This window comes from Proteiniborus sp. MB09-C3 (assembly GCF_030263895.1).
In the GTDB taxonomy this organism is placed as follows: Bacteria; Bacillota; Clostridia; order Tissierellales; family Proteiniboraceae; genus Proteiniborus.
The window spans coordinates 922,747-980,417 of record NZ_CP127161.1; the positions used below are offsets into that span (position 1 = coordinate 922,747).

Here is a 57,671-nt window from a genome sequence, read left to right on the forward strand (position 1 = left end):
AGCGAAACTGCATATAGAATAGGAATTAGCCAGTTAACAGAACATCCTGCATTAGATGATGCTAGAAGAGGCTTTGAAGATGGATTGAAGGAATTAGGTATAAACGCAGATATTGATTTGAAAAATGCTCAAGGAGACATAGCAAATACAACAACCATAGCACAAAAGTTTGTGAGGGATAAAGTAGATTTAATATTTGCTATATCTACGTCAGCGGCACAAAGTGCAAAACAAGTATCACCGGAAATTCCTGTATTGTTTAGTGCAGTAACAGATCCAGTAAAAGCAGGCATAGTTAATGATTGGAAAAATGTAGGAGGCAATATAACTGGAACATCGGACATGGCTCCAACAGCTTCCCAATTAAAAATGTTTAAAGCCATAGATCCTAGTATAAAGAAAATAGGAATTTTATATAACACAAGTGAATCTAATTCAGAAATTCAAATAGAAGAAGTGAAGAATCTTGCACCTGGAGAAGGACTGGAGGTAGTAACAGTTGGAGTGAGCAACATAAATGAGCTTCCTCAGGCTGTAGATTCTATAATGAGAAAAATAGACGCATTATATATAATAAGCGACAACATGATTGCCTCATCAGTAGAATTAGTGTCAAAAGCATTAATAGAAAACAATATGATATCTGTATCAGCAGAGGAAACTCAAGTAAGAGGCGGTATACTCGTAACCAATGGTCTTAACTACTATGAACTAGGTAAACAAACTGCTGTAATGGCTAAAGAAATACTAGTTGATAAAAAGGATATTTCCACAATTCCTGTTGGTGTAGCTGAAAAAACTATAGTAACAGTAAATCAAAAAACTTTAGAAGCACTGGGACTAGACGAGGATCTGCCTCTATTCAAGGATGCTGTAAAGATTGGAAAATAAGTATTTATAATAAATTAGTTTAAAGAGATTGGGGAGTTGATTATGATTTCATTAATTATGACATCCTTAGAACAAGGATTTATTTTTGCAGTATTAGCTATGGGTGTGTTTCTAACATATAAGGTGCTCGATATAGCAGATCTCTCTGTAGAAGGGACTTTCCCCATGGGAGCTTTTGTATTTGCTAAATTCATTGCCATGGGAGTGAATCCCATAGTAAGCACTTTATTATCTTTTGGCTTTGGTGCTTTGGCTGGATTAGTAACAGGAATTTTTTATATTAAGTTAAGAATAAAACCACTATTAGCTGGGATATTAACTATGACTATATTATATTCGACTAATCTTAGAATATACGGAAAGGCAAATATTCCGCTTTTCAGCTATGAATCAATATTTGATATAGGACCAGTTTTGGTAGTCTTGATGGTGATAGTATTGCTAATAAAGATAATATTAGATTTATTTCTAAAAACAGAAACAGGTTATTTATTAATAGCAACAGGAGATAATGAAACCCTTGTGAGATCTCTTGGAGCCAATAGCAATAAATACAAGCTCATAGGGCTTATGATAGCAAATGGATTTGTAGGACTAAGCGGAGCCTTAATGGCACAAATGCAAGGATTTGCAGAGATAACAATGGGCAACTCTATTATAGTAGTCGCACTTGCTTCAATTATAATAGGCGATACTATAGGAAAAAATTCAAGTAAAATTAAAAATACGACTAGAGCTATATTAGGTGCACTGGTGTATAAGATCATTGGTGGAATTGCAATAGAATTAGGATTAGAGCCTACTGATTTGAAAGCCATAAGTGCATTAATAGTAATAGTCTTTATAGCATATAACAACCTTGCAGCTGATTATTTAGGGAGAAGAAAAAAAGAAGGAGGAAGGAACCATGTTGAGAATAGTAAACTTATCAAAGAGCTTTAATACAGGAACGGATAATGAGATTAATATATTCAATAGCTTGAATTTAGAAATTGAAGAAAACAAATGTACAGTAATAATTGGTTCTAATGGCTGTGGCAAAAGTACCCTTCTTAATATGATAAGTGGTAGCATATCAACAGACAAAGGTCAGATAATACTAAAAGGCAAAGATATATCTAAGACAAGGGAAGAAAAAAGAGCCTCTTATATAGGAAGAGTTTACCAGAATCCATCCATGGGGGTATCTCCTTCTCTTACTATATTAGAGAATATGTCCTTAGCAGACAGAAAAGGAGAGAAGTTTACCCTGAGAAGGCTTATAAGAAAAAGTGAGATAGAGAGATATGTGAAGCTGCTAAAAACTTTAGATCTAGGCTTAGAGAATAAATTAAATACAAAAGTAAAATTTTTATCCGGTGGTCAAAGACAATCTCTTTCTCTGGTAATGGCCGCTATGAAGCATCCTGATTTATTGCTCTTAGATGAACATACGGCAGCGTTAGATCCGAAGACTTCTAATGTAATAATGAGAAAAACTAAGGAGCTTATAGAAAAGTACTCAATAACAACTATAATGATTTCTCACAATATGAGAGACGCAATAGAGTATTCAGATAGGATAATAATGCTTGATAAGGGAGAAGTAGTGTTGGACAAGTCAAGTAAGGATGTAACGGAAAAAGAACTAATTGAAATATATAGAACAAAGCTTGATCTAGAAGGAAAAGCGTCTTAGAAAATAAAGATATGGATTGAAAAAAGTACGGTATTATAATATATTTATATTAAAATCAAATGAAAGGTTGGGAAATGATGAGTTCACTTTTTACATCTCAAAAAATTAAGAATTTGGAAGTGAAGAATAGAATTGTATTACCACCTATGGTATGCTTTACATTCGCCTCAGAGAATGGCTTTGTATCTGAAAAGAATATTAAACATTATGAGGCAATGGCAAAGGGTGGTTCTGGCCTAATTATTGTGGAAGCAGCATGTGTAAATAAAAGTGGAAGATTATCTACGGACCAGCTTGGAATTTGGTCTGATGATTATATCGATGGATTAAGGAGACTGGCACAAGTTTGTCATGAGCATGGTGCCAAGGTTACTATACAGCTTCATCATGCGGGACTTAGAACTTCTAAGCTTATTAATGAAGACACTATAACTTCCTCAGATTATGATAATGGAAAAATATCTGCTAGAGCCATGACAAAGGAAGAAATACATGCATTAGAGGAAGACTTCATCAATGCTGCCATTAGAGCAGAAAAGGCTGGCTTTGATGGTGTTGAACTTCATGGTGCTCATTCCTATCTTATGACACAGTTCTTTTCAACTAAAGTAAATAAGCGGACAGATGAATATGGTGGAAGTCTTGATAATAGATTGAGATTTACACAGGAGATACTAGAAGGAATCAAACAGAAGGTTAGTGATGATTTTATTGTTGGAATTAGAATGGGCAGCAATGAAAATGACCTAGAAACTAGTATTGATATGGCTAAGAAATTTGAAGCTATGGGGATGGACTATCTTCATATTTCTACTGGCTTTGACAATACTCCAATAGACCAAGAGATACCAGAAGATTTTCCTTGTAATTGGATTGTATATGGAGCAGCAAAAATAAAAGAGTATGTGAGTATTCCAGTAATTGCAGTAAATTCAATTAAAACAGCAGAGGCTGCCAATTATTTAATTGACAACAATTTAGTTGAATTTGTTGCTATAGGCAGAGCCCAGCTTGCAGACCATGATTTTGTAAATCATATAAAAGAAAATGAACCTATAATTACATGCTTAAGATGTAAGCCATGTAAATGGTTCACAAATGGAGATAATTGCCCAAGACATTTGTAATATTTAATAAAAGAGAACTGCTCCTTTGAAATTGAGCAGTTCTCTTTCATATTCAAGCTTACAGTATTAAATTTAAAGCATTATTTAAGTCTTCTATTATGTCACTGCATGTTTCAAGTCCTACAGATAATCTAACTAAGCCCTCACTTATTCCAGCAGCAGCCCTTTCCTCAGGGGAATATGGTGAATGAGTCATTGAAGCAGGATGCTGAATTAATGTTTCTGTATCTCCTAAGCTTACAGCAGTTTTGCAAAGATGTGTATTATTAATGACTTTTTTACCTTCTTCAATTCCACCTTTTAACTCAAAGGCAATAATAGCTCCAGGCAACTTCATCTGCGCTTTAGCTAGATTATATTGCTCAAAGCTCTCTAGTCCAGGATAATATACTTTTTCAACTGCGGCATGAGAGTCTAAGAAATTAGCAATCTCCATAGCATTTTGGCAGTGCTTTTCCATTCTTATTTCTAGGGTTTTCATACCTCTCATAATTAGAAAAGCATCAAATGGACTTAAACAAGAACCAGTCATATCTTTTATACCTACAAGACGTACTTCATTTATAAACTCTTGCTTTCCTGCCACAAATCCAGCAATAACGTCTCCATGACCGTTTAGATACTTTGTAGCTGAATGCACGACTACATCTGCACCAAGCTCTATAGGCCTTTGAATATAAGGTGTAGCAAAGGTATTATCTACTACTACTAAACAATTTTCATTTTGATGGGCGATATGAGATATAGCCTTGATATCAGAAATTATTAAAGTTGGATTAGCAGGAGTTTCTAAATATACTACTCTAGTGTTGTCTCTCATAGCATTTCTAACGTTTTCAGGGTCAGTAGTATCTACGAAGGTAACATCAACTCCAAATCTAGTTAATCCATGATTTATATAGGCAAAGGTACAGCCATAAAGAGTTTCAGCAGCAACAATATGGTCACCAGCCTTTAAAGCTGTCCACAAAACTGAAGATACTGCTCCCATACCCGAAGCAGTAGATACACAGGCTTCTGCACCCTCTAATATTGCAACTTTTTCTTCAACTTGAGAGTTTGTTGGATTACCTAATCTAGTGTATATATATCCGTCTTCTTCTAAAGCAAATCTTCTGCCGCCCTGTTCTGCAGAGTCAAATACAAAGGTTGAAGTCTGATAAATAGGAGTAACTAATGCACCAGTTGCTGCATCTTTTTTATGCCCCCCGTGTATAGCCTTTGTTCCAAACCCCATAGTCTCTAATTTTTCCCTATCCATATATGTCCTCCTCGAATCAAGATTTTATTTGCTACTTATATTACAAGCAACAAATATACCAAAATCATGACAATAGGGAAAAAGGTACATAATATCTTTAAATAGCCATTTCATATGATGAAAAAGTAATGTAAAAAAACTAGTGGAAAGTTTTCAGACCATAAACGAAACAAAGTGGCAATATTAGTTTCCATTAGGAAACTTTACTTACCACTTTATATTATATCTTTTTATCTTATTTATAATAGTAGTATGAGAAACACCTAAAATCTTAGCAGCAGACCTAATACTTTTGTTTTTTCTTAAAGCATTTATAATTGTTTTCTTTTCGCAGTCCTCAATTACTTCCCTTAATGATAGTTTATCGCTAAAGTCCATACATGGCTGAGGCTCTGATATATTTTTATGTGGAGTTATGATTAAATTATCTGTTTTCAACAATTTATTTTCACAGAGGTTCATTGCTCTTTCTATAACATTTTGCAGCTCTCTAACATTGCCATGCCAATTATGCTTCATAAGCCTATTAATAAATTCTATTTCTGCTCCTTCTACCTTCTTGTCTAATTTTTTATTTAATTTATTTATGAAAAAGGACACAAGCAATGGAATATCATCAAGCCTATCTCTAAGAGGTGGAATATGTATAGGTATGACATTTAATCTATAATATAGATCTTCTCTAAATGTGTTATTATCAATCATTTCTTCTAGATTTTTATTAGTAGCGGCTATGATTCTAACGTCAATTTCTTCTTCCTTTGTGCTGCCTATTTTTCTAATGCTTTTTTCTTGTAGGGCTCTCAAAAGCTTTGCTTGCATGGCTCCAGAAAGCTCGCCAATTTCATCTAAAAACAGTGTGCCACCATCAGCTTCCTTAAAAAGTCCATCCTTTCCACCTTCTATAGCACCAGTAAAGCTTCCTTTTTCATACCCGAATAACTCGCTTTCAATTAAACTATCAGGCAAAGCTGCACAATTTAATGTTACGAAGCTTTTATTTTTGCGACTGCTTAGTCTCTGAATGGCTTTTGCAAATAACTCTTTTCCAGTGCCGCTTTCTCCACGCAATAAAATAGTAGAGTCACTTTTAGCTACTAGCTTGGAGACTTCTTTGACCTTTTCAATTGAAGGACTATTTCCAACAATATCTTTAAATATCCCTTCGTTATTTGCAGAGATGATATTAGCTATCTGTATAGTTTTTTTGACATCCTTTATAGATATTACAGCCCCAAGGGTTCTATCGTTATCATCTTTAATAAGGCTCTCAGTAGTTATATATTGTTTATTATTAGTATTTTCTATATTAAAATGAAAGTTATTATGTACATTTTCTTTTCGCATTAAATTGGAGATAGATGAGTTGTTATTTATTAGATTCCTTATATCTGTCCCTAAAACATCTTCTTTTTTGCAATTGAAAATATTTTCGCAATAATTATTAAAAATCTCAATTTTAAAATCTTTATTTATAGAAATTATTCCATCATCTACGGAATTGATGATAGCATAAAGCTTTCTTTCATTTGTTTCATATGAAAGTAGCTCTATTTCATCTATGGAAATAACGCCATTTATTTTTAACAATTTATTTATTAGTAAATTCTTTTTTTTGCTATCTATTTTTCCTATTTTTACGCAGACTTTTTTTGGTGATACTTCTAAGGAATTAAGATTTATATTAGCTGAATAGATTTCAGATAATATGGCTAGTGTCATACCAATTCTATCTTCTGTAATTATTTTAAATCGAATAAATTCATTCATATTTATCACCAGCTCCAACAGATTTTCAATAAAGAAGGCATCATAAACCATATTCAATTTTTCTATGAAAAATCCTTTAAATAAATCTAAGAAAAACCCTTCTTGATAAAAAACATATATTTTTTCAAAAAAATTTAATGATCAATTGAAAAACTAAATCAGACTTTGTGAAGTTGAATTTGGGCATAGTTTCAAGAGGTCTGCTATAAAAAAGTTTTTTTGTAAGACTAAATTAGACTGCAATGTAAAAAGGAGTCTAATTTACTTTTACAACTAAGGAGACTGTCAAAGAAAGATATAAATTTTTGTACTTGCAATCTTAGGAAACTTATGGTATAATTGTAAAACGGATTGTATAAACTAAATATAGTATCGCTGAATTCTCTAGAGAAGCGGGGGAACCAATTTTTAGGGGTGAATCCGATTTAGGAGGGGCTACCCTTTAGCCCTAACCCGACAGCTAACCTCGTAAGCGTAGAAGGGGGCAGTATATTATACTGATTTGAAACCCATGGAGCCCCATGGTTTTTTTGACCCCCAAATTTTAGTTTACGTAATGTAGTAGTAAATATTATTTGGAGAGGATGATTTTATTGAAAAAAGAGCTCACTTATTGTATTATTGGTGCTGGCAACGGTGGAATTGCTATGGCAGGATACCTTGCTAAGATCGGATACAAGGTAAACCTGTACAATAGGACATTAGAAAAGATTCTTCCTCTGATGAAAGATAGGATTATCTACCTTACAGGTGAGGAAAATGGGCACGGAGTGCTGAACAAAGTAACAAGCAATATGGAAGAGGCTATTAAAGATGTTGACATAATAATGGTAACTGTTCCTGCCATTGGACATTATTATATTGCTAAAGAAATGGCTCCTTATTTAAAGGATGGTCAAATAATAATACTAAATCCAGGTCGAACTGGAGGGGCTTTAGAGGTATATGAAACCCTATTAAGAGAAAGAAAGAAGAATAATATAATAGTGGCAGAAGCTCAAACCTTCATTTATGCCTCTAGATCAACGGCATTTAATCATGCGCATATTTTTAAATCTAAAAAGGAAGTAACTCTAGCTGCAATACCAGCCATAAAAACAAATTATGTATTAGAGCTTATCAACGAGGCATATCCTCAGTTTATATCAGCAAAAGATGTTCTAGAAACTAGCATCAACAACTACGGTGCAATATTTCATCCAGCACCTACACTTCTGAACAGCGGGCATATCGAAAGGGGAGCACCCTTTGAATATTATACCGAAGGAATTACACCATCAATAGGAAATTTTCTGGAGAAAATAGACAGAGAAAGAATGGAACTAGGGAGAATGCTTCAGGTAGAGACAGTATCAGCCACTGAATGGTTAAAGGAGACCTATGGCACAAAAGGTGAAACTATCTTTGAAGCTGTTCAGAATAATCCAGCATATAAAGGATTACAAGCACCACAGGGACTACATATTAGATATATTTACGAGGATGTTCCATATAGCTTAGTACCTATGGAATCGATGGCCTGCAGCTTAGGAATGAAAACTCCGGCTATATCTTCAATAATTAATGTAGCTCAATTAATGACAAACAGAGACTTTAGAGAAGAAGGTAGAACAGCAGATAGATTGGGATTAGAAGGATTGACAATTGCAGAAATGCATATGCTGGCAAGGAGAGGAACAATAGTCAAGAGAAGGTTGGAAGAGGTGGTTTAATGAAAAAAATTATAGGATTGACACTTGGAAATTGTGTCCATGTGGCAGGTACCATGAATTTTCTTGGTCTAGCAGAAAAGGAAAATTATAAAACGGAATCCGTAGGCATAGGAATAGATGTTAGTGAGCTAACCAAAATCATTGAAGATAAAAAGCCTGATATTGTAGGGCTTTCGTATAGACTGTCACCAGAACCACTGAATAAAATATTAGAAGAATTAAAAGAAAATATCCATATAAATGAGAACTTAAAGAATATAGTTTGGTTATTTGGCGGTACAGAGCCAACAGCCTTAGTAGCGGAAAGACATAACATATTTGATAAGATTTTTTATGGAAATGAAGATATTGATGAAGTAATCGCTTACCTTAAAGGACAGGAAAGCTTAGAAGAAGAATCTTATCCAAGGAATCTTATAGACAGGATAAAATCAAAATATCCTTATCCAGTAATAAGACATCATCTAGGGCTTACATCTATGGAGAATACTATAGAGGCAATAGAAAAGATTGCCAATGCCAAAGTATTAGACATAATATCCATAGCGCCAGACCAAAATGCTCAAGAGTTTTTCTTCGATCAAGAAAATATGGACGAGAATTTAAACGGAGCTGGTGGAGTGCCTGTTAGAACTAGAGAGGACCTACAAGCTTTATATAATGGAGCTCAAAGAGGAAATTATCCTCTATTAAGATCATATAGCGGAACTAAGAATATAATTAGATTTGCAGAGGTTTTAAAAGATACTATAAACAATGCTTGGTGTGCAGTTCCGCTTTTTTGGTATTCGGAACTAGATAAGAGAGGACCTAGAACACTAAAAGAGGCCATAATAGAAAACCAAAAAGTAATGGCTTGGCACGGGGAAAGAAACATTCCAGTAGAAGTAAATGACCCTCATCATTGGAGCTTAAGGGATGCCCACGATGCAATAGGAGTAGCTGTAGCATATTTAGCTGCATATAATGCTAAAAAAATGGGAGTAAAGGACTACATTGCGCAATTTATGTTCAATGTACCAGCTTATATTTCAGCAGAAAATGATTTAGGAAAAATGTTGGCAAAAATAGAATTAATAGAAAGCTTAGTAGATGAGAACTTCAATGTTTATCGTCAAGCCAGAGCAGGCCTAGCAAGCTTTCCAGCAGACCTAAATCAAGCTAAGGGGCAATTAGCTGCATCTGCTTATTTAGCTATGGCTATAAAGCCTCATATTTATCATGTTGTTGGCTTCTGTGAAGCACATCATGCGGCAGAGGCAGAGGATGTTATAGAATCCTGTAAGATAGTCAGAGGGATAATAAAAAACGAATTCTTAGGCTCCATAGATTTGACTAAGGATGCAAATGTTCAAAGGAGAAAAACAGAGCTAATAGAGGAAGCTAAAGTTATCATAGATAGCATAGAATCCCTTGGTTCAGAAATAGAAGATCCTCTGACAGACCCAGATATATTAGTTAAAGCAGTAAGATTAGGAATATTGGATGCACCTCAACTAAAGGGTAATAGAGTAGCTAAGGGAGAATTAAAGACTAGAATGATAAGCGGTGCCCTATATGCCTATGACGAAAAGAATGCAAGGATAATACCTGAAAAAGAAAGAGTAGGGGATATCTTGGAAAATAGTTATGTAAGTGAATAATTCGTCATTCTGAGCTATAGCGAAGAATCTCGTTGTTAAAAGATAGCTAAACAGTGGTTTAACATTTGTTCAACTACTGCTTAGCTAATGTTTATTATTATTTAAACATGAGATTCTTCACTACTTTCAGAATGACAAAATAGCACTTTTTATACAATCAACGACCCCGTTTAATAATCATCCTTAAATAATTTCTCAAAAGTATTTACATCATTGGTCATACTCAGATGTTGACTTGCAGGGCCCTCTATTATTTCTCCTTCATATGAAAATCTTGAGCCGTGGCAAGGACAGTCCCAAGACCTTTCGGCAGAATTCCAGCTTAATTCACAGCCCATATGAGTACAAGTTGTATTTACAATATGGAGCTTATCTTCTTCATCTCTATATACTCCAACTCGCTTACCATCAATTTTTAAAATTTCTCCTTCACCTAGATTTACGTTTACATCTTCTGATGCAGGAGCAAGCTTACCATCTATAAGCTGCTGTGCAACATTGAAATTTTCTACTATGAAGTTTTTAGCCGAGGCAAGAATGGTTTTACGTGATGGATTATAAACGTCCTGCCATGGACTCTTACCTTTTATTATTAAATCCCTAAGAAGCATTGCAGAGACCATACTATTTGTCATGCCCCATTTTCCAAAGCCAGTAGCTATATACAGGTTGGGGGTGTTAGAGGTATAATGTCCTACATAGGGTATTCCATCCAGAGTCATACAGTCTTGAGTTGACCATCGATATAGTATATTTTCCACAGTGAAGGTATCATTAGCAAAGTCTATAAGAGTTTCATAGTGCTTTATCGTATCTACACCCTGTCCTGTTTTGTGGTGATTCCCACCAACTAATATAAGTTCACCATCTTCATAAGACTGGTGTCGTAGTGAACGTGCTGGTTCTTCTGCATTTATATACATTCCGCCTGGATATTTTTCCTTTGCCCTAATAGCGACAACATAGGACCTTTCTGGATATATTCTCGTGAAGTACATCCCATGTTTATTATAGAAAGGATAGTGAGATGCAATAATAACTTTTTTAGCAGTTATTTTTTTCCCTTGGGCAGTTGTAATAACGTAATTGTCTCCTTCTTCAATGTCTATTGCTCTAGTCTGTTCGAAAATATGACAATCATTATCAGGAATAGTTTTTGCTAAGTCAAGCAGATATTTTAGCGGATGGAATTGAGCTTGATTATCAAAACGAACCGCTGCTTTAATAGATATAGGTAAAGGTATTTCTTCTATATAAGAAGCCTTTATACCTAAGCTCGAAGCAGCCTTCACTTCGTCGTTAATCTCTTGAATGTATTCATCTTGTTGTGTATATACGAATGCTGGCTGAACAATATAATCACATTGAATATTATTAGCCTCTGCTATTTTTCTTATCTCTTGTATGGCAGTTTCATTAGCCTCCGCATATTGTCGTGCTAATTCTTCACCCATTTGATTTTTTAGCTTGCTATAAATAAGTTCGTGTTGTGAAGTGATTTTTGCTGTAGTATGTCCAGTGGTGCCATTGGCAATGTGTCCAGCTTCAAGAACAACTACTCTCAAGCCCTCTTTTTTCAAAAGATAAGCACATGAAATCCCCACTAATCCTCCGCCTACTATTGCTACATCCACGCTGATGTCTTCGTTGAGGATAGGATAATTTGTATTAGAGGCAGAGGCTATCCAATAAGATTGTGGGAGATTTTTAAATATTTTTCGCTTGTCTATATTCATAATAATCCTCCATAGTAGATATTTTTCTGTGAGTCTATTTTCTGTCTATTAAGTATAAAATATTCAGATAAAAATAATTAGAAAATATAAATAAAAACAAAAAAGGACTAGAGATACCTAGTTTTTTATTTTTAATTTAAGAGGAACTTTGAGAGTATTACAATTTTTTTGTCGACACTACAAAATAAGTCGAGAAAAGGTACTTAGATTTTGACATTAACCTTTTAAAATTTAACATCTGTGTCATTTATCGTTACTGTCGCTATTTAGGGATGAAGGTAAATGTGTCGAGAAAATTATTTTTTAAAATATTGCTCTAATGTTTTTGTCAAGTAAAATTTTCTAGTCTGTATATATGTAGCATTAATTTAGACGTTTTTGATGTCTTTTTTTGGGACTTGTCTTAAAAAAAAGAAAAAAAATATCTTTTTCAAAAAAAATTGAAGGAAATTGCTTTTGGGACAAAGCAGTATTTTACATATTTCTAAAAACTGGGAGTATATCATAAGATTTAAGAAATATCTGAGCATATTTTTCAAGTCATACTTCAACCTAAAGTTAATTAAAGTTAGTGCTATAAAAGAAACATTAATTAATTCTACAAATCTGAGTATACAAATATTTTTTATTACTATAAGAAAAAATAGATTATCTTACTCTATCGAATTAACGTAAACTTCAGGTTTACGAGTTCGAGCAACAAAATTATAAAAAGCCGCAAGATGTGCACATTTCAGAAAATATCCAAAATAGAAGATTAAAAATAAAACGATTTTTATGCAAAAATTTTGAAATATAGGCATAAATTATAGCTATTTGGAAATAACTTCCCTTAGCTATAAAGCATACTAATATTCCAAAGTTATTGCTATTTATTTTAGTTACATACAGTTAAATATATCTAGGATATAGCTAAGTAAGTTATTTAATATATTTTGTGCAGTATTTATGCGGAAATGCTCCGCAGCTAACAATAAATAATATTATACAAGGAGGGTACTTATGAGGCAAAAAAACAAGATTTTATCATTAATCATTGTTCTTTTTATGTTATTTTCTATGACTCTAAATGTTTTTGCACAGATTTCAGACATTGATAGTCATTGGGGGAGAGAGGAAATTAATTACATGCTGGACAAGGGTGTGTTGAGTGGCTATCCTGATGGAACTTTCAGACCGAATAACAACATTAGCAAGGTTGAATTCTACAAAATAATAAATCAGCTATTAGGCTATGAAGATATTGCTGATGTAGGATTTAAAGATGTTGTATCAACAGAATGGTTTTATAAAGAGGTAGCAAAAGGTATCAAGGCAGGATATCTACTAAATGGAGAATTTCTAAACCCAAAAGATTTTATTACCAGAGAAGAGGTAGCAAGAATTATTGGTTTTTCATTTAAATTAAAAGAAAATCCACAGTCAGCTTCTTTTTTTAAAGATCATGCACTTATATCCCCGAGTGCAATAGGTTTTATTGGTGCTTTAAAGGAAAAGGAATATATATCGGGATTTCCTGATGGAAGCTTTGGACCACAGAATAATATTACTAGGGCAGAAGTGGTAAAAATGCTTTATAACATCTTAATAGCTGAGGGATTGCCTAAAAAAGTTGATTTAACAGCTTATAAAGCAGCACTAGCAGCTGTAAAAAAATCTGATTATACAGCAAAGAGCTGGAATACATATCAAAAAATAGTTGAAGCAAATAAAGTAACTGAGGATAATACTCAGGACGAAGTAGATGCTGCTACATCAGCAATTAAGGCTGCACAAAAGGATTTAGTAAAAGAACAGGCTAAAGCATCAGGTGGAGGTGGAGGTAGTGGTGACTATGAACCACCTAAAAAGGCTGATTTGTCCAGATATAAAGCAGTGCTAGCAGCAGTAAAGAAAGCTGATTATACTGAAGAGAGCTGGGCTATTTACCAAAAAGTTGTGGAAGATAATAAAGTAACTGAAAAAGATACGCAAGCAAGAGTGGATGCTGCGACAGCAAAAATTAAGGCAGCACAAGAAAAATTAGTGAGAATTGAAGAGCCAGGAAAAGTAGATAAAACAAAATTGACATCGTCAATACAGGCAGCAGCAGTATATGAAGCAGTGTATTACACACCGGAAACATGGGAGGATTTTAAAATAGCACTAGAAAATGCTAAAGAAGTTAGGGATAATGACCAAGCAACTCAAGCAGAAGTAGATGAAGCATTGGCAGCCTTGATAGAAGCTATAGAAAGCTTAGAAGAAGTTGATCCAGAACCAGTGGTAGATAAAACAGAGCTAGCAGCGAAGATAGCAGAAGCAAGAGGATTAAATGAAGAAAACTACACAGAGGAATCATGGTTAGCTTTAGAAAGTGTATTAGCAGAAGCGGTAGCAGTTAATGAAGATGAAGAAGCAACTCAAGCAGAAGTAGAAGAAGCATTAGCAGCTTTGATAGAAGCAATAGAAGGCTTGGAAGAGAAGGAAGAGCCAGCCATTACAAATATTCAGCCAACTGAAGATATAACTCTTAAAGCTGGAGATACATTAGAAATAAGCTTTAACGCACCAACAGGTGGAGATGGTTATTACAGAATAATGATTCCATTATACACAAAGTTGGATAATAAAATCGGAACCCCTATGTATGAAGAATCACCAGGACTATATACTGCAATATGGACAGTACCAGAAAAGTTAGAAGCTACTGGTTTACAAGTTGAGGTAATATACATTACTACAGATGGTGGCAGGTTATGTGAAATTGCAGAAGGAAAGATAACTGTAATATTAGAGGAAGAGCCAGTAGTAGATAAGAGCGAATTAGCAGCAAAGATAGCAGAAGCAGAAGGCTTAGATGAAGAAGACTATACAGAGGAATCATGGTCAAATCTACAAATTGCTTTAGGAACAGCTATAAATGTTAGAGATAACGAAGAAGCAACTCAAGCAGAAGTAGAAGAAACATTGGCAGCTTTGGCAAAAGCAATAGAAGCCTTGGAAGAGAAGGAAGAGCCAGTAGTAGATAAGAGCGAATTAATAGCAAAGATAGCAGAAGCGGAAAGTTTAAATGAAGAAGACTATACAGAGGAATCATGGTCAAATCTACAAATTGCTTTAGAAGCAGCTATAAATATTAGAGATAGCGAAGAAGCAACCCAAATAGAAGTAAATGAAGCATTAGCAGCATTAGTAAATGCTATAGCAGCATTAGTAAGAGTGGAGCAATCAGTGGAAGAGGCTCTAGCAGAGGCAATAGCTGAAGCCGAACAACTAAATAAAAATACCTATCGACCAGAAACGTGGGTTGATCTTTGGAAAGCACTGAAAAACGCAAAGGTAGCTTATAGCAATCCTGCATCTACTGAAGAACAGTTAAGCGAAGTATTAGAAAGACTTTTAAATGCAATGGATGCTCTATTAGAAAAGAATATTGCTCCAGAGGAAGCTACAATAATGGCTACATACCATCCAAGCTTTATACCCACTTTTGGAACAGTATCGATACAAGTTACAAATATAGAAAGTGCAGCTAAATTTACAGTAGTTTATCATCTTGCTGATGATAAAGATACTGGTAGAGAAAATTTAGAAAAAACTGCTATAGCTGACATTGGTCAAAAATCAGGAAATATTTTCTATAATATAGCACAATACAATACAGTGGAAATAAGCATATATGATGTAGCAGGAGAATATATATGCACATTTGAAAGTGTTGTATTAGGACGTCAATAATGACCTAAATCACAACTTAGCCTACCCCAAAGGTTTACCTTTGGGGTAGGGCTTACAAGTTGATGGTAAATAAATAAAGAGGAGGAAGCAATTTGAAAAAAATCAACAAAATTAGCAGGTTTCTATCAATATTATTAGTACTTACCTTGATTTTTCCAGGATTTGTTTTTGCAGACAATCAAGATAATCAAGGTAATCAGAGAATTGCAGAAAAGGTTTTACTAGAGAAGGCGATGGAAAAGTTCCAACCGAAACTAGAAGAGGGCAGAATTAAGCTAGAGGATAATTTGGAAAGATTCTTCGATAAAAATGATGAGGTTAGAGTTATTGTTGAATTGAAAACTAGCCCCTCAATAGTGCAGGCCTCAGAACGAAACATGAGCTATAGGGAAATGTCAAGAAGTACGATTAATGATATTGAGAGAAAAATTGAACTAGAGCAGAAAAATGTAAAAAATGATATTTTATCAAGAAAAATAGATATGGAGTTTTTAAATAGCTTTAAAACTGCATTTAATGGATTTAGCGGTAAAGTAAAATATGAAGATATTAAAGTGATTGAAAAATTGCCTTTGGTTAAAAAGGTGTATATTGCCAGCGAATATGAAAGACCTGAGATTGAACCTAATATGGATACATCTAATGATATGATAGGTTCTATTCCAACTTGGAACACCGGATATGAAGGAGAAGGAAGAGTAATAGCTATTATAGACACAGGTATTGACCCTAATCATAGGGACATGGTACTTAGTGAAGAAACTAATCCAAGACTTACAGAAGAAACAGTTGAGGATAAAGACTTGTTAGGAAGATATTATACTGAGAAAGTTCCTTATGGATATAACTATTATGATTTAAACAATGAGATTCGTGATTTAGGACCAGAAGCTTCCATGCATGGTATGCACGTAGCTGGTACTGCAGGAGCAAATGGAAATACTGAAGACGGCGGAATTAGAGGGGTTGCTCCAGAGGCTCAATTACTTGCAATGAAGGTGTTTTCAAACGACCCAATATATGCTACTACATTTAGTGATATTTATCTAGTAGCAATTGACGAAGCTATAAGACTTGGAGCAGATGTACTTAACATGAGCTTAGGCTCAACTGCAAGCTTTTATATTCCTGATTCAGCAGAGAATATTGCATTAACTAATGCCACAAATAATGGTATAGTATGTTCAGTTTCAGCAGGAAACTCTGGCTCTATGACTTACGGTTGGTCAGCTACTAACTATGGATATCCGTGGCAGGAGAACCCTGATATTGGCGTTGTAGGTGCACCAGGGCTTAATAAAGATACTATACAAGTAGCTTCAATTGAAAATACTCATAAAAAAGAAAATTCATTAATTTACGTAAAAGATGGAGAAGAACATGGCGTTGCAATGGCAATGGCAATAGCAGGTGAAATAAATCCAGCAACAGTTTTATCTGGTTCTCAAGAATTTGTAGATTGTGGAGATGGAAGTCCAGAATTTTTAACAGAAGTAGAAGGAAAAGTTGCTTTAGTAGTACGTGGAGGAAACACTCCAAACTTTGTTGACAAGATAGCGAATGCTCAAAATGCAGGAGCAGCAGCTATTATAGTACGTAATCATCAAGCTGGTGGAGAAGAATTGATCAATATGGCTACACCAGATGTGCAAACTATACCAGCCGTATTTATTGGCTATACAGATGGAGTAGCTTTATTAGAGTTAGAGAACAAAGAAGTTACTTTCACCGACGAGCTAATTAGCATACCTAATCCAAGTGGATATTTAATGTCAGATACTACATCATGGGGAACCACTCCATCATTAGAACTAAAGCCTGAAATAACTGCTCCAGGAGGATATATTTATTCAACATTAAATGATAATAAATATGGGACCATGAGTGGAACCTCCATGGCAGCACCTCATATATCGGGTGGAGCAGCTCTTATTATGGAGTATATTAAAGAACATGAAGTGTATAGTAGCTTAAGCTTATCAGAGCAAACAAGACTTGCTAAAGTTCTTTTAATGAATACTGCAAACGTTATTCTTGATGAAGATGGAATTGAATATTCACCAAGAAGACAGGGTGCAGGTCTAATGAATCTTTACGGTGCAATAAATACTCCAGTTAGAGTAGTAGATGCTACAACTAATGAAGCTAAGGTAGAATTAAAGGATTTTGAAAATACCGAATTCACCATGACATTTAAAGTCATAAATGAGACAGATTCAGATGCAGAATACGATGTAGATATAGCAGTTTTAAGGGATTATATTCATCCGCTAGGACTTAACTTATTAGCTTCAGATTATATCTATGATGCTGACATAGACGCACCAGAGACAATAACTATTCCAGCAAATGAAGAAGTTGAATTTGATGTGACAATAGATATTGGCACAGATGAATCAATTTATTGGAATATGTTTGTTGAAGGATTTGTTACCTTAACAGATCCAGAAGATAACTATCCAACTTTATCAGTTCCATATGTTGGGTTCTATGGTGATTGGGGAGAACCATCTATACTTGACGGCATGAGGTTTATCGATCCAGAGGGCTATTCTTACTTCAATATGTCAGGTATGCTTTGCTGGGATGCTGAGGGGAATGGGTACTACTATACTACTCCTACAATATACATGAATCCAGGAACAGAAGCTGGATTTATAAATGGTACTGGTAATATCATGCCTTACCTATCTTTTATGAGAAATTCAGAAACAGTTGATTACAATATACTAGACAAGGAAGGGAATCTTTTAAGAACCATATTAATGCAAGAATATGTTAGAAAGACTTATGTTAATGGAGGACAAAATCAACCTGTTAGAATGATAACCAATGCAGAATGGGATGGAGAGGTAAATGGTCAAGTTGTACCTGATGGGGAGTATTTTTATGAGATTGCAGCAAGGGTTCATTATGATGGCTCTGATGTGCAGTCAAAGAAAATTCCTATTAAAGTAGATACTGTTGGACCATCTATTGATAATTTAGCATATAATCCAGAAACCGGAATGCTGACTTGGAATTCATCAGACAAAGGAATAGGTATATTAGGTTTTATGTTCATGATTAATGGAGAAATATTAGAAGAGGAAGCTGTAGGAGAACCTAATAAGGCATCTTATGAGTTTAATATAAGCCAATATATTAATGAATTAGGCTCATATGAAATTGCAGTTATATCCATTGACGAATTACTCAATATGGATGTCGCTATGGTAACATATGTCAAGGATAATGCAGACGCGCATATATACATTTACTCACCAAGTTTATTTGGGGAATATGATACTTCTGAGGTATTATTCGAAGGATATGTCACAAACTTTGCTGCATTAGATAAGGTTGTGATAAATGAAATAGAAGAAGCTGATATTCAGTTTATAGAGAACGTAGAATTAAGGCATCCTGATGATCCATCTACTATTATCTATACAGGTCCAGCTTATAAGTTTACAAAATCTTTAACTTTAGCAGATGGATATCAAGAAGTTAAAGTCGAGGCCATATCTAAGACAGGGGCTTCCAGTAGCCTAGTGAGAAGATTCTATGTAGATACTACAGCACCAGAGCTTGAGGTGGTTTTAAATGAAATCAACAAGATATCTAAAACAGCAGAACTAGATATTTCAATGTATGACAATCTTGGCAATCTATACTTGTATAAGGGAGATAGTCAAGTATATATTCACGAAGAACCATTAGCAATACCTAATCCATCCGAAAAGGTAATAAATCTAACAGTAGAGCTTGAAGAAGGAGAAAATCCATTTGTGTTTACTCTACGTGATTCAATCGGACATGAAACAGTTAAAGAAATTAATATAATCCTAGAATTAGATGAAGAGCCAGAGGAACCAGCTATTACAAACGTTCTTCCAGATGAAGATGCAGAATTTAGATCAGGAGAAACATTAGAGGTAAGCTTTAATGCTCCAGCAGGAGGAGAAGGCTACTTTAAAATAATGCTCCCATTTGAAATGTCAAGTAATAAGCTTGGGATTCCAATGAATGATGATAATGGGTTATATACAGGGACTTGGACAGTGCCAGAAGGATTAGTAGCTAGAAATTTACAAATTGAAGTAATATACGTATGCGAAGATGGTACTAAATTGTATGAAATGGCAGGGGGAAGGATAACAGTAATAGGAGAAATTGAAAATTTACCAGAAAGTACAGTAATAATAGATGGTGAGGCTTTTGATATGGATTACCTAGACAATGATTCAGAGGCACAAATGAAGCTTATTGAATGGTTGGATTTAGGTAAACAAATCTACGTTAAGCTTAGTGAGGATACATTAGTTGATGGTGATGGTGAAAGGATAACTATTGAGCTATTACCTAAACGACTAATTTACTTTGACATGAATGGTAATATAACAATCTTTGAAAAATAGAATAGTCTAAACAGGCAAAGCTATCCCTAAGAAATTAGGGATAACTTTGCTCTTTATTAGTTTGGATTTCGTCAATATATATAATGTTGTAATAAAATGATAAAAAAATAAATATAATTCAATGGTGTCACTTAGTGGACAAATAGTAAATTAGTCACAATATTTAGGGTAAATTACTTTTATTTATTTTTGAAAAATTAAAAAAGGAGGTGAAAAAATTAAGCGATTATTCGCAAAAAACTACAGGAGGTGAAAAGTAAATTTATTTTGTAAAAAACATAAGGAGGTAGTTATTAAATGCCAAGAAGTAAAAAGACTAGGAAAGGTTTATCCCTACTAATAGCTTTAGTTATGATGTTAGGGTCCTTTGCATCTCTTAGTTACGCAGAAAATGACATACTTAGTTTAGCAAAATTGGATTTACTTAAAGAGGCATCAAATAAAATTACACCAGAAGTAATGAATGACCTAGCAAAAGAAGATTTAATTGAAGTTTTGGTATATATGAAAGATCAGGTTGATACACAGATGGTAGCAAGAGCTACTAGAAATGCAGTATCATCATATATGACTCCATATAGCCAAAAACTTGAAGTTAGAAAAGGCATTGTAGAAGCGTTAAGAGATAAGGCTGAATTGACTCAGGCTAATCTGTTAACCTATTTAGAGCAGGAAATGGAAAAAGGAAATGTAGAAGAATATACACCTTATCATATAGTTAATATGATTTACGTAAAAGCTACTAAAGAAACAATTGAAAACATTTCCTATATGAGTGAAGTAGAAAAGATATATAAAAATAAAATCCATACAATGGATTTCCCTGTAATAGAAGATAAGGATATTGAGCTATCAGGAACAGAACCTCAATGGAATATAACAAGAGTTGGAGCAGATCAGGCGTGGAGTTTAGGCTATGATGGCACAGGTGCAGTAGTAGGTTCCTTAGACTCAGGAGTAGATTGGACTCATCCAGCACTTAAAAACCATTGGAGAGGCTATGACCCAAGTACAGGAGCTACAGACCCATCAAAGAGCTGGTTTGACCCAGTATACAATGCTACATTACCAGCAGATTCAGATAGTCACGGAACCCACGTAATGGGAACAATGGTAGGAGTAGAGCCAGATGGAAACAACCCAATAGGCGTTGCACCAGGGGCAAAATGGATAACAGCAAGAGTATTTAACACAGCAGGCTCCACAACAGATGCAATACTTCTATCAGCAGCAGAATGGATGCTACATCCAGGCGGAGACCCAACCGCAGCTCCAGACGTTGTAAACAACTCTTGGGGTGGAGGAGCAGGAATAGATGATTGGTATTTGGAAGCTGTAAGAGCATGGAGAGCAGCAGAAATATTACCAGTATTCTCAGCAGGAAACCAAAGATCAGGAGAGCCACTTCCATGGCCAGGATCTATTTCATGTCCAGCAAACTATATAGAATCCTTCGCAGTAGCAGCAGTAGACAGATATGATGCAAGAGCAAGCTTCTCAAAGCTTGGTCCATCACCATATGACCCATCAGTTATAAAACCAGATATATCAGCACCTGGAGTAAGTATTTACTCATCAATACCAGGAGGATACACAGCAGGCTATTCAGGAACCTCCATGTCAGCACCACATATAAGCGGAACAGTAGCATTATTAGTATCAGCAAATGCATCACTATCAATAGAAGACATAGAAGAAATAATAGAAAACACAGCAGACCCACTAACAGATTCAACATATCCAGAAGCACCAAACTTTGGATATGGTTACGGCATGGTCAATGCATTTGAAGCAGTATCACAAGTAGCAACAGGAACAGGATATATTAGTGGCAGAGTATTAAAAGAAGGAGAAGACATAAGCGAAGCAACAATAGCTCACGAACAAGAAGTATTTGAAGCATTTGTAGGTTCAGATATAGATATAGTAGCAGAAGTATCAGATGATGTTTCTGTAACAGAAGTAGAACTACTAGTTAAACAAACAGGTAAATCTTATTGGATGCTAGCTCCAATGAACAGAATATCAGGAGACCATAAAGATGGAGTATATAAAGGTACAATAACCTATGACATGCTAGGCGGAGATAGCATTATATATAAAATAAGGGCAAGAGATTATGTAGGAGATGTAGTAATTACACCAGACTATAAGATAAATATTAGCTTTGGTATAGTACCAGGAGAATACACTCAAGGCTTTGAAAGTAATGCTGTTGGCTGGATGTTTGATGGAGACTGGCAATGGGGTAAAGCAAGCGGCGTAGACCCTGTGCCATTTGGAGGAGAAGGCCTAGCAGGAACTATACTAGGTGGAAATTACAGTAATGGCGGAGACAGTTGGATGATAACTCCTCCTATAGATTTAAGAGATGAAAATCTTGATACAGCATCACTAAGATTTCATCATTGGTATCAAACTGAAACAAATTATGATAATTGCTATGTTTTGGTGACCAATGATTACGGTGAAAGTTGGCATCAAGTTGGCCCAATATATACTGGTGGCGGAGCACAATGGAAGGAATTGTTTGTAGGACTTGACAGTTTTATAGGTTCACCTGATCCAGTATTTATAGCATATCGTTTTACAACCGACAGTTCAGGACAACAAACAGGCTGGTATATTGATAATGTAAGACTAATGGGTAAGGACAATGAAGCACCAGCTATGCCTACTAATCTAACTGCAGTAGCTGGAATGTCAGGAATAAAACTATCCTGGACACCTTCAGTTGATGCCGATGTAGATGTATATCGTGTATATCGTTCAGTAGTATCTGGTGGAGGATATGAATTGATAGGTGAAGTTCCTAATAATAACTTCCTAGATACAGATATAATGGCTAATACAACCTATTACTATGTAATAGATGCAGTAGACTTCTCAGGAAATGTAAGTTCTCAAACTAGTGAAGTTTCAGCTACTGCAGCAGAAGTTACAGCAATATTTAATACTGATTTTGAAGCTGACAATGGAGGCTTCGTATCAGGTGGAACTAATAATGCATGGGATTGGGGAGTTCCAACATCAGGCCCTAATGGAGCTGCCTCAGGAGAAAAATTATGGGCAACAAATCTTGCAGGAAACTACCCAGTCAACAGCGATTCTTATATAGAAAGTCCAGACATAGTTATTCCAGAGGATAAAACTCCTATTTTAACGTTTAACCACTGGTATGACTTTGAAGGATCAACAACTCTATGGGACTATGGTCAAGTACAAGTATCAAAGGATAATGGAGCTACTTGGACTAATGTAACCCCATCAGGAAAATACGGTACTCGTTTACAAACTTGGCGCTACGAAGAGATACCACTAGACGATTATCGTGGAGAAACAATAAAGGTCAGATTTTTCTTCCATTCTGATGGCTCAGTTGCTTATCAAGGCTGGTATGTTGATGATGTAAACATCGTTGGAATAGATTATGTGGAACCTCCTTATGATGAAATAAGATATGATGATGGAAGTGCAGAAAATGCATTAGTATTGAATGAAGCTCCTAATGGATTAGCAGTAAGATTTACACCAGAAGAAACTGGCACAGTATTAGGTGCTAAAATATACTTCTGGGATACTACATGGCCAAGTCCAGGAGGAAACAGAATAGGCTTTGCAATCTATGGAACAGATGAAAATGGTACACCATATGAGGTTGGAGAACCTATATTTATGGATATTCAAAGGGGAGCTTGGAATGAAATAGATCTATCAAGCTTTGAATTCTCAACAGATAGAGACTTCTATATTTCCACTATTCAGGACAACATTGGAACACAATGTCCAGGAACAGGCATAGATGAATCTGCATCTGGAGACAGATCCTACATGAATCTAGATGGAGTGTTCCAATTAATAGGCTCTGAAGACATAGAAGGTGGGCTTATGATAAGAGCTCTTGTAGATTATGAAACTGATGAAGTTCCTGTTGGAAATAAAGTTAAGTCAGTAGAGAAGATGGCTGTTAATGCTAAAGACATGGTGAGTCAATGGTCTAATGTAACTGAAGTTAAGAAACAAGACTATAGAGAGCCAGAAGCTCCAAAATTCAGTCTAAAGAGAGCTGAAATAGGCAACTATAAAACAGTGCAGGATAGTGAAGTGCAAAATACACCTATGATAATGGGCGGTATTCCAGTAGCTGATGCTGTAGTAACAATTCTTGAAACAGGAAGAAGTGTTAAGGTTGATCCTATTACAGGAAAATATAGCATGAGAGTTCCTACAGGAAATTATACTTTAATGGCAGAAGCTTATGGATATTATCCAAAAGAAGCTGAAATTGCAGTATCAGAAAATGAAACTACTAAATATTCGTTCATGCTAGAAGCTAAACCACGTGGAAGCATAGTTGGTAGAGTAAAGGATAGATACTATGGTAATCCTGCAGCTAATGCAATTATCAGAGTAGTGGAAGATCCAAAGGTAGCACCAGTTGTTGCCGACGAAAATGGATATTTTGAAATTCCTGAAATCCTTGTAGGTGTATATACATTAAAGGTTATAGCAGAAGGATTTGAACCAGGGGAGTTTGAAAGTATTGCTATAAACGCTGGCGAAACAACGGAAGTTGAATTAGGTTTAAGGAGATTCGTAGGTTATGAAGAGGAAATAATCTATGATGATGGAACTGCTGAGAATGCATTAGTATTAAATAATGCACCTAATGGATTAGCGGTGAGGTTTACACCAGAACAATTTGGCAAGGTAACAAAAGCCAAAATTTATTTCTGGGATAGCTCATGGCCAAGTCCAGGAGGAAACAGAATAGGTTTCACAATCTATGGAACAGATGAAAATGGTACACCATATAAGGTTGGAGAACCTATATTTACGGATATTCAAAGGGGAGCCTGGAATGAAATAGATCTATCAAGCTTTGGATTTTCAACGGATAGGGACTTCTATATTTCAACTATCCAAGACAAACCTGGGACAGAATGTCCAGGAACAGGTATAGATGAATCCGCATCTGGGGACAGATCCTATATGAATCTAGATGGAGAGTTCCAATTGATAGGCTCCGAAGACATAGGTGGTGGGCTTATGATAAGAGCTACAGTTGAAAATTCCGTATCTACTCCATTAATAACAAATATTGGAGAATTAACATATACAAATCAAGATTCCATAATAGTAGAAGGAACAGTAGGAGCAGATTGTAAGGTCAATGCGTATGTTAACGGTGAAATGGTTGCTTCTACAAACAGTGAAAATAAAGGGTTCGCAGTAGAAGTAGAATTACCACTAGATGAAAATACAATAATGGTAACTTCTGAACTTGAAGGACGTGAAACAGAACCATCTCCAACTGTAAGGGTAATAAAAGATAAAGTGTTACCAGATTTAGTAGTAGATAGTCCAGCGGATAATATCAAGATAAATGCAGAAGTAGTTCATGTAACAGGTAGTGCTAGTGATAATATTGAGCTTATTAAGGTATTAGTTAATGATAAGGAAGTAACAGTAGATGAGAAAGGAAACTTCCATGAAAGATTGATGTTAAACGCAGGCGAAAATGTAATTACAGTAAAAGCACTTGATAGAGCAGGAAACGAAACAATTATAGCAAGAACAGTAACTGTAGAACTAGAAGCACCAGAAATCACAAACATAGAACCATCAGAAGATTTAGAGCTTAGAGCAGGGGATACTCTGACTGTTAGCTTTAATGCACCAACAGGAGGAGAAGGCTACTTCAGGATATTACTTCCATTTGGACTTTCAAGTAATGAAATTGGAATTCCAATGACTGAAGAAGACGGATTATATACAGGAACTTGGGCAGTGCCTGAGGGATATGTTGGAACTGGCTTACAGGTTCAAGTAGTGTATATAAGTGAATCAGGATTTACAATAACTAGAATAGCAGAAGGAAGGCTGACACTAATAGGGGATATGGAAAATCTTGCGATGAATACAGTAATAGTTGATAATGAAGCCTTTAATATGGATTACCTAGACAATAATCCAGAAGCACAAGCAAAAATGATTGAATGGTTAGATACAGGCAATCAAATTTACTTTAAGCTTAGTGAGGATACTTTAGTTGATGGTAACGGTGAAATTATTAATATTAGACTGCTACCTCAGAGGGTAACTTACTTTGATGTAAATGGCAGCATAACATTCTACGAGCAGTAAGACAAATAGGCCTAGAAAGTTATCTCTAAAACCTAGGGATAACTTTCTAGGTAAAACCATATCGAAAAATTCGATATACCAGCAAAAAAGAAAAAGTATGCTTTGTAAGGAGGTAGTTATTAAATGCCAAGAAGTAAAAAGACTAGGAAAGGTTTATCCCTACTAATAGCTTTAGTTATGATGTTAGGGTCCTTTGCATCTCTTAGTTACGCAGAAAATGACATACTTAGTTTAGCAAAATTGGATTTACTTAAAGAGGCATCAAATAAAATTACACCAGAAGTAATGAATGACCTAGCAAAAGAAGATTTAATTGAAGTTTTGGTATATATGAAAGATCAGGTTGATACACAGATGGTAGCAAGAGCTACTAGAAATGCAGTATCATCATATATGACTCCATATAGCCAAAAACTTGAAGTTAGAAAAGGCATTGTAGAAGCGTTAAGAGATAAGGCTGAATTGACTCAGGCTAATCTGTTAACCTATTTAGAGCAGGAAATGGAAAAAGGAAGTGTAGAAGAATATACACCTTATCATATAGTTAATATGATTTACGTAAAAGCTACTAAAGAAACAATTGAAAACATTTCCTATATGAGTGAAGTAGAAAAGATATATAAAAATAAAATCCATACAATGGATTTCCCTGTAATAGAAGATAAGGATATTGAGCTATCAGGAACAGAACCTCAATGGAATATAACAAGAGTTGGAGCAGATCAGGCGTGGAGTTTAGGCTATGATGGCACAGGTGCAGTAGTAGGTTCCTTAGACTCAGGAGTAGATTGGACTCATCCAGCACTTAAAAACCATTGGAGAGGCTATGACCCAAGTACAGGAGCTACAGACCCATCAAAGAGCTGGTTTGACCCAGTATACAATGCTACATTACCAGCAGATTCAGATAGTCACGGAACCCACGTAATGGGAACAATGGTAGGAGTAGAGCCAGATGGAAACAACCCAATAGGCGTTGCACCAGGAGCAAAATGGATAACAGCAAGAGTATTTAACACAGCAGGCTCCACAACAGATGCAATACTTCTATCAGCAGCAGAATGGATGCTACATCCAGGCGGAGACCCAACCGCAGCTCCAGACGTTGTAAACAACTCTTGGGGTGGAGGAGCAGGAATAGATGATTGGTATTTGGAAGCTGTAAGAGCATGGAGAGCAGCAGAAATATTACCAGTATTCTCAGCAGGAAACCAAAGATCAGGAGAGCCACTTCCATGGCCAGGATCTATTTCATGTCCAGCAAACTATATAGAATCCTTCGCAGTAGCAGCAGTAGACAGGTATGATGCAAGAGCAAGCTTCTCAAAGCTTGGTCCATCACCATATGACCCATCAGTTATAAAACCAGATATATCAGCACCTGGAGTAAGTATTTACTCATCAATACCAGGAGGATACACAGCAGGCTATTCAGGAACCTCCATGTCAGCACCACATATAAGCGGAACAGTAGCATTATTAGTATCAGCAAATGCATCACTATCAATAGAAGACATAGAAGAAATAATAGAAAACACAGCAGACCCACTAACAGATTCAACATATCCAGAAGCACCAAACTTTGGATATGGTTACGGCATGGTCAATGCATTTGAAGCAGTATCACAAGTAGCAACAGGAACAGGATATATTAGTGGCAGAGTATTAAAAGAAGGAGAAGACATAAGCGAAGCAACAATAGCTCACGAACAAGAAGTATTTGAAGCATTTGTAGGTTCAGATATAGATATAGTAGCAGAAGTATCAGATGATGTTTCTGTAACAGAAGTAGAACTACTAGTTAAACAAACAGGTAAATCTTACTGGATGCTAGCTCCAATGAACAGAATATCAGGAGACCATAAAGATGGAGTATATAAAGGTACAATAACCTATGACATGCTAGGCGGAGATAGCATTATATATAAAATAAAGGCAAGAGATTATGTAGGAGATGTAGTAATTACACCAGACTATAAGATAAATATTAGCTTTGGTATAGTACCAGGAGAATATACTCAAGGCTTTGAAAGTGCTCCAATAGGCTGGATAATGGATGAAGCATGGCAATGGGGAGCATCGTCAGGAAACGATCCTTTGCCAGTAGAAGGCTCGAATTTAGCAGGAACTATATTAGGTGGAACATATCCAAGCAACTCAGATGATTGGATGATAACTCCTCCACTAGACTTAAGAGATGCAACTTTAGGTTCTGCAACTTTAAGATTCTATGAATGGTACGAAATAGAAAACAATTATGACAAAGGCTATGTTTTAGTAACTGATAACTTTGGTGAAACTTGGACACAAGTAGGTCCTATTCGTACAGGAGAGGCTAAGAATTGGAAGGAAGTAGTTCTTAATCTTGGAGACTATATAGGTTCACCTAATCCAGTGTTTGTAGCATATCGCTTTACTTCTGACGGATCTGTTAATAAAACAGGCTGGTATATTGATAATGTAAGGCTAATTGGGGTGGATAATGAAGCTCCTTTAGCGCCTGCAAACTTAACTGCTGAAGCTTCATTAACAGGAATCAAGCTAAACTGGACAGCTGTAACTGATGGAGATTTAGCAAATTATGTAGTATATCGTTCACTAGTATCAGGTGAAAGCTTTGAACTCATTGCACAACCTACGTCTAATAGCTTTACAGATACTACAGCAGAAGCTGGGACGACATATTATTATAAGGTTGCAGCAGTGGACTTTTCAGGAAATATAAGTGAATTTAGTAATGAAGTATTTAGTTCAGTTGCAGAAACAACAATAATATTTGCTGCAGACTTTGAGGAAAATGATGGAGGATTTATTTCAGGAATTACAGTGGGAACTAAGAATCCATGGCAATGGGGCATCCCAACATCAGGACCTAATGGAGCAACTTCAGGAGAAAAGCTATGGGCGACAAACCTTGCAGGTAGCTATGAAAATAGTACAGATGCATACATTCAGAGTCAAACTATAGCCCTTCCTACTGATAAGAATGCTGTATTATCGTTTTCACACTGGGTTGATATGGAAGGTACAACAACCCTATATGATTATGGCCAAATACAGATTTCTAATGATGATGGAGCTACTTGGACTAACCTAACCCCTGTAAACAATGGGAAATATGGTAAGAGAGTTCAAGCATGGGCTAGTGAGGAAATTTCTTTAGCTGCTTATAATGGCCAGAATATTATATTAAGATTTTTCTTCCACTCAGATGGATCAGGCGTATATGCTGGCTGGTATATAGATGATGTATATATTATAGGCCTAGATGCACCACAAGAAAATCCACCAACAGAACCACCAACAGAAGAAGAACCAGAAACTAAGAAAGCGGATTATATAGATCCAACAGAACCAAAATACAGTCTAAAGAGAACTAGAGTAAATAATTATGAAATTGTAGAGGACAAAGAAGTTCAAAATATTCCAATGGTATTAGGTGGTATTCCAGTAAATGATGCTGTAGTAACAATCCTTGAAACAGGAAGAAGCGTTAAAGTTGATCCTGTTACAGGAAAATATAATATGAGAGTTCCTACAGGAAAATATACTTTAGTGGCAGAAGCTTATGGATATTATCAAGTAGATGCTAGCATAACTGTTCTTGAAAATAAAACCACGACACAATCCTTCATGCTACAAGCTAAACCACGTGGAAGCATAGTTGGCAGAGTAAAGGATAGATACTATGGTGATCCTGCAGCTAATGCAATTATCAGAGTAGTGGAAGATCCAAAGGTAGCACCAGTTGTTGCCGACGAAAATGGATACTTTGAAATTCGTGATATTCTTGTGGGAGACTATACACTAAAAGTTGTAGCAGATGGATTTGAACCTGGAGAATTTTCCGTAACAGTAAATCCTGATGCAACAACAGAAGTTGATTTAGGATTAAAGAGATTTGTAGGCTATGAGGACGAGATAATATACGATGATGGAACTGCTGAAAATGCATTAGTATTAAATAACGCACCTAATGGATTAGCGGTGAGATTTACACCAGAACAATTTGGTAAGGTAACAAAAGCCAAAATTTATTTCTGGGATAGTTCATGGCCAAGTCCAGGAGGAAACAGAATAGGTTTCACAATCTATGGAACAGATGAAAATGGCACACCATATAAGGTTGGAGAACCTATATTTACGGATATTCAAAGGGGAGCTTGGAATGAAATAGATTTATCAAGCTTTGGATTCTCAACAGATAGAGACTTCTATATTTCCACTATTCAGGACAGGGCCGGAACAGAATGTCCAGGAACAGGTATAGATGAATCTGCATCTGGAGACAGATCCTATATGAATCTAGATGGAGAATTCCAGCTAATAGGTACTGAGGATATTCAAGGTGCTCTAATGATAAGAGCAATAATAGAAAACTCAGTATCAACACCAGTGATAACGAACCTTAAGGAATTAACATATACAAACCAAGATAGCATAATAGTAGAAGGAACAGTAGGAGCAGATTGCAAGGTTAATGTATATGTCAATGGTGAAATAGCAGCATCGACAGACAGCATAAATAAAGGGTTTGCTACAGAAGTAAATCTACCACTAGATGAGAATACAATAATGGTAACATCTGAGCTAAATGGAGTACAAACAGAACCATCGGCAGCAGTAAGAGTTAATAAAGACAAGGTAGCACCAGTACTAGTAGTAGAGGAGCCTTTAGATAATGTTAAGATTAATAAGGAAGCAGTACACGTAATAGGAATTGTATCAGATAATATATTACTAGCAAAGCTATTGATAAATGAAAAAGAAGCCACAGTAGACGAAGAAGGAAACTTCCATGAAAGACTAATGGTAAATGCAGGCGAAAATGTAATTATAGTAAAAGCACTTGATGGAGCAGGAAATGAAATAATTATAACAAGAACAGTAATTGTAGAGCTAGAGGCACCAGAAATTACAAATATAGAGCCATCAGAAGATCTAGAGCTTAGAGCGGGAGATACTCTAACTGTTAGCTTCAATGCACCAATAGGAGGAGAAGGCTACTTTAGACTAATGATTCCGTTTGGATTTTCAAGTAATGAAATTGGAATTCCAATGACTGAGGAAAATGGATTATATACAGGAGTTTGGATAGTACCAGAAGAAATGTCGGCAGATACTGTGCAAATTGAAGTTGTGTATATAAGTGAATCCGGATTTGAAGTAACTAGAACAGCAGCTGGAAGATTGACAATAGTATTAGATGAAGAACCAGAAGAACCATACATTACTAATATTTTACCTTCTGAAGATGGGAACCTTAGAGCAGGAGATGTTTTAGAAATAAGCTTCAATGCTCCGAGAGGACTTTCAGGATACTTTAGATTATTGCTCCCATTTGAAATGTCAAACAATAAACTTGGTATTCCAATGACAGAGGTATCGCCTGGATTCTATAGAGGAACATGGACAGTACCTGAAGGCTTAGTAGCGACAAACTTACAAGTAGAAGTATTGCTCATAGATGCAGATGGGGCTAGATTATCAGAAATAGCAGAAGGCAGAGTTACGGTAATAGGAGAAATGAGAAACCTTCCACAAAACACAGTAATAATTGCTGGTGAAGCCTTTGATATGAATTCTTTAGATAGTGATTCAGAATTACAAATAAAGATGATTGAATGGTTAGACACAGGTAATCAAATCTATATTAAGCTTAGTGCTGATACTTTGGTTGATGGTAATGGTGAAGTTATAACTATTGAATCATTGCCTCAACGAATAACCTACTTTAACATAAAAGGTGATATGACAATATACGAAAAATAATATAATAGATTTAAAAAGGTCTTCCGAATTCGGGAGACCTTTTTAAATATTTAAATGATAAACATATTAAAAATGAATACTAGAAATTAAGAGAAAACTGCAACTGGAATAAAACATAATTGCAAGAACTATATAGGAAAATGTTTGCATATCATGTTAAACATATGACAATTGATTTTTAAACAGAGAAATTATGCTATTGTGTATATATAGCTGATAAAAGATATAGCATCTAATCTTTTAAATAGTTTAATATTTGAAATATTAATTTGAGAATATTGCAAAAATTGTATTGACAACATTTTGGTATCGTGTTATATTATTCATTATTATAAATAAGACAATATGAGATATAAAATAATATATAAAAACTATGATGAAGAACGAACTGTGAAAAAAGTCAATTACAGAGAGCTGGGGTAGCTGAAAACTAGCATTGATTTCATGGGGAACATCACTTCGGAGTTATATGGCTGAACTTAGTAGGCCATAGCGGCTGGCACCGTTAAATGGCTAGGGTTTATTTGGAACCTATTGAGTTAGTTATCGTGAGATAATTATAAAGTAGAGTGGTATCGCATCAAAAGCCTCTGCATGTATTTACACATACATGTGGAGGCTTTTTTATACACTTTTTTCACAGAGGAGGAGTCTCATATGAATCAAGATGAAGACGGTATTATCAGTAAGGAATTTAGACATTAAAAATTATAATAGGGGTGGTTTATATGAATAAAAAATTATCAGTATTACTTTCATCAGTTCTTGCACTAAGCCTTTTTACTGGATGTTCTTCTGGAACAGCTAATAAGGCGGATAACTCGGAGGATATTAAGGTAGGTTTAAACTATGCATTTTCAGGTGGAGCAGCAACATATGGGCAAGGTCTTACTTCAGGCATTGAATTAGCTATTGAAGAGATAAATCAAAATGGTGGGGTGCTTGGAAAGCAATTAACACCTGTTAAGCTTGATAACAAATCAGATGCTACAGAATCAGCTAACGTTGCTACAAAACTTGCTACTAGAGAAAAAGTTATAGCTATACTAGGTTCAGATACATCTGGAAGTACCAAGGCAGCAATCCCAGCAGCAATGCAAAATAAAGTTCCTTTGATTTCAGCTTCTGCAACTTCTGACGATGTAACTATAGACAGTAATGGAAAAGTAAAAGAGTATGTATTTAAGACTTGCTTCAACGACTCCTTTCAAGGGGTAATGATGGCAGAATTTGCTTATAATGATTTAAAATTAAAAAATGCTGCAATTCTTGCAGATACTACTAGTGATTATGCTCAAGGTCTTTCAAAGAACTTTAGAGAAACTCTTACAAAACTAGGAGGAAAAGTTCAGGTTGAGGAGGCATATCAAGCAAAGGAGACAGATTTTAAGGCCGTTTTAACTAGGATAAAAGGTTTAAATCCAGAGGTTTTGTTTGTTCCAGGATATTATGAAGAAGTGGGACTAATTATAAGACAAGCAAGAGAACTAGGATTAAATGTGCCCATACTTGGCTGTGATGGATATGAATCTCCGAAGCTTGCTGACATAGCTGGAAAAGATACTCTAGATGAAGTCTATTACTCAAGTCACTATTCACCAATGGATGATTCTCCAGAGGTAGTTAAATTTAAAGAGAGCTTTAAAGCAAAGTATGGTAAAGAACCAGATGCCTTTAATGCATTAGGATATGATCTAGGTTACTTTTTAGCAGACTCGTTAAATAGAGCTGGGGAAGCAGATTCTGAAAAGCTGAAGGAAGCACTTGCTTCAACTAAAGACTTTAAAGGTATTACAGGGATTTTTTCAATTGATGAAAATCACAACCCGATAAAATCAGTGACTATTATAGCTATAAAGGATGGAGAACCAACATTTCTAAAGAAGCTGGATCCCCAAAAGAATGATTAGGAATTGTAAATTTCATGTAGCAGAGTAAATCAAGTAGGGGCTGGTTTCCATGCCAGCCCAATATTTTTATACCGAATAGAAGGGAAGTGAAAATATGGAGCAATTAATTCAGCAGTTGATAAATGGAGTATCTCTAGGCAGCATATATGCATTAATAGCACTTGGCTATACCATGGTATATGGGATCATAAATCTAATTAATTTCGCTCACGGTGATATTTATATGATAGGAGCATACATTGGATTTGCACTGACTACCTTTTTTCACCTAGGATTCTTACCTGCCTTGCTTATATCAATGGCAGTTTGCAGTATATTGGGAATGGTAATAGAAAAGGTTGCATATAAGCCTATACGAAATTCCACGAGAATAGCAGCTCTTATTACTGCCATAAGTGTATCCTTATTTTTAGAATATGTAATGGTGTATTTTGTAAAGCCAGATACGAGAACTTTTCCAAGTGTTTTAGAAGATAAAAATATAACTTTTTTTGGTGGAAATGTTGTGATGGATTTGAAAAATGTATATATAATTGTGATTACAATTGTATTGATGATAATTCTACAATATATTATTCATAAGACTAAAACTGGAAAGGCGATGAGAGCAGTAGCATTAGATAAAGATACAGCCAAGTTAATGGGAATAAATGTAAACAGAATCATATCCTATACATTTGCAATTGGCTCAGCATTGGCTGGGGCTGCGGGTGTTCTTGTAGGAGTTTATTATAATACTATAAACCCTTTAATGGGAGTAGTTCCTGGGTTAAAGGCCTTTGTTGCAGCTGTTATAGGAGGAATAGGAATTATCCCTGGAGCTGTATTTGGTGGCCTGTTTTTAGGTATGACAGAGACTATTGTGAGTGCTTATGGAGGTTCAATATTTAAAGATGCAGTTGCTTTTACAATATTGATTATCGTTCTTTTAATAAGGCCTAATGGACTTTTAGGCAAAAATATTAAAGAGAAAGTATAGGAGGTGAATAAGGTGAAGAGATTAACCAAAACCAGTATTATTAGTTTTATTTTACTCATTGTTTCTTATGCTTTAGGCCAGCTTTTTATAAATACAGGAATTATTGATTCATATTTATTATTGAATATTGTCTTGATTGGAATCAACATTATACTTGCAGTCAGCCTAAATCTTATTACAGGTTTTACTGGTCAGTTCTCACTTGGCCATGCAGCCTTTATGTCAATTGGAGCATATACCTCTGGAATATTCACAGCGAAGCTGGGACAGCCCTTTATTGTTGGATTATTAGCCGCAGGGCTTGCAGCAGCGCTCGCAGGTATTTTCATTGGCATCCCAACTCTTAGGCTAAAGGGTGACTATCTTGCCATTGCAACCCTTGGGTTTGGTGAAATTATTAGGATTATAGGATTAAATACAGACTATATTGGGGGAGCAGTAGGGTTAAATGATATTCCCCAGTATACAAGTTGGACATGGATTTTTATTATGACTGTAGCTACAGTTGTATTAATAAAAAACTTTTTAAAGTCTTTTCATGGAAGAGCTTGTATTGCTATTAGAGAAGATGAGATTGCAGCAGAGGCTATGGGAGTAAATACAACTTATTACAAGGTAATGGCTTTTGCTATTGGGGCATTTTTTGCAGGAACTGCAGGTGCACTTTATGCAAATTATTTCTATTTTATAAAGCCAGATTCTTTTGGATTTATGAAATCTATAGATATATTAGTTATTGTTGTGTTTGGAGGCATGGGAAGTATTGTGGGATCCATTGTCGGAGCTGTAGCCTTATCTATAATATCCCTATTTCTTCAGAGTATTCCAGAGCTTAGGATGGTAATTTATTCACTAATTCTTTTTGCAATAATGGTTTATAGACCAACTGGACTTATGGGAAATCAAGAGTTTAAATTGTTCAGAAGGGAGGCTAAGCTTCATGCCAGTGCTGAAAGTAAATAATCTATCTAAAACCTTTGGCGGAATTAAGGCAGTTTCAGATGTAGACTTAAGTGTAGAAAAGGGAGAAATAATTGGATTGATTGGTCCAAATGGAGCTGGAAAAACAACTTTCTTTAATTTGTTGACGGGAATTTATACTCCAACTACTGGAGAGATTATCTATGACTTAAATAAAAGGATTACCACAAAAGAATTAAAGCCTTACAAAATAATACACTATGGCATAGCAAGAACATTTCAAAACATAAGGTTATTTCAGAACATGTCGGTGATAGACAATGTGCTCATTGGTTTCCATCATGGTCTAAAATATGGTGTAGCATCGGCTTTATTCAGACTACCTTCATATTATAAAAGTGAAAAAAATGTTTTTAATGAGGCACTTCAGCTTCTAGAAAAATTTAATTTGTCTGATAAAAAAGATGAGCTGTCAAAAAATCTTTCCTATGGAGAGCAAAGAAGACTTGAAATAGCAAGGGCTTTGGCAGCAAAACCCAAAATTCTTCTATTAGATGAGCCTGCCGCAGGAATGAATCCAACAGAGACTAAGGAGCTTAAGGAGTTAATCAAGTGGATTAGGGAGACCTTTGACCTTACTATCATAGTAATCGAGCATGATATGTCATTAGTTATGGAAGTATGCGAACGAATATTTGTATTTGATTATGGTACTTTGATTGCTGGTGGCATACCAGATGATATACAGAAAAATGAGAGAGTAATCAAGGCTTATTTAGGAGGAGCTTAAAATACAAAGCAGCGCAAAGGGACGGCAAGCTGTGTGTAAACTGTCACCCTGAGCGAAGCGAGTGGGTCTCTAATAGCTTCAAATACAGATTCTTCACTGCATTCAAAATGACAAAAACGTATACAATGTGAATTTTTACACAGTCTGACGGCAGGCTATACGAAAATTGTTACTCCGAGACTAAAACAGATAGGCTGACATGTATTTTGTCATATCAGACAGATTGTTGGGCTGGTTTTCCACCAGCCCCGATCCATAGATAGGCTACTCATGAAAAAAAGTCAGCAGACTGCTTGAAAACTACAGTTTTTTCTAATGCTTATAATAAAGAAAATATATGAAAAATGGATTATACATTGATTGGGAGTTTTCTATCTTTGTTAGTCATCCTATTTATTAATTTCACCAATTTTAGGAGGTGTAGAAGATTTACCAAAATCTTCAATCCTTACTTCAAAGTTTACATCGACCTTAGCCTTGGGATACTTCTCTATCCAATTATATTTTATAAAGTCTTCATAAAGCCAAAAATTTTTTCTGGAAGATGTTGACCATAGAAAAGGATCCCCGCCAAATTCTTTTTGAGTTCTTTCAATTAGCTTCATTGATTCATTTTCTAAATATTCTTCAATAGAGGCCTGTAAAATTTTTTGATTTTCTTGATTTTCAACATAATCAATAAGACTTGGAATAGAAGATATGCTTAGCCTCACTGGTACAGTTACGTTAATAATAGGATATTCTTCATCTATATTGACATCAATTTTAGTTTTCTTCCTCATTAATTTAGCAGTTATTTGTTCCTTTTTATCTAGAGGATCAGGAAAAGTAATGTGAATGTTATTTGTTATTTTTTTAGATCTCATCAATAGTGCCAGTCTAGTTTCAGTACCAGTCATTATTCCAATCATTTTTCCATTTTTCATGACAGCTGAACCCATCATTTGGGTTGGGTTTTTTTCCTTATCGTAGACCTGACCTGCAATGTAATCTCCTACATTTTCTGCCAAAGTATTTGGACTTTCTAGTATTGTTGTAGCATAGGTTGCTAAAAATAAATCGTGGGCATCGGTGCTGCGCTGAAGATATCTATGCAAATCTGATAGAGGTGAAAAACCTACATCTTCCCATCTTGATGTCATAAATTCAAAATATTTAGCTGTTCGTTTGGTAAACGGAGGATTATTGTTTCTTATAAAGTCGGCAGCATTCTCTTTGCAAATTATTATATTAAGTTCTCGTCTGATGTCCCTGTCTCTCTGTGTTGCTGCCATCAGGGAAAAGAGTTTATCTGTTTTAGCTAATTCTTCGCTAATTATTATGGCTCTTGCATGATTATAGGTTAAATGTCTTGAAATAGATATATTTGCCAAATCTTTTACTGAAACAAGATCATTTGCTAATATGGTAACTATTTCATCCTCCTTTTCATTGGGCTGTCCTTCTAATGAAACACCTGTAGGATTTGTGATTTGAAAAGTTACTTTAATTTTATTATTCTCTGCTTTATCTACTCCAATTACTGCTACATACCCTATTTCCTCCATTTCTATCTTATCCCAGCAGCCAGTGAGCAGAGCTAGGAGCATTACTAATAGAATTATTTTAAGCCTTTTCATTTTTGAATTCTCCTCTCACTTTAGCAATAATCCATAATAATAGTGGTAGTCCAATAATATATGTCCATAGATAGCTTATAGCTGCAGACCTAAAAACCAGAATATATTTTGTGTAGTTTTCTGGAATCATTGCAATGATAAAAATCATTATTCCAATTATGAGAGATAGTGGTTTTGATTTTTTTATATTCATGATAGAGGCGATTATTGCAGCATTGGCATAGTAGAATACGCCGAAACGTATAGTAGAAGCAATGACCCAAAACCATAGATATACAGCTTCTGTGTTTGTTGCATAACGTCCTAAATGAACTAAGCGAGTTAGCTGTTGATGTGGGTAGATTATGGAAGTTAATGTAGGGTATCCAAAGACTCCTATATAAATAATCATGAAAAAGGATACAAGTAAGCTAGAAGCACCTAGCCCCCATAAGATAGCAGACTTATACTCTCTGTAGGATCTTATTTTTGTGAAGAAAACAGACGAAATTAATAGAATATCTAAGATAGTTGCATTTATAACACCCTTTTCCAAAAGTACAGCAATACCAGGTCCGCCTAGTGGAAATAGATAATTAAAATTAGCTTCCTTCCATGCAACTGGAATTAATATTAATAAGCTTCCCATTACAAAGGGACATAAGAACCAGGCTAGGCTTCCTATTATGCTGATTCCCTTACTAGCGATATAGGAGCTGCTTGCAACTAATATGAGCAGTAGAAAGTACATTGGAGTATTTAAATAAAACATTGTACTAAGAATGTCTGTATATTCTCTAGTACTGATGACTGAATATTCAAATGTTATTAGCAAAAGTAGTATAACAATAATATATCCTAAATATTTACCAGTTAGATGAAAAATAATATCTATTAAGTTTTTGTCGCCATAAAGCTTTAATAATGACAATAGGCATGAAATAGGAAGCAGTGTAATTAGCCCTGAAATAATAGGAATCATCCATGCAGCATTCATTCCATTTTTTATAAGCAAAGTTGGAGTTGTATCAGTTATCATTAGGCTTATACTGAGAAATATTATTATAAAAAATTCACGGAAGCCCATTTTTCCATCATACTTTTTTATCATTACGTTCACTCTTTTCCATTAGGTTTTCTTCTTATAGTGTCAAGGGTAGATATATTAAATGGTCTTAGCCATTGCTTTTTAGTAAGAGGTCTAGTATAAGTATCACCAGATGAAGGGTAGTGTGGTGCAAGAGGAGATAAATAAGGGACTCCAAATGAAGTAATGCTAATGCCGTAAATAAGAAAAACTGTCAGCAATAGAGCAATTCCTAAGAAGCCCATAAATCCGCCTACTATCAATAATGCGAATCTAAGAATTCGTATTGTAAAATTAAGACTAATATCAGGTACTGCAAATGAAGATAATCCTGTAATAGATACTATAATCACTAAAATAGGACTGACTATATTTGCAGCCACAGCAGCTTGCCCAAGTATTAAAGCTCCTACGATTCCAATGGTGTTGCCTAGTGTAGCAGGTGCTCTTACTCCTGCCTCTCTTATCAGCTCAAAAGATATCTCCATAAAAAGCACCTCTACAATAACTGGGAAGGGAATCATTGTCCTAGCTGCTGCAATAGATACTGCAAGATCGCTGGGAATCATTTCTACATGGTAATTAGTCAAAGCAATATACATGCTAGGAGTAAGCATAGAAATAAATATAGCTATGAGTCTGACAAATCTAGTAAAATTTCCATAGCTCCACCGTAGATATTGGTCTTCTGCTGTATGGAAAAAGGACCAAAAGGTTACTGGTACAACTAGACATGCAGAGGCTCCGTCCATAATTAAAACGATATAACCTTCATTTAAAAAAGCAGCTGCCCTATCAGGACGTTCAGTATATAGAACAGTAGAAATTAAAGAATAGCTTCTTTCTTCGATAAACTGTTCAAGGATTGAAATAGATAAAACAAAGTCAGTTCTGATATTTTCTATTCTAGTTCTGACATTTTCAAGTAAGTCTGGATCTACAATTCCTTCAACGTACATCATGTAAATGTCGCTTTTTCCCTTTTCACCGACTTCAATGGTTTCAGTTATTAGGTTTTCATATTTTAAATGTTTACGTACAAGAGAGCGGTTTACTAAGGCTGACTCTATAAATGATTCCTTTGGGCCTTTGAGTACATTTTCTATTTCTGGCTTGTCAATGGGACGATGCTCAAATTCGGAGGTATCAATGGAAATTCCCTCTAGACATCCTTCAACAAGCAATATTGAATTGCCTTTCACCATATCCTTAGTAGCATCTTGAATAATAGATATTTTTGAGGCATTCTTCATTGTAGTTATTTTTTTAATAATATCAGCAGTAATATCCCCTGTTTTGTCTATAATTCTTTCTTCTGTTAGAGGCTTTATAATATCATTAGTCAAGGTGTTTATACAAGCCGTGCCATTTATGTAGATTATTACTCCCTCCACATCAAAAGCTTTTATGTGGACAGGGCGAATTATAAAATCCTTGTTTTTAGGGTAGAAAAAAATTTTCTTAAAAGCATCTAAATCTCGAGCCAAACTTCCAGTAAGCTTTTCCATATCAATTCACCCCGTTGTCTTTATAATATACAAATATATTATTACCTTTAGAGAGACTTAATATTATCCCAGATATTGAGGATTTCCTTGAAGGAAGACAATCATTAAAAATAGAAAAAGACTAGCTCCACTAGTCTTTCAAAATCCTCTTTCATATTGCTTTGGATACTCTATATCATAACCCTTTTCATAGGCTTTATTTAATACCCAATAAGGGTTTCTTAAAAGCCCTCTTCCAAGAGCTACTAAATCAGCTCTGTCATTAGAAAGTATTTCCTCTACTTGATCGTATTCGTTTATTAATCCTACAGCGATTGTTGGAATGTTACATTTTTCCCTAATAATCTCAGAATATCTTACCTGATATCCTGGATAAGTTTTGATACTGACATTTTCTAATCCACCAGAGCTAACATGTACCATATCAATATGGTCTCTCATTATATTGATTATCTTAACTATCTCATCAATATTAAGTCCATTATCTAGATAATCATCAGCAGATATTCTAAGTAGTATGGGTTTCTCATTAGGCCATACCTCCTTAACGGCAGAAAGTATTTCTTGTAGAAATCTAGTTCTGTTTTCTACATTTCCTCCATATTCATCTTGCCTCATATTAGAGCGTGGAGATAAAAATTCGTGGATTAAATAACCATGAGCACCATGGATTTCAATTGCATCGAAGCCTGCATCGTTGGCTCTTATTGCTGCATCTCTAAAGCTATTTACAATTTCTTCTATTTCTTCTTTGGTTAGTTCCTTTGGAATTTTATAAGTTTCGCTAAATTTATAGGATGTAGGTGCCACTGTAGTTTCTCCGTCTGCACTACATTTTCTACCAGCATGAGCTAGCTGTATTGCAACTTTGGTGCCATGCTCCTTACAACTATCTACTATTGATTTTAAGCCAGGTACTTGATCGTCGTCCCAGATTCCTAAATCCTTGCTTGATATTCTGCCGTTTGGAGTCACTGCAGTAGCTTCAACTATAATAAGTCCAACACCACCTATTGCCCTAGTTACATAATGTGTAACATGCCAGTCCTTTACATGTCCAGAATCATCTGAGGAGTACATGCACATGGGAGGCATAACTATGCGATTTTTCAGATTTAACTCCCTTAGGCTATATTCGTTAAAAGTTTTCAAAATTATCACCTTCCTTTTTTTATATATACCACTATATAGAAATTATTATCTAGTTTTTAATATTTTTATTTAAATCTTTTTTATTTGTAACACTCAAAAGATAATTTATTATAGAAATTGATTCACTATAGAAAATATGATAGCTTAAGGATGCTATTCAAATAATACTAGGTAATGGTATAATCATTATAGTATGTTTCTTATAATTTATATAGGGGGACAATGAATGGATACTAAGCAAAGAAGAAACCTTATACTTAATGGAGATATCTATAAGGTAATTATTACTTTATCTATACCAATTATGATAAACAATCTGATTCAAACACTTTATAATCTGGCAGATGGGATCTGGGTCAGCAAGCTTGGCTCTGTTTATTTTGCGGTAACGGCCTTTGTTTGGCCAGTGAATTTTCTGTTTATTTCTTTAGGAATAGGAATATCTATAGCGGGGACCTCTTTATTATCACAGCTAATTGGGGCGGCTGAATATGAAGAGGCCAACAAATACTCCAGTCAGATCATTGTATTATCGTTAATATTCTCGCTATGTTTTACTGCTATAGGATATGTTGCCAGCCCGCATGTAATAAAACTAATGGGAGCAACGGGAGATCTTGCGAACTACAGTAACATATATTTAAGAATTACTTTTTTGGATATGCCTTTTATGTTTCTGTTTTTTAATTTTAATTCTATTATGAATGCACAAGGAAATACTATGCTACCAACTGTACTAAGTGGAATTAGTGCTGTATTAAACGTAATATTAGACCCCATATTTATATTTACTTTTAACATGGGTATTGCAGGAGCTGCCATAGCAACATTGATCTCAAAGGCTTTACTTTCTATAGTGGGAATATACATATTAATGAAGTCTCACGCTATGATTAAGCCTAAATTCAAAGGATTTAGATTTAGCAAGGATATTATTAAAAGAATCATAAGTGTTGGATTTCCTTCTTCTATTGGTCAAACAGGATCAGCACTAGGATTTATGGTGCTTAACAGCTTTATAGCTTCATATGGTACTGCTACTATGGCTGCTTTTGGTATGATTAACAGAGTAACATCATTGATAATGCAGCCAGCTATGGGAGTGGGTGCAGCCTTAACATCGATTGTTGGTCAGAATCTTGGTTCGGAGCAAATAGATAGGGTAAGAGAAGCCTTCAAGAAATCTTCAATATTTACAATAAGCTTTTCTGTAGCAGGGCTTATTTTATTAGTATTGCTGGATAAAGAAATAGTAGACTTTTTCATGCAGTCCAAAGACGATTTAGAAGTGATCTCTCAAGGAATTAGTTACCTTAGATATATTTCTGTTTCAATGCCACTTATGGGTATGTTTAGTGTATTTCAAGGGATATTCCAAGGCTCTGGGCATACTAAATATTCAATGGCAATGGAGGTCGGACGACTATGGCTTGTTAGATTGCCTATGATATTGATATTCAAGCACTTTACTGATATAGGTCCTACAGGAATATGGTTCTCTATGAGCTTTAGCAATTTAATAGTATGCTTATATGGACTTGCAGTTTATAAAAGAGGGTACTGGCAAAGAAAAGTTATTAAAAGTGTGTAAACGTAAAGTAAAAAATTGTCTTCTCCAATATAGGCAGACTTTTTGTTCATATAAAAAGGATATACATAGTATATAATTTTAAGTGTAAAATAAAGGTAGAGTTTATTTTGAAATTAGATTATAATTAGGATTGATACTTTAGTTCCAAGGAGGATTATTTAATGATAGAATTAGGAAAGGTTCAAAAACTACAGATTATAAGGGAAACTGATTTTGGTGTATACTTAAATACAGAAGATCGTAAAGCAGAGGTTGATGTATTGTTACCTATTAAACAGGTTCCAGAAGGCATTAAAAAAGGGGATGAAATAGAAGTATTTATATATAAGGATTCTGAAGATAGACTAATAGCAACAACAAAAATGCCTAAACTGGTAGTTGGTGAGGTAGGAGTGCTTAGGGTAGTAGAGACTACTAGGATAGGAGCTTTTTTGGATTGGGGTTTAGAAAAAGATTTGCTGCTGCCCTTTAAAGAGCAAATAGGAAAAGCAGAAAAGGGAAGGGAATATCTAGTTGGATTATATGTAGATAAAAGCAATAGATTATGTGCAACTATGAAGGTTAATAAAATTTTAAGCAGTGATTCGCCTTATAAGGTAGATGATAAAATCCATGGGATAATCTATAGAATAAATAAGGACATGGGAGCTTTTGTAGCAGTAGATAATAAATATGATGCAATGATACCTAAGCACGAGCTTTATTGGACTTACAGAATTGGAGATAAAATAGAAGCTAGGGTCACTAAGGTAAGAGATGATGGAAAACTGGCGCTAAGTCTAAGAGAAAAGGGTCAGATACAAACAGATGAAGATATAATTCATGTCCTAACGAAGATGATTAAAAACGGTGGAGTATTGATGTTAAATGACGATAGCTCTCCAGAGGAAATTAAGGAGCAGCTTAATATGAGCAAGGGTGCTTATAAGAAAGTCATTGGAAGATTATTAAAAGAAAGAAAGATTGAGATAATAAAAAATGGAGTTAGATTATTATAAGCAGTGCAATAAATAGTGCTTATTTTACAAAGGCCTAAGAATCTTATATAAGTTCCTAGGCTTTTTTATTAATAAATTCTTAATACATATAATATACTAAATTTAATATTTATAGGTTATAATCATAATACAGGCTTATTTGGTTAAATTCTGCAATAGGAAATAATATTGAAGTACTTTTTAAAGTTTTAATGACTAAGTTTATATAATTATATTTCTGGAGTGATGTTTATGACTACTATAAATATGCTATCATCTGCCGAAAAAGTAAAAGGGCAAGGTGTTGCTTCTGCTTATATAGAACAAGTAAATCTTGTTAAGAATGGTTTATCAGACAAATACAAGGTGGAAATAAATAAATTTAAGTTTTCAGATATTACACATTATCATACTGTAGACCTTAAGCATTTTTTAAGCTTACCCTTCACAAAGGTATCAGGAACAACAGTTGGATATGTTCACTTTCTTCCTGAAACTGTAGAAGAAAGCTTGGACATGCCAGTGCTTTTTAAAAAGGCTTTTTATAAGTATATGATAGCATTCTACAATCAAATGGATTACTTAGTAACTGTAAATCCTTATTTTATTGACAAGCTTTGTGAATATGGAATAGATAGAGATAAGGTGACCTACATACCTAATTTTGTTTCTTCCAAGGATTTTTATCCATATGATGCAAACAAAAAGAAAGAGGTAAGAAAAAAATATGGAATAGACCCTGAGGCATTTGTTGTATTAGGAGTGGGGCAAGTTCAGACGAGAAAGGGAGTTCTTGATTTTGTAAAAATTGCAAAGAACATGCCAGATGTTCAATTCATATGGGCTGGAGGATTCTCCTTTGGAAAGATTACGAGTGGCTATAAGGAGCTAAAGGATATAGTAGATTCACCACCTGAGAATGTTAAATTCATAGGAATTGTTGAGCGTGATGATATGAACTCTGTATATAATATGTCTGATGTTTTCTTTCTTCCTTCATACAATGAATTATTTCCTATGTCTATTCTAGAGGCTATGAACTGCCATGTGCCAATAGTTTTGAGAGATATAGACATCTATAAGAACATATTATTTGGCTATTATCTAAAAGCAAAAGATAATAAAGGATTTGAAGAAATACTATATAATTTAAAAAATGATGAGAATTTTTATAAGACTGCAAGAAAGAAGTCAATTGGAGGAAGCTCATACTATTCAAAGGAGCATGTGTTATACCTTTGGAGAGAGTTCTATGATAGCATAAGTAAGGATTTAAAGACAAAACGTTTTTGGGGTAGAAAATATGAAAAAGAATCTAACTAAATTTATTTTAGGATTAATATTTAGTGTAGGAGTATTTACTTATATTATTTTATCTAATGGAATAGATAAATTTAAAAAGCAGCTTTTATTATTAAATCCTTATTGGATTATTCTCGCTATTGTAGCTATGGGCATGTACTGGTTTTTAGAAGCCATAGTACTCCATATGATAGCCAAATCATTAGGTGCAGATATTAAATTTAGGGATTCCTTTAAGGTAACCATGACTGGTCAATTTTTTAATTCAATAACTCCTTTTGCCTCAGGTGGACAGCCTGCTCAAGCATATGAGTTATCCTTAAATGGAGTGAAGATTGGGATAGCAGGCTCTATTTTAACGGGAAAATTTATAATATATCAATCAGTTTTAACTCTTTACTCCTTTATAATACTAATTTTTAAATTAGGTTTTTTTAAAACTAGGCTATCAAATTTTACTCATCTTGCGACTATAGGCTTTATTGTAAATACTGCTGTAGTACTTTTTTTAATATTACTTTCATCATATATGAATTTTGCTAATTCTGTAGTAGTATTTTTTTGTAGGATATTAGAAAGACTTAGAATTATAAAAAGTTCAGATAAGCTAGTTGAAAAGATAGAAAAACAGTTAATTTTGTTTCGTGACAGCTTTATAGTTATTAGAAGCAATCCTCTGTTGATTCTTAAGACATCTATACTTACTATGATTCAGCTATTATCATTCTTTATTATACCTTATTTTATTTATAGAGCATTTGGCTTAAGAGATAGCTCTATAGGCAATATGATTGCAGCTAAGGCATTTGTAGTTATGATTACTTCCTTTATTCCCATACCTGGAGCAAGTGGTGGTGCAGAAGGAAGCTTTTACATGTTTTTCAGCTTGTTTTTTGGTAGAAACATTATTGGTACTGCTGTACTAGTTTGGAGAATTATAACGTTTTATTTTAACCTGTTATTTGGTGGGCTTTTTACATTGTTGTCCCGTAGAGAAACAAGGATTCAGGGAATATGAAATTAAAAATTTTAATATTTTTGGATTAAAACTAGAGACTATAAAAATATGAGACAATAGGGCTTCATTTAGCTTTAGGCTTAAAGGCGAATGGACTTCTATTGTTTTTTTATTTTATTGTAAAATTTTTTTCAATTCTCATTTTTTATTTTAATCATAATGAAAATGAAATATTTTGAAGGAATTTGAAAAAATATGTAGAAGAAAACAAGTATTAGATAATAATTCCATTTGAGTTAAGCTTTAAATTGGGAGAGGTGATTATTATTGTGAGAAAGAAAATGTCAATTTGCTTCTTGGTAATTGTCATATTATTTTTCTTTGTCTTAAACAGGGCTCCGCAAAAAGCACTAACTGATAATTCAACTACTTTACGTGTAGCTGGGGACAATAATCATCCACCTTATGAGTATATAGATGAAAACGGAATTTATAAGGGCTTCAATGTAGATATAATGAATGCATTATCTATCGAATTAGGACTAGATATTGAACTTATACCTATGGATTGGAGCGAGGCATTAGAAGCGCTTGAAGGAGAAGAAGTAGATGCTATACAAGGAATATCTAAAACGGAGGATAGAGAAAAAAGGTTTCTATTTACTGCTCCTACTGTAATCAATTCTCAGGTTATTTTTGTAATGAAAGAAACTAGTATCATTGCAGGGATAGAAGATCTTTCTGGGGCCTCAGTAGCACTTCAAGAAGGCGATATAAATCATGAGATTATTAGCAGCATTCCAGATGTCATTCTATTCCCTAAAAAGGATCAAAAGCAAGCAATAGATGCCTTGTTAAATGGAGAGGTGGATGCCTGCGTTGGCAATAAGCTAACGGGTGTGTACTATCTTCAAAAGCTAAAGAAACCGAACTTAGTAAAAATAGTCGGAGAGCCTATGAGGGTTACTGAATACGGACCTGCTACATATTATGGCAATGAAAATCTAGCTGTCCTTCTAAATCAGGGACTAGAGATTTTAAGGAAGAGTGGTACATACGATAAAATATATAGAAAATGGTTTGGGGAAGAGATATTTGACAGAAAAGATATCATTAAATCATACATAAAAGAAATTCTAGCTGTGGTAGGATTAATACTTTTAGTGATCTCACTTTTTTTCATATGGAATAAAAGATTAAGAGCAGAGGTAAATAAGAGGACAAAAGAACTGCAATCAGCTAATAAGGATTTGCTTTTACATCAAAAGAAAATACACGACCTTGCATATTACGATAATGTCACATCCTTACCTAACAGGCTTTTCTTAACGGAAACCTTAAACGAAGCCATCAACAAAGCTACCAAGGATAATAGTAGACTTGCTTTGCTCTATTTTGATATAGATAGGTTCAAACAAATTAATGATACACTGGGACATGATTTCGGCGATAGAGTGCTAGATTTAATTGGAAAAAGAATAAGCAGGCTTATAAGGAAGTTTGATGTATTAGCACGGATCGGCGGAGATGAGTTTCTAGTTTTAATGCTAGATATAAAAAGTGAAAAGGAAGCAGTACTATTAGCTAATAAAATCATAGAAGATTTCAAAAAACCCTTTGTTGTATCCACCTATGATTTGTTTTTAACCACAAGTGTTGGTATAGCTATTTATCCAGAAGCAGGAAGAACAATCCAGTCTTTAATGAAAAATGCTGACATAGCAATGTACAAGGCTAAGAGCAATGGTGGAAATAGCCACTTTATATATACGAAAGAGCTAAGTGAGAAAGAAATGGATAATCTAATTCTAATAAATCAGCTGAGACAAGCCGAGAAAAATAACGAATTAAGGCTATTCTACCAGCCAATTATAGATATAAGAACAGGAGATATAGTTGGAATGGAATCTTTGATAAGATGGGAAAAACCAGGAGAAGGGCTTGTTAGTCCAGCACGATTTATCCCATTAGCTGAAGAGACAGGACTCATCGTCTCCATAGGTGAATGGGTACTAAGAACTGCTTGCATGCAACAAAAAGCATGGGTAGAAAAAGGCCATAAGCCTATGAGGGTTTCTGTCAATATTTCTGCGAGGCAATTTCAGCAGCGTAATTTTGCAGAGACAGTATTAAAAATAATCAATGAAACTGGAATTGATCCTAATTATTTTGTTTTAGAAATCACAGAATCAATAGCAATTATAGACATAGAGTATACTCTTGAAATGTTAAAAAGATTAAAGGCACTGGGAATATGTATCTCTATAGATGATTTTGGAACAGGTTATTCAAGCTTATATAAACTAAAAGAGATGAATGTAGACGAACTTAAAATTGATAGATCCTTTATTAAGGATATAGAATTAGATAGCAAAAATGAGAAAATTGCAAAAGCTATTATAATCCTTGCTAATGAGTTGAATTTAAAAGTAATAGCAGAAGGTGTAGAGACAAAAGAACAGCTTGAATTTTTAAAGAAAAATGGCTGCAATAAGGCACAGGGATTTTATTATAGCAAGCCTATTCCACCAGATGAATTTGAAAAGTTTTTTATTGATAAATGATAGCTGAGCAACTATCATTTATCAATCTCAAAAATGCTCCAAGGATACTCATCATAAGGAAAACTAGTAAAGTCAATTGGAGTGTTGCTTACAGGATGTCTAAAGGCAACTCTATGTGCCCAAAGAGATATCTGAGTCCACTCTTTCTTTTTAACAAAAATTTTATTATACTTATTATCTCCCCATATAGGGAATCCAGCATTAGAGAGCTGAACTCTTATTTGGTGATGCCGTCCTGTTTTTAAGTTTACATTAAGAAGGCTAATATCACCGTATTTATCAGTAGTTTTTGTGGCCATGAGGCTATACTGCAAAATAGCTTCCTTTGCATTTTTTGTGCCCTTATCCACTACCTTACTCATATTTATAGTAATAAGCTTTTTTAAATAGTCTCTTAACTCACCATGTGGATTAGCAGGAATACCACAGACTACTGTAAGATATTCCTTAGTAAATTTATGTTCAGATATTTGCTTCGACAATACTCTGTTTGCCTCCTTAGTTTTAGCTAGAACTAATACTCCGCCTACAGGGCGATCAAGTCTATGTACAAGTCCTAGATAGGGCTCTTCTGCACCATCTTCCATCAATTGCTTTGTTAATAAACTCATTAAATCCTCATCTTGAGTCTTGTCACTTTGACATGGCATTTTAGGTGGTTTTTCAACCACAATTATGCTTTTATCCTGAAAAAGTATATTTATTTTCATTTGAAATCTCCTCATATAATATGTTAAATTAATTCTTTCAGAAAATTATAGAAATATCAATGGATAAAATTAGGAAGATGATATATTATTATAAATAAAGTGTGCTATTAGAGGTGAGAAAAATGAGTATTATTGATAAGGTATATGAAGTGCTTTGTAAGCTAGAAGAAAGCATGCCTGAAGGTGTCTCTGCTTCTGATATTGGAGCAGCTATGAATATTAACCGTTCCAATGCTAGTAGATATTTGAATATATTATATAAGGAAAACAGGGTTGAAAAGATTCAGGGAAGACCTGTTTTATACAAATCAATCATTAAAGACTCATCTCATCAAATAGAGAATGGCAAATACAGCTTGGATAAAATGGTTGGTGCAGCTTTAAGCTTAGCCATACCTATACAAAAAGCCAAGGCTGCTGTTTTATATCCCCCTAGAGGGCTGCACACATTAATATTAGGAGAAACAGGCGTTGGTAAATCAATGTTTGCAGAATTAATGTATAGATTCGCTGTGGAATCTAAGGTACTACAGGAAAAAGCTCCTTTTATAAGATTTAACTGTGCAGATTATGCAGATAATCCTAATCTATTAACAGCACAAATATTTGGTGTCAGAAAAGGCGCTTATACTGGTGCAGATACTAACAGAGATGGTCTTTTAAAAAAGGCACATGAAGGATTTCTATTTCTGGATGAGGTGCACAGACTATCTCCTCAAGGACAGGAAATGTTGTTTACATATATAGATAAGGGCTTTTTTAGGCCCTTGGGAACGGCCGAAGTTGTTGAATACGCTAATGTAAGAATAGTTGCTGCTACTACTGAAGAACCTCAGTCTTATCTACTCAAAACCTTTACGAGAAGGATACCTATGGTCATAACCTTACCTGCATTAGGAGACAGGAGTTTAATGGAAAGGTATTCTCTTATAGAAACCTTCATAAAAGAAGAATCCTTAAGAGTCAGTAAAAGCATATACATAAATAAAAATTCCCTTGTTGCATATTTGCTCTATGATTGTCCAAGCAATATAGGACAGTTAAAGAGTGATATACAGCTGGCATGTGCAAAAGCCTTTCTGAACTACAAATCAAGCAATGATAGCTACATACTCATAAGCCAATCTGATTTGCCCAACCATGTAATACAGGGTCTGATGAAAATAAAATACCATAGAAAAGAAATTGAACAAATATTGAATTCCACAGATGATATATTGAAGTTTAATCAGGATAAAAAGCAAAAAATCTACATTGGTGATGAGTACAGTAATGGCGAAGATTTCTATAGTTCAATTGAAAAAAAGCTGGAGTCCTTAAAAAATATTGGCATTGACGAAAAAGAAGCTAACGAGATACTGAATATAGACATAGAAACTCATTTTCAAAAATACATTGGCAATATATCTGACAAGCTTAGAAGAGAAGAGCTTTCAAAAATAGTAAACATAGAAGTACTGAAGCTAGTAGAAGAAATACTGCTATTAGCACAACAAAGCTTGCTAAAAGAATTTGATGAAAAAATATATTCTGGCTTGGCATTGCATTTAGAAAGGAGTATTGAAAGAGTTAAAAAAGGCGAAAAAATATATAATCCCAGGTTAAATTTTATTAGAATAAATTATGAAGAAGAATTCCTATTTGCCACTAAAATAGCTAAACTAATTGATAATAAATTTAGCATAGAAACACCCATAGATGAGATTGGCTATTTAGCAATGTTTTTCTCTGCCACTTCATCTAAAGCCGATATTGAAGAGTCAAACAAAGTAAGAGTTCTTGTAATAATGCATGGGAAGACTACTGCAAGCAGTATGGCAGATGTAGCTAACAGCCTCATAGGGGAAGAATACGCAGAGGCTTTAGATATGCCTCTCAGTATGAAGCCTGAAGCAATGTATGAAATAGCTAAGAGAAAGGCTTTAGACATAAATGAAGACAGGGGTGTAATAATACTTGTAGATATGGGTTCTCTTACTAGCTTTGGAGACATGATTATGGAGGACACAGGAATAGAATGTAAGACCATTGATATGGTAAGTACTCCTTTAGTCATTGATGTTTGCAGAAAAGCTATGATGGGATATGAATTAAAGGAGATATACTATTCTATTATAGAAAAAAACATGCAATCCAATGAAAAATCAGAAAGAAGGAAAAATAAAAGAATGGATGCCATAATAACGGCCTGCTTCACTGGCGAGGGTTCATCAAAACGCTTGATGGGAATAATAGAAGAGCAGATAAAAAAAGAAGGACAAATCAAAATAATCCCAATCAATATCAATATAGACTTTAAGAAAAGATTAGATGAGCTAAAGGAAAGCTATAACATTCTAGCCATAGTAGGAACAGTGGATATGGATACAGGCCATATTCCCTTCATACCTGCCATTGAAATCTTAGACGGGTATGGAATATACAAAATAAAAGAAATAATAAAAGAAGAAGATATATTTTTCAAAATAGGAAAATCTCTAAATGATCATATGGTCATTGTTGAGGGCGAAGAGATTGCAGGTGAGGTAAAGCATGTAATAAGAAGTATTGAAAAGGATTTAAAAATGAAGATATCAAACGATGTAAAAATGGGTATTGCATTACATATTAGCTTTTTAGTAGATAATATCTTAAATGGCATTAGTTCTAGAAGCTTTGACAATTTAAGTGAGTACAAAGACATATACAGAAAAGAATTAAAACAGATTAAAAAATGCTTAGAGCCATTAGAAGTGCAATATGGGATCAATATTGAGGAAAGTGAACTAGCCCATATAACCAAGCTGTTTTTGTCAAATAATAATAGTGTGAAATAGTGTGTGGCGATTTTACACATTATTTATTTTTATTACACAGTAAAATCAATAAAAACCCCTTATTATTGAAATGATTTTCTCCCTCAGGCAGCTAAAATACCATGCCTATGAGACTTAAAAGAATTTTTAGGCTATTGAGATAATTGGCTAGGTTTATGCAATATATATTAGTGTGTTATAACACATAAATATATTTTAAGGAGGGTAGAAAAGACATCACATTAGTGAAAGGAGAGACATTGTCATGATTAAAATTATGCTTGTTTGTTCTGCAGGAATGTCTACTAGCTTACTAGTAACTAAGATGAGAGCTACGGCAGTAAAGAATAATATTGAAGTAAACATATTTGCAGTAGCAGAGGCAGATGTAAAAAAACATCTAGATGAGGTAGATGTTGTATTGCTTGGTCCTCAGGTTAGATTTCTTTTAACAAAAATGAAGGAGCTTTTAGGACCAAAAGGAATACCTGTAGATGTAATTAACGGCATAGATTATGGAATGATGAACGGGGAAAAGGTATTAAATCAGGCATTGGGACTAATGGGGATGGCAAAAGTGGAGTAAATAAAAAACAATAAGGGGGATAAAGGATGAATAGTTTCATTAGTTTCATGGAAAGACGATTTGTTCCTATTGCAGCTAAAATAGGTGCACAAAGACATCTTGTGGCTATTCGAGACGGTTTTGTAGCAATTATGCCTTTGATATTAGCGGGTTCATTTGCATTAGTATTTAAAAACACATTGTTTTCATGGATACCTGGTTTGGAAGTTCTAAAGGGAATATGCGACAGTGTATGGTGGGGTACACTAGCTATTATGACCTTAGTAGTTGTATTTAGTGTAGGATACAATCTAGCAAAGGGATATGGAGAAGATGGCCTTGCAGCAGGAATCATATCAGTAGGAGCATATATTGCAACTCTTCCTCAATCCCATGGAGATGCAGGCTGGGGATACATCCACTGGGGATACCTAGATGCAAAAGGATTATTTACAGGTTTAATAGTAGCTTTAATAGCAACAGAAATATTCGTGAAGCTAACAAAGAAAAAGATTATTATCAAGATGCCAGACAGTGTACCACCAGCAGTAGGAAAGGCTTTTGCGGCAGTAGTTCCTGGAGTTATTGCTTTAACAGTATTCGGTATTATTACTTTATTAATCTCCTTAGCAGGCTGGGGCAGTTTATATGATATGATATATAACGGAATTCAGAAGCCATTGCAAGGATTTAGCCAAGGTGTAGGCTCAGCCATGTTCCTAGCAGTATTGATAAATCTATTCTGGTTCTTTGGACTTCATGGAGCAAATATACTAGATCCTATAATGAACGCATTATACTTACCTGCTCTTGAAGCAAATGCAAGCGCAATTCAACAGGGTTTAGCTGCACCTAATGCTATTACTAGAGTATTTTTTGATACGTATGTGCATCTAGGAGGTTCTGGAGCAACATTAGCATTAATTATTGCCATATTTATTGTTGTGAGAAAGAGAGAGGAATACAAAGCTGTTGCTAAACTATCAGCACCATCAGGAATATTCCAAATCAATGAACCAATATTGTTCGGACTTCCAATAGTTCTTAATCCAATACTATTTATTCCATTTTTAATTACACCAGCAGTACTTACACTTGTGGCATATCTTGCAACTGTGTCAGGATTGATTCCTCCAACTTATGTTGCTATACCTTGGATATCACCACCTGGAATTGGTGCATTTTTAGCAACAGGCGGAAGCTTAAGGAGTGTGCTTGCAGGTCTTTTAGCTTTGATAAATTTGGGGATAGCTACATTAATCTACCTACCATTCGTGTCACTTGCTGAAAGGCAAGTTAGAGGAGAAGACAAAAAAGCTAAAGCATAGTATAGTATTTATAGTGTTAAAGGGTGTTGAGCCCTTTAACACTACAATAATTTATAACATAGTAAAAGCTATTCCTTGATAGATTATGAAGACTAGTTTACTAATCCTAAGGAGAGATATATATGGAATTCGAGATGATTATAATAAACTTAATCAACCACAGTGGGGAGGCTAGAAGCTCCTGCATGGAAGCAATTCATTATGCAAAAATTGGAGATTTTCATAAGGCAAGAGAAAAAATAGATGAGGCTAACGAAAAGATTTCCTTGGCTCATAAGACTCAAACAGCTTTAATTCAAGGAGAAGCACAGGGCAATAAACAGGAGCTATCACTTTTACTGGTACATGCACAGGACCATTTAATGAATGCCCTAACTGTAAAGGATATGGCGGTGGAATTTGTTGAATTGTATTCTAAAATAAGTGAAATATTAAGTGGAGGCTGCTTAAATGCATAAATTAGGAGTTTCTATATATCCTCAAAATGCTAGCATAGAAGAAAATAAAAAATATCTAGGCTTGGCGGCAAAGCATGGATTTACTAGAGTGTTTACCTGCCTTATCTCTATGAAGGGGGATAAGGAAAAAGCTATTAGAGAATTCAGTGAAATTATGAATTATGCTAAATCCTTAGGAATGGAAGTCATAGCAGATATATCTCCTTCAATCTTTTATGAGTTCAATATTGATTATAAAGAGCTAAGATTTTTTTCGGAATTAGGTTTAGCGGGTATAAGGCTTGACTTAGGTTTTACCGGAATTGAAGAGAGCATAATGACCTTTAACCCATATGGATTAAAGATTGAAATAAATATGAGCAATGGAACAAGATATTTAGATAATATTTTATCTTATATTCCAAACAAGGAGAATCTTATTGGCTGCCATAATTTTTATCCTCACAGATATACTGGACTTTCAAGAAAACACTTTATTGAATGCTCTAGAAGGTATAAAGATTATGGAATAGAAACAGCTGCTTTCATCTCCTCGAAAGCAGCTACTTTTGGTCCATGGCCGGTTAATGAAGGACTTTGCACTTTAGAGGAACACAGGGAGATCCCCATAGAAATCCAAGCCAAGGATTTATTTAATACAGATTTAATTGATAATGTAATAATAGCAAATAGCTTTGCTTCCGAAGATGAACTTAAATTGCTTGGCGAAATGAATAAGAATATTTTGTGTCTGAGTGTGAATATATATAAAAATGTACCAGAGACTGAAAGGAAAATTATACTAGATGAAATCCATTTCAATAGAGGAGATGTATCAGAATATATGATACGTTCTACTCAAAGCAGAGAAAAATATGCAGGTCATCATTTTCAAGTATTCAATGCTAAAGACATTGAGATAGGAGATGTTTTATTAGACAGTAGTCTATATGAGAGATATGCAGGGGAACTTCAAATAGCACTAAAGTCTATGAAAAATAGCGGTAAAACAAGTATAGTGGCTAAAATAGATGAAGAAGAAATATATCTTCTAGAGCATATAAGACCTTGGCAAAAATTTATCTTTGTTGAAAAGTGTCAAAACCCTATGTTATAATCAAATAGACTAAATTTGATTATAGGAAGGGAATTCTACTAATGTACACAATAATAGATATAATAGACAAGATAATTGAAATCGAAAAAAAAGCCCTAGAATTTTATAAAATGCTTCAGAAAAACCCTAACATAAACGAGCGTGTGAGGCTAGCTGCTGGTGTATTTGTGAGAGAAGAAGGAAGGCATATAGAAATATATGAAAGTATAAAAAAAGATGTATCAGATTTTAGGGACATACAGATTGATTTTGATGTTTATGATTCAATATCAAAGATTGTTTTAGAATTTAGAAGAAGCTTAGTTCATTCTCAGGCAGATGATGTTCAAAAACTTCTGGCTGGAGCCTTAGATTTTGAACAAAAAAACTTAGCTCTTGTCATTAGAATACAGGGGCTGCTTGTCAGAAAAAAAGAGGATGCTGAAACAAATAGCTACAAGGCACTAACTAGAATCATACATGAAGAAGAAGGACATATTAAAATGATAGAAACTTTTTTAAGATAGCTCGTGGTCTAAAAAGAATCCTGTTGATAAAAGGATTCTTTTTTTATGGAAAATAAACGAAATTTGTAGTAAAATATACATGTCCTAGATAAGATTATGGTTGACTACATAGAGAGGAAGATATATAGCTATGCTTGAAGTATTATTAGTTTTAATTATTATTGTTGCATTATTGATTGTAATTATAGCAAGACAACGGAAGCGTAATGGTGAAAAATACATTGAAGACCAGCTTACTAAACAGGATAAGTATGATGCATTAACAGGCCTTCCAAATGAAAAACATTTAAATGAGTTTTTAGCAAAGAAAATAGAATCAAAAATGGCAGGAGATAAAAAACAGTTCTTGATATCTATTAGAGTAACAAACTATAATGAAATCGTTGCTGGTTATGGATATAGATTAATGGATGAAGTTATAATTAGTATGGTTAGAAGAATTGAACTAATTTTCAATGGAATAGGCAAATTATTTAGAAGTGGCAAGGAAGAATTTATTGTATTAGTAAATATGGACGAGGATATACATAATTTGGATTCCATTATTGAATCACTAAATGAGACAATTAGTATTGGCTTTAACACTGAGGCAGGAATAATATTTATAAATATGGCAATGGGAATACTATCTATTACAAACAAGTATAATAATGTTAATAAAATGATTAATGATTTAATCCTATCAACAGATTGGGCAGAAAAAAGTGATAATGCAAATTATGTATATTATAGTGAAAGCATAAGGGAAAAGCTGAGAAAAGATGTTAAATTAGAAACTCTATTGAGAGCTGCAATTGATAATATGGAGCTAAGTCTCTTATATCAACCGCAAATTGATCCCAAAACCAACAAAATGGTAGGTGTAGAGGCTTTACTAAGGTGGGATAATGACGAACTTGGACAAATACCACCTTTTGTATTTATACCTATTGCTGAAAAAATAGGTGTTATAAATGACATAAGTAATTGGGTTATTAAGGAAGCATGTAAACAAAATAAGAAATGGCAGGAAAAAGGAT

Annotated in this window: 34 protein-coding genes, 1 riboswitch and 1 other annotated feature (2 of these 36 only partly in view); of the genes, 26 read left to right on the top strand and 8 right to left on the bottom strand. The window is 34.6% G+C overall.

Annotation, left to right across the window (positions count from 1 at the left end):
* From QO263_RS04495 to QO263_RS04510, 4 genes are all read left to right on the top strand, one after another.
* Positions 1-891: the 3' portion of an ABC transporter substrate-binding protein gene (locus QO263_RS04495; protein WP_285626884.1), read on the top strand. Its footprint begins 81 nt before the window's first position; 891 of the gene's 972 nt are visible here — the last part of the coding sequence; its start codon lies beyond the left edge, outside the window; its stop codon occupies positions 889-891.
* A gap of 42 nt (positions 892-933) precedes the next feature.
* Positions 934-1,833 carry an ABC transporter permease gene (locus QO263_RS04500; RefSeq protein WP_285626886.1) on the top strand — a complete coding sequence of 300 codons (900 nt, stop codon included), beginning with the start codon at positions 934-936 and terminating at the stop codon, positions 1,831-1,833.
* Complete coding sequence (locus tag QO263_RS04505) at positions 1,799-2,569, top strand: ABC transporter ATP-binding protein (RefSeq protein ID WP_285626889.1); 771 nt, start codon at positions 1,799-1,801, stop codon at positions 2,567-2,569. Before QO263_RS04500 ends, QO263_RS04505 begins: the two co-directional genes overlap by 35 nt.
* 74 nt (positions 2,570-2,643) lie before the next feature.
* Positions 2,644-3,696, top strand: coding sequence for an NADH:flavin oxidoreductase (locus tag QO263_RS04510; protein WP_285626891.1), 1,053 nt, complete (start codon positions 2,644-2,646; stop codon positions 3,694-3,696).
* Between the two features lie 58 nt (positions 3,697-3,754).
* Here the strand turns inward: QO263_RS04510 and megL are convergent, their stop codons facing one another.
* Positions 3,755-4,957 (bottom strand): methionine gamma-lyase, encoded by a 1,203-nt coding sequence (gene megL / locus QO263_RS04515; RefSeq protein WP_285626893.1) that lies wholly within the window; start codon positions 4,955-4,957, stop codon positions 3,755-3,757.
* A 207-nt stretch (positions 4,958-5,164) separates the two neighbouring features.
* The gene (locus QO263_RS04520; protein ID WP_285626895.1) at positions 5,165-6,727 is read right to left on the bottom strand and encodes a sigma 54-interacting transcriptional regulator; all 1,563 of its coding nucleotides are present in this window, start codon (positions 6,725-6,727) and stop codon (positions 5,165-5,167) included.
* A gap of 363 nt (positions 6,728-7,090) precedes the next feature.
* Positions 7,091-7,217, top strand: a riboswitch (cyclic di-AMP (ydaO/yuaA leader).
* Positions 7,218-7,320: 103 nt separating this feature from the next.
* Between QO263_RS04520 and QO263_RS04525 the strand changes: the two genes are divergently transcribed.
* Together QO263_RS04525 and QO263_RS04530 are read left to right on the top strand one after the other, a co-directional pair.
* A complete protein-coding gene (locus QO263_RS04525) occupies positions 7,321-8,439 on the top strand; it encodes an NAD/NADP octopine/nopaline dehydrogenase family protein (RefSeq protein ID WP_285626898.1) in 1,119 nt (372 codons plus the stop codon).
* The gene (locus QO263_RS04530) at positions 8,439-10,082 is read left to right on the top strand and encodes a methionine synthase (RefSeq protein ID WP_285626901.1); all 1,644 of its coding nucleotides are present in this window, start codon (positions 8,439-8,441) and stop codon (positions 10,080-10,082) included. Before QO263_RS04525 ends, QO263_RS04530 begins: the two co-directional genes overlap by 1 nt.
* Positions 10,083-10,252: 170 nt before the next feature.
* Here QO263_RS04530 and QO263_RS04535 read toward each other — a convergent pair whose 3' ends face one another.
* Positions 10,253-11,818 (bottom strand): FAD-dependent oxidoreductase, encoded by a 1,566-nt coding sequence (locus QO263_RS04535; RefSeq protein ID WP_285626903.1) that lies wholly within the window; start codon positions 11,816-11,818, stop codon positions 10,253-10,255.
* A 1,002-nt stretch (positions 11,819-12,820) separates the two neighbouring features.
* Between QO263_RS04535 and QO263_RS04540 the strand changes: the two genes are divergently transcribed.
* The 8 genes from QO263_RS04540 (at position 12,821) to QO263_RS04575 (ending at position 36,457) form a co-directional block, all read left to right on the top strand.
* Positions 12,821-15,538 (top strand): S-layer homology domain-containing protein, encoded by a 2,718-nt coding sequence (locus QO263_RS04540; protein WP_285626905.1) that lies wholly within the window; start codon positions 12,821-12,823, stop codon positions 15,536-15,538.
* Positions 15,539-15,630: 92 nt separating this feature from the next.
* A complete protein-coding gene (locus tag QO263_RS04545; protein WP_285626907.1) occupies positions 15,631-19,938 on the top strand; it encodes a S8 family serine peptidase in 4,308 nt (1,435 codons plus the stop codon).
* Positions 19,939-20,235: 297 nt separating this feature from the next.
* The gene (locus tag QO263_RS04550) at positions 20,236-26,085 is read left to right on the top strand and encodes a S8 family serine peptidase (protein ID WP_285626909.1); all 5,850 of its coding nucleotides are present in this window, start codon (positions 20,236-20,238) and stop codon (positions 26,083-26,085) included.
* Between the two features lie 123 nt (positions 26,086-26,208).
* The gene (locus QO263_RS04555; protein WP_285626912.1) at positions 26,209-31,857 is read left to right on the top strand and encodes a S8 family serine peptidase; all 5,649 of its coding nucleotides are present in this window, start codon (positions 26,209-26,211) and stop codon (positions 31,855-31,857) included.
* Positions 31,858-32,221: 364 nt separating this feature from the next.
* Positions 32,222-32,452, top strand: a binding site (T-box leader).
* Positions 32,453-32,585: 133 nt separating this feature from the next.
* Complete coding sequence (locus tag QO263_RS04560) at positions 32,586-33,767, top strand: ABC transporter substrate-binding protein (protein WP_285626914.1); 1,182 nt, start codon at positions 32,586-32,588, stop codon at positions 33,765-33,767.
* 94 nt (positions 33,768-33,861) lie between these two features.
* Positions 33,862-34,746, top strand: coding sequence for a branched-chain amino acid ABC transporter permease (locus QO263_RS04565; RefSeq protein WP_285626916.1), 885 nt, complete (start codon positions 33,862-33,864; stop codon positions 34,744-34,746).
* Between the two features lie 12 nt (positions 34,747-34,758).
* Positions 34,759-35,709 (top strand): branched-chain amino acid ABC transporter permease, encoded by a 951-nt coding sequence (locus QO263_RS04570; protein ID WP_285626918.1) that lies wholly within the window; start codon positions 34,759-34,761, stop codon positions 35,707-35,709.
* Positions 35,687-36,457 (top strand): ABC transporter ATP-binding protein, encoded by a 771-nt coding sequence (locus tag QO263_RS04575; RefSeq protein ID WP_285626920.1) that lies wholly within the window; start codon positions 35,687-35,689, stop codon positions 36,455-36,457. Before QO263_RS04570 ends, QO263_RS04575 begins: the two co-directional genes overlap by 23 nt.
* A 389-nt stretch (positions 36,458-36,846) precedes the next feature.
* On the opposite strand, the gene QO263_RS04580 is transcribed toward QO263_RS04575, so the two are convergent.
* From QO263_RS04580 to namA, 4 genes are all read right to left on the bottom strand, one after another.
* Positions 36,847-38,076 (bottom strand): Ger(x)C family spore germination protein, encoded by a 1,230-nt coding sequence (locus QO263_RS04580; protein ID WP_285626922.1) that lies wholly within the window; start codon positions 38,074-38,076, stop codon positions 36,847-36,849.
* Complete coding sequence (locus tag QO263_RS04585; RefSeq protein ID WP_285626924.1) at positions 38,063-39,166, bottom strand: GerAB/ArcD/ProY family transporter; 1,104 nt, start codon at positions 39,164-39,166, stop codon at positions 38,063-38,065. The genes QO263_RS04580 and QO263_RS04585 overlap by 14 nt, the downstream gene beginning before the upstream one ends.
* Positions 39,167-39,171: 5 nt before the next feature.
* Positions 39,172-40,650 carry a spore germination protein gene (locus QO263_RS04590; protein ID WP_285626926.1) on the bottom strand — a complete coding sequence of 493 codons (1,479 nt, stop codon included), beginning with the start codon at positions 40,648-40,650 and terminating at the stop codon, positions 39,172-39,174.
* A gap of 138 nt (positions 40,651-40,788) precedes the next feature.
* Positions 40,789-41,802: an NADPH dehydrogenase NamA gene (gene namA, locus QO263_RS04595; RefSeq protein WP_285626928.1), complete on the bottom strand. Its 1,014-nt coding sequence runs from the start codon at positions 41,800-41,802 to the stop codon at positions 40,789-40,791.
* 226 nt (positions 41,803-42,028) lie between these two features.
* Between namA and QO263_RS04600 the strand changes: the two genes are divergently transcribed.
* From QO263_RS04600 to QO263_RS04620, 5 genes are all read left to right on the top strand, one after another.
* Positions 42,029-43,393, top strand: a complete 1,365-nt coding sequence (locus tag QO263_RS04600) for an MATE family efflux transporter (RefSeq protein ID WP_285626930.1) — start codon at positions 42,029-42,031, stop codon at positions 43,391-43,393.
* A gap of 161 nt (positions 43,394-43,554) precedes the next feature.
* Positions 43,555-44,391 (top strand): CvfB family protein, encoded by an 837-nt coding sequence (locus QO263_RS04605; RefSeq protein ID WP_285626932.1) that lies wholly within the window; start codon positions 43,555-43,557, stop codon positions 44,389-44,391.
* A gap of 231 nt (positions 44,392-44,622) precedes the next feature.
* Positions 44,623-45,693 carry a glycosyltransferase family 4 protein gene (locus QO263_RS04610; RefSeq protein ID WP_285626934.1) on the top strand — a complete coding sequence of 357 codons (1,071 nt, stop codon included), beginning with the start codon at positions 44,623-44,625 and terminating at the stop codon, positions 45,691-45,693.
* Positions 45,674-46,690: a lysylphosphatidylglycerol synthase transmembrane domain-containing protein gene (locus tag QO263_RS04615; protein WP_285626937.1), complete on the top strand. Its 1,017-nt coding sequence runs from the start codon at positions 45,674-45,676 to the stop codon at positions 46,688-46,690. The genes QO263_RS04610 and QO263_RS04615 overlap by 20 nt, the downstream gene beginning before the upstream one ends.
* Positions 46,691-46,959: 269 nt before the next feature.
* Entirely contained in the window at positions 46,960-49,194 is a 2,235-nt protein-coding gene (locus tag QO263_RS04620; protein WP_285626940.1) for an EAL domain-containing protein, read from the top strand.
* A gap of 14 nt (positions 49,195-49,208) precedes the next feature.
* Here QO263_RS04620 and QO263_RS04625 read toward each other — a convergent pair whose 3' ends face one another.
* Positions 49,209-49,904, bottom strand: a complete 696-nt coding sequence (locus QO263_RS04625; RefSeq protein ID WP_285626943.1) for an RluA family pseudouridine synthase — start codon at positions 49,902-49,904, stop codon at positions 49,209-49,211.
* A gap of 122 nt (positions 49,905-50,026) precedes the next feature.
* On the opposite strand from QO263_RS04625, the gene QO263_RS04630 reads away from it, so the two are divergent.
* The 7 genes from QO263_RS04630 to QO263_RS04660 all read left to right on the top strand — a co-directional run.
* A complete protein-coding gene (locus tag QO263_RS04630; RefSeq protein WP_285626945.1) occupies positions 50,027-52,720 on the top strand; it encodes a sigma-54-dependent transcriptional regulator in 2,694 nt (897 codons plus the stop codon).
* Between the two features lie 244 nt (positions 52,721-52,964).
* Positions 52,965-53,285, top strand: a complete 321-nt coding sequence (locus QO263_RS04635; protein WP_285626948.1) for a PTS sugar transporter subunit IIB — start codon at positions 52,965-52,967, stop codon at positions 53,283-53,285.
* A 26-nt stretch (positions 53,286-53,311) separates the two neighbouring features.
* The gene (locus QO263_RS04640; protein ID WP_285626951.1) at positions 53,312-54,592 is read left to right on the top strand and encodes a PTS sugar transporter subunit IIC; all 1,281 of its coding nucleotides are present in this window, start codon (positions 53,312-53,314) and stop codon (positions 54,590-54,592) included.
* 122 nt (positions 54,593-54,714) lie between these two features.
* On the top strand, positions 54,715-55,050 hold the full coding sequence (locus tag QO263_RS04645) for a PTS sugar transporter subunit IIA (RefSeq protein WP_285626955.1): 336 nt from the start codon (positions 54,715-54,717) through the stop codon (positions 55,048-55,050).
* A complete protein-coding gene (locus tag QO263_RS04650; protein WP_285626957.1) occupies positions 55,043-56,146 on the top strand; it encodes a DUF871 domain-containing protein in 1,104 nt (367 codons plus the stop codon). Before QO263_RS04645 ends, QO263_RS04650 begins: the two co-directional genes overlap by 8 nt.
* Before the next feature lie 41 nt (positions 56,147-56,187).
* Positions 56,188-56,652: a hypothetical protein gene (locus tag QO263_RS04655; RefSeq protein ID WP_285626960.1), complete on the top strand. Its 465-nt coding sequence runs from the start codon at positions 56,188-56,190 to the stop codon at positions 56,650-56,652.
* Positions 56,653-56,782: 130 nt separating this feature from the next.
* Positions 56,783-57,671 carry the 5' portion of a putative bifunctional diguanylate cyclase/phosphodiesterase gene (locus QO263_RS04660; protein WP_285626962.1) on the top strand. It continues 515 nt past the right edge of the window, so 889 of the gene's 1,404 nt are visible here — the first part of the coding sequence; it begins with the start codon at positions 56,783-56,785; its stop codon lies off the right edge, out of view.

Bases quoted from the DNA above. Each gene is read 5' to 3' on its own strand.
- QO263_RS04500 (WP_285626886.1), top strand. From the start codon at position 934: ATGATTTCATTAATTATGACATCCTTAGAACAAGGATTTATTTTTGCA.
- QO263_RS04505 (WP_285626889.1), top strand. From the start codon at position 1,799: ATGTTGAGAATAGTAAACTTATCAAAGAGCTTTAATACAGGAACGGAT.
- QO263_RS04510 (WP_285626891.1), top strand. From the start codon at position 2,644: ATGATGAGTTCACTTTTTACATCTCAAAAAATTAAGAATTTGGAAGTG.
- megL (WP_285626893.1), bottom strand. From the start codon at position 4,957: ATGGATAGGGAAAAATTAGAGACTATGGGGTTTGGAACAAAGGCTATA.
- QO263_RS04520 (WP_285626895.1), bottom strand. From the start codon at position 6,727: ATGAATGAATTTATTCGATTTAAAATAATTACAGAAGATAGAATTGGT.
- QO263_RS04530 (WP_285626901.1), top strand. From the start codon at position 8,439: ATGAAAAAAATTATAGGATTGACACTTGGAAATTGTGTCCATGTGGCA.
- QO263_RS04535 (WP_285626903.1), bottom strand. From the start codon at position 11,818: ATGAATATAGACAAGCGAAAAATATTTAAAAATCTCCCACAATCTTAT.
- QO263_RS04540 (WP_285626905.1), top strand. From the start codon at position 12,821: ATGAGGCAAAAAAACAAGATTTTATCATTAATCATTGTTCTTTTTATG.
- QO263_RS04550 (WP_285626909.1), top strand. From the start codon at position 20,236: ATGCCAAGAAGTAAAAAGACTAGGAAAGGTTTATCCCTACTAATAGCT.
- QO263_RS04555 (WP_285626912.1), top strand. From the start codon at position 26,209: ATGCCAAGAAGTAAAAAGACTAGGAAAGGTTTATCCCTACTAATAGCT.
- QO263_RS04560 (WP_285626914.1), top strand. From the start codon at position 32,586: ATGAATAAAAAATTATCAGTATTACTTTCATCAGTTCTTGCACTAAGC.
- QO263_RS04565 (WP_285626916.1), top strand. From the start codon at position 33,862: ATGGAGCAATTAATTCAGCAGTTGATAAATGGAGTATCTCTAGGCAGC.
- QO263_RS04575 (WP_285626920.1), top strand. From the start codon at position 35,687: ATGCCAGTGCTGAAAGTAAATAATCTATCTAAAACCTTTGGCGGAATT.
- QO263_RS04580 (WP_285626922.1), bottom strand. From the start codon at position 38,076: ATGAAAAGGCTTAAAATAATTCTATTAGTAATGCTCCTAGCTCTGCTC.
- QO263_RS04585 (WP_285626924.1), bottom strand. From the start codon at position 39,166: ATGATAAAAAAGTATGATGGAAAAATGGGCTTCCGTGAATTTTTTATA.
- QO263_RS04590 (WP_285626926.1), bottom strand. From the start codon at position 40,650: ATGGAAAAGCTTACTGGAAGTTTGGCTCGAGATTTAGATGCTTTTAAG.
- QO263_RS04600 (WP_285626930.1), top strand. From the start codon at position 42,029: ATGGATACTAAGCAAAGAAGAAACCTTATACTTAATGGAGATATCTAT.
- QO263_RS04605 (WP_285626932.1), top strand. From the start codon at position 43,555: ATGATAGAATTAGGAAAGGTTCAAAAACTACAGATTATAAGGGAAACT.
- QO263_RS04610 (WP_285626934.1), top strand. From the start codon at position 44,623: ATGACTACTATAAATATGCTATCATCTGCCGAAAAAGTAAAAGGGCAA.
- QO263_RS04615 (WP_285626937.1), top strand. From the start codon at position 45,674: ATGAAAAAGAATCTAACTAAATTTATTTTAGGATTAATATTTAGTGTA.
- QO263_RS04625 (WP_285626943.1), bottom strand. From the start codon at position 49,904: ATGAAAATAAATATACTTTTTCAGGATAAAAGCATAATTGTGGTTGAA.
- QO263_RS04630 (WP_285626945.1), top strand. From the start codon at position 50,027: ATGAGTATTATTGATAAGGTATATGAAGTGCTTTGTAAGCTAGAAGAA.
- QO263_RS04635 (WP_285626948.1), top strand. From the start codon at position 52,965: ATGATTAAAATTATGCTTGTTTGTTCTGCAGGAATGTCTACTAGCTTA.
- QO263_RS04640 (WP_285626951.1), top strand. From the start codon at position 53,312: ATGAATAGTTTCATTAGTTTCATGGAAAGACGATTTGTTCCTATTGCA.
- QO263_RS04645 (WP_285626955.1), top strand. From the start codon at position 54,715: ATGGAATTCGAGATGATTATAATAAACTTAATCAACCACAGTGGGGAG.
- QO263_RS04650 (WP_285626957.1), top strand. From the start codon at position 55,043: ATGCATAAATTAGGAGTTTCTATATATCCTCAAAATGCTAGCATAGAA.
- QO263_RS04655 (WP_285626960.1), top strand. From the start codon at position 56,188: ATGTACACAATAATAGATATAATAGACAAGATAATTGAAATCGAAAAA.